Genomic DNA, 57,671 nt, shown 5'->3' with positions numbered 1-57,671 from the left:
TGGGCGATCAGCGGGTACTACTCACCCACCCCCGGCCCTCCCAGCAAGCTGCCCTGGAGGCGCAAATCCTGCAGCAGTTCTGCCAGTCGGGCCAGTGCTACGACATTCTCGCGGGCAGCCCATCGCCACGTCAGAACCTGAGCTCCCCGCTGGGGGAAGGCATTATCGACAGCGATTTATCTGGTGAGCCGGTGTTTGTCAGCCAGTCAGTACCCCACATCGCAGACACCGGGGCCAGTGTCGAAACCCAGTACAGCAGGCCCTCACCCTCGCCTAGGCACGACAGGGACTTTCGCTCAGATTTGCATTGGGAGTTCAGCGATCGTGGTGCCCGCTGTCAGGACCGTGGTGTCGAGCTGGTATTCAACACCCGGGAGGCCATCGCCGAGACCCGCCCCATCTGCGAGGCGCTATTCCAGGAAATCAACACGGTGTTAGCCGAACTACAATGGCAAATGAGCCTGGGGGTTAACATTGACTGGCGCCAGCTGCGAGTGGTGAATCTGCCGGATAACAATCAACAGCTGGTGCTCAATCGAGCCGAAGACAGCACCTTGGGCAATCTGCCCATTCTGGCCCGTAACCCTGAAATTCTTGTGCTGTTGCGCTCCTGGCTGGCAATGCAACTTGGCGGTGGCGAAAGCCAGACGGTGATTATCGACGCCGACCAATACGCCTTTATTCTCGCCGCCAATTAGTGGCAAGAGCCCTTTCTCAAGCGGGTGAAATGCCAGCCACAAAAAAAAGCGGACCAAAGGTCCGCTTCGACAGGGGTGGGGAGTATGTCTTTTCTTATTATGGTGTGGCACTAACGCGCAGCGGCAACACGCTCCTTGTCATTGCCCTGCGCCGGGCCCTTTCCCGGGCCATCCTCTGTGGGAATTTCCATGTCAAAGTCGAGGGGCAGTGACCACCGGGGAATACGCCCTTTGATAGGCGTGCCCGACGTCATGGCCAACTCGGAGACATCCCCTTCTACTGGCGTGGCTTCCACCACCACCGCAGATCGGTCTGGCTGATAGTTATTGCGAAATTCTTCCGGCAGCGATGCGGTCGACGGATAAACCTTGCTCACCACCAGGCGCACCTCTGAGCCGTCGGCACGGGTAACCGGAATTTCCATATTCGGCTGCAGTTTTTCCTGGGCTGCCGGCGGGAAGTACAGATAGGCGCGCAGCTCCTGCTTGTCGACCAGCTCAACCGCCGCCTCACCGGCGCGCAACACATCACCTTTGGACACCGGCACTCGCGCCACAGTACCACTGGTAGGCGCGCGCAACTCCAACGCCGACAGCTGTTCCTCGATAGAGGCATGCAGCTCTTTCAGCGAGGCGAGACGGGTTGAAATTTCAGGTGAGGCGTCGTCTTCTTTGCTGCGGCGAATACTGGCCAGCTGCGCCTGGGCTGAACGAAGCTCCGCTTCCACGCGCTTGTATTCAGACCAGGTTTTGTTGCGCTGGCTTTGCAGCTCATCCAGATTTCCGCGCTGGGAGGCCCCTTTCTCCACCAGCTCCTGCAGGGCAGTCAGCTGCTGGGTTTCCTGAAAGTATTTCGACTCCAGATAATCCATCTCGGCATCCAGCGAATCGCGCTTGGCAACCAGTTGCGACTCGTTACCCATGTTGGTCATTGAGCGCTGGGCAAGGTCACTTTGCAGGCGGGCAATTTCCGCTTCGTTCTTGGCCAGCGACTGCACCAGCATTGGCGAGCTCAACTTCACTAGCAGCTGTCCCTCCTCCACCGAGTCTGACGGGCTGACAAAGATCTCCTTGATCGATACCGTGTCCGAGGGCGACACATGGTATTGACGCCCACTGACAAAGCCATCGGCGGCGTACCAGAAGAAATTGACGTAAACGAAGCGCGCTGCAATAACCGCCAGGCTCAACAGAATGGCAAAGTAGATCCAGCGCCCCCATTGGGGTTTGCGCGGCATCCCGACTTCCAGGGCCGCCGGCGCCGCGCCCTGACTGGCAGTGTGCCATTGGCGCCAGGGACGCACCTGACCAGCGCCCGCCGAGACACCTCTTGAGGTCGCCGGCGACGTACTCGCCCGGGTACTGGGCACGTTGGAACGAGATTGGTTTAGGGCCGGGCCACGGCCGTGATGACGCTCTGATTTATTTACCATGGGTCATACATCCTTGATTGTTTCTGAACATGCTCCGGCACATAGGACTCCCGATAAGACGTGCGGAAAAAGTACTCATCGGCATAGGCAATCAAGCGCACTACACGCAGGTAAAAGCCCATAAAAAAGCCGTAGAGCGGAACATAGGGGAACATTTTCAAGTCGACCATCGGCCGTTCACTCAGGGCCAGGGCAACCAGAAAGTGCAGGTAGTTAATTGCGGTGTAGAGAATTAACACCACCAACATCAGCTGGAAGAATATTTCGCTGTGGTGCATATACATCCACACCACATAGAAAGGAAAGGTCAGACCTAACACCAGCTGGTAGAGCACGGTATCGATGTTGGCGATCAGGTTGCGCACATCGAAGGGCCGCCGAAAAGGATTAAACAACCAGCCGTACTTGCGTACGTTGAAGCGAATCAGGCTGCGATTCCAGCGCAATTGCTGGCGATAGTATGGCCACCAGGCATCCGGAGCGTCGGTCATACACATGGCTTCGGGGGCAAAGGCGACATCGCCGCCAGCAATGCGTGCTTTAACCGTCACGTCACCATCTTCGCCCGGCCCCGTCTCCCAACCGCCGGTATTCACCAGCGTTGAGCGACGCACCGCACCAAAGGCCCCCGAGACAATAAACAGAATGCCCAGCATGGCCGATACGCGCCGGCCCAACCCGATACTGAAAACATACTGCATGGCCTGCATGCGGGTGAGCAGATTCGAATCCGCATTGCGCACCCTCAGGTTGCCTGCCACCGCCGCTACGTCGGGCCGGTAGAATTCCACCAGCAGGTGCCAGATCGAATCCCGGTCAAAGGTCGAGTCGGCATCGCAGATCACCACATATTCACCGCGAGCCGCGTTGAGGGCAAAGTTTGCCGCCGAAGACTTACCCCCGCGCATCCGGTGCTCGAAGTAGCGCACCCAGCCCCGCCGGGCCAACTTGCGACCCACCTCGCCCATGCCGTCAGTGGAACCATCGTTCACCACGATGATTTCAAAGTTCGGATAAGTCTGCTCCCGCAACGACAGGACGGTGGTCTCCAGGGTATCCCGCTCGTTAAAGCCCGGCAGAAGAATGGAGACAAAGGGTGGATTGGCCTGCAGCTGCCGACGAAACGCGGCCTTGGCCCGCGGCTCAGGCCGCATGGCCTGAAACAAGGCAACAAACTCGGTGAGCAGGTAGCGCGGCACCGATAGCAGCAGGAACGGCCACAGCAACATCACCAGCTGGGTCGGCGACAATGCGAACAGCATCGCCAGGCTCGCTTCAACGTACTCAATGGCGGAGTTAATTAACTCATACATGGCTGCGCCCTACGCCTGCTTGATTTTACCGGCAGGGCTGTGGCCGCCATCGACCACCGTTACCCGCAGATCAATGGCACCACGCTTCTCGGCCTCCGCCTCCAAATGGGCGGCCGAAGGCACATCCGCCACATCGTGCGCGGGCAGCAGAATCAGCATTTCCGCTTCGCCGGTGTTCACCACCACATCCGAATCACGCAGTATGCCGCGCAACACCTCACGGGCATCGGCCAATGCCTTGTCACCCTGCCCACTGTTGAGAACGGCCTTGTAAATCGTCATCGGCCGACCGCTTTGCTGGGCCAGCTCCACCACCTTGAATGCCAGCTCCCGAGAGTAGTCGTTATCCGACAACTTGCGCGGTGTCGGCGCACCCACGGTCGGCTCAATGCGACGATCATTATCAACCGGCTGGGGTGTCCAGCGGCCACGGCGGGCAACGTCCGTGCCTCCCTGGGCAAGGGCATAGTTGTCGATCTGGACCACCGCCAGGTCGGCCGGTGCATGATGCGTATTGCAATCGGCACACCAGGCGGCCAGATCGGGCTCGGTGGCCCAGTAGTTACATTGCCGGCATACCGCAAAGCGGCCGGGGCGGTTGTACTCCACCCCAATATGGCGGAGCTCTTGGAAACACTTAGGGCAGCTCGGCTCGTCTTTACCGGCAAACTCAGACTCCGGACCAACAAAGCCGCAGCGGAAATGATGAATGGACTCTTCCGCATCCAGATGACTGGAGCCACATTCCGGACACAGCTCCTTTACCGGCACCCGATAGCTACTGCAGTCGGGGCACACAAAAAGCCGATCAATATGCCGGGTGTCCAGCAAGCCGCGGGACGCCATGTCCTGCAGCAGCGAACAGCACTCCAGCGTATCGCATTCCAGCAGGTTCTCCGCCAGCGGAAAGCGATAGGCTATGGGGCTCTCCGGTGCCACATGGGGCTCCACATCCCGGCCGCGGGTATACAAAAACTGGAGCAGAGTCAGCGACACATCCCGGGGTGCCCGGGGCAGGCGATCAATATGGGTCGACAGCACTGCCAGGCTGTGGGCCACCCCGAGCAGATCCTGCTTACCGGGGCGGGGCGGTAAAAACACATCGGCCAGATGCAGGATATCGGCTGACAGGCCGGCGACATCAAGCCCCACCACAGCAATGGGCCGCAGCGCACCAAAGCCCCGGCGTTCATCCTTCAAAATCTGCTCAATTTTGAGCTGGTCATAACCAACGATCACCAACGGCACCAGCGCCTCGTCGCGGTTACCAATCCCGGCGAGGGGCTCGCCCAGCACCGCTTTTACCGCCACGGCCTCGTCAGTGGCCCGTTCAAATTCCCGCAACTCCAGCAACTCGTAACTCTTCAGCTGGACACCGGGCTGCCCCTGATCACTGCGCTGGGCGTCACGCTTGCTTACTGAAAGAACCATAACCGTAGATCCTGTCTACCAAAGAATTTCAAATACCTGCAATTTCGCTACAGGCGCCATAGGGGGCACAGAGAGACTGGCTGCCCTCGGGATTGGGTGAGCGCGCGTTCATTTGCAAATACTCCGGGCTCAACAGCCCCCAGGTCAGCGCGTCCTTAATCCACTCCGCACGCTTTTGCCAAACGTCAGCCACCGCATTCCAGAACGCCGCTGCTTGCATATCCACTTCCCAGGGCTCTGGCGCGCGACCGGCACCGGGTGAGTCCGCAAGACGATTCATCTTTTCCAGCAGCGCGGCCTGTTGGCGCATGTTCTCCTGCGCCTGATTCAAGCGAGCCACCGCCGCTGCCCAGTGGTCACGCAACTCCACCAGTGTCCGCTGGCTGTCGCGGACCGCCGCCAGGGCACCCAGCTTCGCAGCGTGGGCTTCAAACTCCGCCGCTTTGCGCAAGTGGTGTTGATTACTGCCCAGAGGCACGGTCAGCTGCGCCCCGTACACGGGGCCGTCTTCAGTCCCCGCTCCTGTGCGCACTTTCTGCTCAACAAAGCCGCCGTAAACACTGAGCTGAACGCCGTTGCCGCGCAGGGACTCCGCTTCCTCTTTGTAAGCCAGCGACTCAGACTTCATCACCTGGGCCTTCATATCCTGGGTGGCGAGTTTAAAAATTGCATCGCCATCGGGGGGGGTCAGAGGGAGCACCGAGAAATCGGTGGGCAAATTGGGAATATTCGGAATCAGCGGAGAAATCGCCTGCAGGTTGTTCTCGATTTCACTACGAAGAATGATTGCTTCGGCGACTTTTGTTGGTGTCGCCTTGGTAATTTCCGGCAGACCCGCCCGCTCGGACAGACGCAACTTATCGTTTGCACTTTCGATATTGTGCAGCGCGTTGTTCAGCGCTTCCCGGCGATACTGGTAAGTCCAGGCCGTCACCGCATCCCGCATCAGACGTACCGTGGCTTCGGTGGCCTTCAGGTTAAGCTCCGCCTCGGCGCCTTCAACCTTTGCCTTAGCACTGTCAATTTTAGAACCACGCCGGGCGAGCAGGTGCATGAGATCAAGGGAGAGTCGCGCTTCCGAGTATTCCTCCAGCGCGGTAAAGCCGCCGCCACCTGACTGCGAACCCGAACCCTCTGGATACCGAGTATGGCTAAGACTAAAGTCCAGGCCGAGATCACCACGCTCGGCATACAGCCCTTCTTTTTTGGCATCGAGCCGCGCAGCCTCTGCCTGCATCTCCGGCGAGTCCTTCGCCACTTCGCGAAGCTCCTCAAGAAACAGCAACCAGCTACCGCCCACCCGGTTCTGAGGGGCGGTATTGTTCACTGCTGTGTTTTGTACTGTTTGAGGCGCTTCAGCGGTGGCCCCAGTCGGAATCGCATTGGACTGAGTCGATTCGGGTTGCTGTGCGAATGCTGCGTTTGCCGCAATCACTGCAGCCGTTAACAAAATGGGCGCAAATGCAGTTCTCATTAATTCCATACTCCCTTTGAGAAAAATCCAGTGATAACGATGTTGAATTTCAAGTTCAGTTCCACACCACTGAGACAGCCTTTATCTAACGATAAAAATATGTCTCTAAATTCTTCTGGCCGAAATTTTAAAACCCGGTTGGTCAGCGCATTGATACCTGACCAGGCCGTGTGTGGCCCAAGCATGGCAACTTGCATGCCAAAAGCCAGAAACCCAGCAATGGCGGGGGTTGACCAGATGGACCTACGGGCGATCCGGGTTGGGACTGGGCAGCACTGTTGCCACTACCGGACACAGAGAAAGAGAGAAATTATAAGTTATTGTTTTACATAAATTTTTAGCGTCGCCATGCAGCGACAGAGGCATTTTTTTACGGTATCACCACGGCACTCTCATAACGAATTCATGACGAATTTCTACAGCCTTGCCGTCATACTGCCAGCACATTTTCCGTTATCGGTCTGTCATGTTGTGATCGATTCTTGCATAGCCATACATGAAGAAATACCGGTGTTCCGCCCGCTTCCTTTTCAGCGACGCTGGCCGAGAATGTAAATATGAATCTTTGGCAAAAAATGTAGGCCATGAATTGTGGTGAGGACCCGCAGTGAAAACAAATAAACTCACTTTTCATCAATACCAACGTACCGAAGACTACAACGCGCAGAGCTGGCAGGTGCCATCGGCAGAGCTCAAACAGGCATTGGACTCAGAAATCGCTTTCTTTGAAGAGCAGCTTGAAGCCAGTACCCAGAGCTCGCATCGGGCTGCTGACAAGGCCGTGTTGCGACCTGAAGACATTGCCAATCTGAGTGGGGCACTCAAAGACGAGCTGCACTGGGCCGAGCGGGCAATGGCGAAAGCCGAGCAGCACCTTGAGCGTGTCGCTGCAATGATAGAAGAACACAACGCGACACTCGCCAACACTAACCTCGGCGCATGGGCGTTACGCTTTCACCACAATCATCAACGCGCAACTGAGCTGCTGCATATGCGCGGCCGCGCCCTGCGTCGCTATCGCCGATGCAAGGCACACCTGGAAAGCATACTCGTTGCTATTGGGCGACAGCAGCAGGAGCGAAATCACGCGCTCAGTGGCGACGAGGCAAACAACCAGCAAATGCATCAACTTTTTCGTCACCGTCAGATGGCAATTTTGCATAACTACCAACGCACTGAGCTGGATATTCGCCGCCAAATGCGCGATCAACTGGACGATATTCACGACCAGCAGCTACTTAACATTTACCACCATAACCTCGACGAAACGGTCAGCGATCTGCGCCTTCACTCGCAGATTCGCAGCCTGTCACTGCGACTGGGTCGCTCATCCCGCTAGGTTTGGCTGTATGCAATCGGCGACAAAATCAGCCTGTATTCTCCGTTAAATTCATCATAAACGTCGGCCACCTTCCGCCAGGCCGCGGCTGCTCTGGCGCCGCGATCTTTGGCATGGCCCTTGCCATTGGGATACCTCGACAGGCTTTGCCTGCGGAAAACTCCGCGTAATCGCCCGGCCCTACTTTGCGTCTGGGCACTTCAGTTAACAGCGCGTCAATGAATGACGCGTACACGACACAGCAGAGGTGAAACAATGTGTGGATTAGTTGGCGCCATAGCAAGAAGAGACGTCATCCCCTTTTTGGTCGATGGACTGCGCAGCCTTGAATATCGAGGCTACGACTCCGCTGGCGTGGCCACCCTGAACGACAAGGGACTCTACAAACAACGCGCCGTGGGCAAAGTGGAAGCCCTGGCGCAACAGCTCGCCGCCACAGGCATGTCTGGCACCATGGGCATTGGCCACACCCGCTGGGCCACCCACGGCCGCCCAGAGGAAAACAATGCTCACCCCCATGTTTCAACCGAAATGGTGGCGGTGGTCCACAATGGCATCATCGAAAACTATGAGGAGATGCGTCGGGAATTGCAGACTCTGGGTTATGAGTTTGAGTCCCAGACTGACACAGAAGTGATTGCCCACCGCATCCACCACCACCTGCAAAGCCAACACAGCCTGCTGGCCGCCGTAACGGAAACGCTGAAGGAACTAGAGGGCGCCTTTGCCATCGCCGCCATCAGCAACGAGGAGCCTGGCCGCATTGTCGCCGCCCGTCGCGGTAGCCCGCTCGTGGTCGGTATTGGCAAGGAGGAGAACTTCGTTGCATCAGATGTGACCGCGCTACTGTCAGAAACCCGTGACTTCATCTTTCTCGAAGAGGGTGACGTGGTCGATATGACCAGCGAGGCCGTTACGGTCTATAACGAATATGGTCGAGTCGCCGAGCGTCCCATTCAAACCTCCAATGTCAAAAAGAACGCAGTGGAAAAAGGCGACTACCCGCACTTTATGCTCAAGGAGATTTATGAGCAGAGCATTGCCCTGCGGCAAACTCTTGCCCCGGCCATTAAGGATGAGCGCCTCGATGAGGGCTACCTCGGGACCGATGCCGAGGACATCCTCGACCGAATCGAACGGATTCATATCTGCGCCTGTGGCACCAGTTACCACGCGGGTGTGGTGGGCAGCTACCTGCTGGAAAAGCTCGGCAAGATTCCCTGCCGGGTTGAGCACGCCAGCGAATATCGTTATCGCTCTCCCGTGGTGACCGACAACACGCTTTTTCTAGTACTTTCCCAGTCTGGAGAGACCGCTGACACCCTGGCCGCCCTGCGCTACGCCAAGCAGGCGGGCTACGCCGCCACCCTGTCCATTTGCAATGTGGACAGCAGCTCGTTGGTACGGGAGTCGGACCTGTGTTTTCTCACCCACGCTGGCCCCGAAATTGGTGTGGCGTCGACCAAGGCCTTCACCACCCAGCTGATGGCCATGAACATTATTACCCTGTTCATGGCCCGGCGCCGTGGTTTGGATGAAGCCGAGGAACAGCGGTATTTGCAGGTACTCAAGCAGGCCAGTGCCGCCATTGAGGCGGCGCTGAACCTGGACGGCCAGATCCGCGACATCGCGATGTCATTGGCAGATTGCAGTCACAGCCTTTTTCTCGGCCGTGGCAACATGTACCCCATTGCCATGGAAGGCGCCCTGAAGCTGAAGGAGATTTCCTACATTCATGCTGAAGCCTACCCCGGTGGCGAACTCAAGCACGGGCCGCTGGCACTGATCGACGAGGACATGCCCATTGTCGCAGTGGCGCCCAAGGACGCGCTGCAGCCCAAAATGAAAGCCAACCTGCAGGAAGTGCAGGCCAGAGGCGGAAAGCTGTTGATCTTCGCTGACCAGGGAAGCGACTTTGAGAGTGCCAATCAGAGCACCGTGCTCAAGCTGCCCACGGTAGATGATTTCATTGCGCCCATCCTCTACACGGTACCGCTGCAGCTGCTGGCCTACCACGTTGCGGTGATTCGGGGGACCAATGTGGACCAGCCCCGGAACCTCGCCAAGTCGGTCACGGTGGAATAAGCGGGGGGCGATATGGGAGTCATTTGCACATCGCAGATCCCGGCCCGCAACACGCCACCCAGGCAGCGTCTGCCTGGGTGGCTGGTGGCAGCTCTGCTCCCTCTGGGCCTGCTGTGCCAGAGTGTATCGGCAGCACCCACCGCGCAGAGCCAATCTTTCTACGGCCACAGCGCCTGGGTGTACGACACCCTGCGGGCGCCGGGACAGCCCCGATCAATTAATCGCGGCCATTTCATTCAGGATATTCTGCGCTTTAACCGGGGGGCCGAACAGGCCCACCAGATTCGCAGTCTGTACGTGTATCACGGCAGCATGGAGATGTACTGCCCGAACAATCGCCCAGCGGCCTGCCGGGCCGAGCATCTAAAGCTCAGCCTGGCGACCCCGGCCCGGGGGCAGCCGAGCAGCGCCAGCCACTATCGGCGAGGGCTGGCGGAGAACAACATCGCCAGCGTGGCGATTATCGACGGGGTTACTAACGGCGATTACGCTGGCAGCCTCAAGGGCATGGATGACCTGTCGCCAGAGATGGCGCGTCGATTTGCCGACACGGTCAGCGATCAGCTTTGCGCTGATCCAAACATCGACGGCGTGCAGTTTGACCTGGAGCCGCTCAATCTGAATCGTCGCAATGGTCAGTATTATTTTTACCAGCGAATCGCCGAGCGCTTTGCCGGAGAGGCGGGCCAGTGCCGCAGCGACAGCCACCCCAAGGGCCGTTACTTCTCGGTATTTGCGCCGGTCCATGCGCTCAACCCCGAGTCAGCCAGCGCGGCCCTTCTCAGCGAGATTTTAGGCCGCCACGGCAACGGCTACCTGATTGCGCCAATCTACGACCTTGATTCCGCGCCACTTGGCGAATTAACCCCGCCAGCGCGCTACCAGACTCTGGCGCACAGGCAGATCAAATCCCTAAACGACTGGGCCACCCAGGCCGGGGTGCCCTTCAAGGTCGGTATTCCAGCGGCGGCATCGGTCCACGAATACGTTCGCTGTGAGGGCCCTCCCTGCAAAGGGCGCGGCGCACCGGGCAACCAGCTTGACTACGTAAGGCCCTTGCTGGCCGCCATGGATCAGGTCTGGATGCGCGACAACCCCTTGTTCATGGGCAATGTCATCTGGGCCTGGAGCCGGGGCATCAGCCACGGCGGCGCCAGTTTCCACCCGGACCGACCCACCCCGGAGATGCAGCGCTACTTACAGCAGCACCTGTGATCTCGCTACTCGGCGCTGTCGCCCCGCCGCTACGTCACATTGAACCGACACCGAGAATGACGGTCTGTTGATCGTCATATATCGACCTTCGCGACACACCGGCAGGGGGCATTTTTCAGGGGGACACATGGCGATTCTGTTGCACAAGGACGTGGCTGAGCGGCCAAAAGGCGACAAATCCGCCCGGGGCGGTCGCCGCAAGCGCTACCCCAGTTCTCTGGCACAGTTCGTCTCAATTTGCCTGGGTGGCCTCCTGCTGTTGCTGGTGGCGGCGCTGGTCGTCGCCGGGGTTTATCTTGAGCGTGCGACCACCCACGGTCAGAAGGCGGTCAGCTTCGCCACCCGGGCAGTGCAGTACAGCATTGCGATTTCCGATCTGACCAAAGACATGGAGCGCAGCGCCCGGGTGTATCAGGTGCTGGGCAACGACAGCCTGCTCGCCAGCTACAACCAATTTCGCCTGCAGTTTGACGAAACCTCCCAGCGCCTGGCCGCCCTGGATATTCCTGAGTCGCTGCGCACCGATATCGAGAAAATGCGGGTGCTGGAAAAACACGCCTTCGCGACGATTTCCACCGCCCAACCCGGCAGCGAGGCCGCCACCAGCGCGATCGAATCTTTTGGCGAAATTCGCGAAATTGGTCGCCGACTGATTGCGGTGAATAGTCAGGAGGTTGAGCGTCGGGTCAACGAAATGAAGACCAAGGCCCGCCAAACCCGGCAAGCGCTAATGTGGGAAGGCTTGATTGCCATCCTACTCATTGCCCTACTCGGCGCCAGAATCATTCCGCCCCTGGTCCGCTACATTCGCGAGCTGGACCGAAGCATCGTGCAAATTGGCCGGGGCAATCTGGACCGGCCAATCAGTCTGCGCGGCCCCAAGGACATTCGCGAACTCGGCGCACGCCTGGAGTGGCTCCGCCGCCAGCTACTGTTGTTGGAATCCCAAAAGCAACACTTTCTGCGCCACTTTTCCCATGAACTCAAAACCCCACTCACCAGTATCCGTGAAGGCACCAGTCTGCTTTCCGAGGAGATCGCCGGTGGCCTGAACGATGAGCAGCGCGAGGTATGCGAGATCCTGCACCGCAATTGCGACAGTCTGCAGCAACATATCGAAGATCTGCTCAAATACAGCGTGTCCATGCAGCCCTTTCAAGCCTATGACTACAGCCCCTTGAGACTCGATGAGCAAATTTTGGGTGTCACTAGGGAACACAAACTGCAAATGCGTGCCAAAGCAATAACTCTCGAAACCGATCTTGAACCGGCTACCGTGCTGGAAGACGAGGGAAAAATCACCACGGTACTGGATAACCTGTTATCCAACGCCGTGAAGTTTTCGCCGCAAGGGGGAAAAATCACAATCTCGCTCCACACCACGGCGCAGCACGCGATTGTTGAGGTGGAAGACGACGGCCCCGGTATTGCCCACGGCGAACGACAGCGAATATTTGACGCTTTTTACAAAGTCAGAACGGAACAGCAACGCCATATCGAGGGCTCCGGTTTGGGGCTCTCTATTGCGAAACAATATGCCACCGCGCATGGAGGGGACATTGACGTTATCGACAGCCAGCGGGGAGCCTGTCTACGGCTCACCCTGCCATTGGATACTCAGGAAAATCGCGCCAGCGCGACCTAGCCCAAGATCTGTGTGGACTGCTTTCGCCACATCATCAGGGAACACCTATCGAATTTCACTGCTAGCACTGGTTCTGCTGCAGGGCGTGCTCGCGGGCTGCAGCATGCAACAACTTCGCAACACGCCACCAGGCATGGACAGCTCTGCCGCTGGCGAGCTGTTTCCCCGTACCGAAATGGGATTGGCGGCCTACGCCAACCACTTGAACGACGCGAGCGCCGCCACCGTTAACAACGAACTGAAAATGGCCCGCCAAAAGTATCAACAGGATAAAAGCGCCTACAACACCCTGCGTCTGGCTGTGGTGTTGATGCAGCCCCAGAACAGCACTGTGGGCAGTCAACAGGCCGAAAATCTGCTCAAGCGCTATTTGCAAACCCGCGCCCAACGAACCGGCCTCTCCGTCCTGGCCGACCGCGAGGAGGGCTACCAGACCCTCGCCCAACTGTTACTGGACCAGCTCAGCCAACGTCACCAGCTAGTGGAAGAGAACCTCTCTCTGAAAGAAAAGATCAATCAGCTGATGCATATCGAAAGCACCTTGAGCACCCCCCAGGCTTCTATTTTGTACTAATGCTTTTAGGCCCATTGATTGGAGCGGGCCAGGAGGAAAACTGTGTCACGGTTACTGGTTGTCGACGATAACGACGATATTCGCCACCTGCTAAAAATGCGCCTGCAATCGGCCGACCACACGGTGGAGCTAGCGCAAAGCGCCGAGCAGGCGCTGGCCATCGTCCCCACCTTTCAGCCGCACTTGGTGATTACCGACCTGCGCATGGATGGCATGGACGGTATGACTCTGTTTGAAAAACTCAAGTTTAATCAGCCCTCCCTACCCATCATTATTATTACCGCCCACGGCACGATTCCCCAGGCCATCGACGCTACCAAACAGGGGGCCTTCAGCTACATCACCAAACCCTTTGACAGCGCCGCTCTACTGGAAGAAGTCGATCGCGCCCTGTCGCTGGCAGGCAGCCGCGAGCAGCCAACCACCGACGACAACCCATTTGCCGACATCGTCACCCGTAACGCCGCCGTACTCGAAACCCTGCAGCAGGCCAAAATGGTCGCCAACAGCGAGGCGAGTGTACTGATCCAAAGCGAGAGCGGCACAGGCAAAGAGCTGCTGGCCAGCGCCATCCACAAGGCCAGCCCCCGGGCAGCAAAACCTTTCATTGCGCTCAACTGTAGTTCTGTGCCGGACAACCTGCTGGAGTCCGAGCTGTTCGGACACATCAAGGGCGCTTTCACTGGTGCAACCCGCGACCATCAGGGCCTCATTCAGGCCGCCGAGGGCGGCACCCTGTTCCTTGACGAGATTGGCGACATGCCAATGGAGTTTCAGGTCAAACTGCTGCGGGTACTGCAGGAGCGAGAAGTGCGTCCGGTGGGGTCTACCGCTACCCGCCCCATCGACGTGCGCGTCATCTGCGCCACCCACCGGGACCTGGAAGCAATGATCTCTGAGGGCCGCTTCCGCGAGGATTTATACTACCGCCTCAATGTCGTTCAGCTGGAACTGCCGCCCCTCAAAGCCCGGCGCGACGACATCCCCCTGCTCGCCCAGCACTTTCTGGAACTCCTCACGCCCCCCGGCAAAGCCAAGCGGCATTTCTCGGCGGGCGCCATGGAGGCACTCGCTTCCGCCGCGTGGCCCGGTAATATCCGTCAATTACGCAATGTGGTTGAGCAAACCATGGTGCTCTCCCACACTGCGGTCATCCCAGAGAATCTTGTTAAGCGGGCGCTGAAGAAGGACTACGGCGAAATAGCCCCCTTTGCCGACGCCCGGGACCACTTCGAGCGCGATTACCTGATGGAGGTGCTCCACGTGACCGCCGGCAACGTCACCCAGGCCGCTCACCTCGCCCGGCGCAACCGCACCGAGTTTTATCGCCTGCTGCGCCGTCATCACATCGACCCGCACAGCTTCCGGGCACCGACCAACGCCTCAGGGACCGCCTGAGGCAAGGGGCAGCAAAACTATTCTGCTCAGGTGTTGCAATCCCAATTATGGGTCCCTATAATTCGCAGCCTCTGATGAAGAGCAAGCCCAGCGCAGGGCTCAAAAATGGCGAAAGATCAGTTGCGGGGTGGAGCAGTCTGGTAGCTCGTCGGGCTCATAACCCGAAGGTCGTTGGTTCAAATCCAGCCCCCGCTACCAACAAAAGAAAAGGCGAATCAGGCACTTAGCTAATTCGCCTTTTTTATTGCCTGGCGGTACTTGGGGCTCTGTGCCCTCAGTGTGCCAAAAATAAAAACCTCCTTTATAAACGGCGACCTTCGGTAATCGCTACGATACGCCGCCCGGCTTCGTCTTCTTTGGTTCTACCCTATTGCTACTGCTGAACAGCTTCTGGAATCCATGTGTTGACTTGCATTTGAATTTGATGCCATTTGCAGGTCAAGCTGGAATGGTAATAAACAACCCCAATTCCACGGTAGAGAGCACCATTGCGCTGCGACTGCATTTTTGCTGATATTGACCCATGCCGCCAAAGCCATGTTAGGTCGGCGCAGGGCAACGAGACCACCAGCGGGAGTTTTGCATTCATGCCAATCGAATTAGCGCTTGGGAGCGCGGTGCTAGCAATATTGCTCACCGCGGCTCTTTTTTATGAGATATGGGACGATCGACGCGAGGACGAAATGCTATTAGACCGGGCGCGCCGCAACCTAGATGGCGAGCTGGATGATTTGACGAAACCGACCGTTTAGTTACTTGGGCGATAGCAAAACCGAAAATTAGCTCCGCACGCTTTTGCAAACGGTAATGGCGATCGATTTGAATTGGGGCGTATGAGAACGCGGGTCGGTAAGGCGCGAACTTAACACATTGGCCTCAGGATAATAGGCCGCCACGCAACCGCGCGGCAGGTTGAACAATTTGACCTCGACCCGCGTCATTTCACCGAAGTCCGAACGCAGATCGACATGATCACCTTCCTTTACCCCTAACTCCAGCGCATCCTGCTGGTTGAGCAGTACCGTCCAGCGGTGTTCAACCTGACGGTAACTGTCGCTCTCTTCATAAATAATCGAGTTGAACTGGCCCTCGCTGCGGATCGTCATCAACGTAAATGGGTGCTGACTTGGCTCTGCTCCCTCATCAGGAGGAACCACAAAATGGGCCTTCCCAGTTGGGGTATAAAACTCCGGCTGATGCTTGATGCGACCACTGACCATAAATTCCTGCCTAGCGACGTCGATATCGGCCAACGCCTCCATCCCGGGGACCACTTTGGCGATGGCCTGACGTACGCGCCGATGCTGCTTGAATTCTGAAAACTCGATGGGGCTGTCAGGCAGAAGACGGGCCGCGATATCGGATAGTACCGCCACTTCGGAGCGCACTGAGGCAATGCGGGTAATGCCGCCGTCACTATAGCGCACGTAGTTAAACATGGATTCCTGGGTGGTCGGCTCCGGCTCTTCATCTCGGGCGCAGACCGGCAACACCAGCGACTCGCCCTTATCCACACCAACTATATGACTACGATTTAGGGTCGTGGTCAGAAAGACCTTAAACCCTATCTGATCTAAAGCCGCCGCCGACCACGCACTATCGGGGCTGGCCTCATACAGGTTGCCGCCCATCATCAAGGCTGCATCGATCCCGCCGTTGTGGGCACACTCCAAAGATTCGAGGGTGTGCATACCCTTTGCTGTCGGCAAGCGAACGCCAAAGGTCGACTCGATGCGCTGAAACACCTCCTCACTCAGCACCGGCTTTACACCAATCGTGCCAATTCCCTGAACGTTACTGTGACCGCGCAAGGGCAACAGCCCGGCATAGGGCTTGCCGACCATGCCGCGCAGCAGCGCCAGATTGCTGATCCACTCGATGTTGTCGACTCCGTGACGGTGATGGGTCATCCCCATGCCCCAGGCGAATATGGCGCTCTGGGAGGCGATATAGATATCCGCCACCTTATCGATGTCCGCGCGCTGCAGGCCGCAGCACTCCAGTAAAGATGCCATCGACAGCCCATTCACGTGGGCGAGAAACTCAGGGTAACCGTCACAATAACGCTCGATAAAGGAAGACGCGCACCCGCCCTTATCAATCACCGCCTTGGCGATAGCGGCGAACACGGCAATATCACTACCGATCTTTGGCTGCAGGTAAATGCTAGCCACCTCATCGCCGCCCTTGATCATCGAGCTGATCATTTTCGGCGCGGCAAACTGCACCAGCCCCGCCTCCCGAAGCGGATTGATCACCACCACTGTGCCGCCCCGACGGCGCAGGCCGATCAGCTTGTGCAACAGGCGCGGATGATTGGAGGCCGGGTTGGCACCAATCAGAAAAAACAGATCGCAGTGGGCGATATCATCGAGCTCCACCGTGGCGGTGCCAGTGCCGATGGTATTACCCAGCGCTTCGCCAGTCGCTTGATGACAATAGTAGGAACAGTTACTGATATTGTTGGTGCCGTAAAGACGGGCCATCAACTGCAGCACAAAGCCCGCCTCGTTAGAGGAACGGCCCGAACTGTAAAAGAAGGTGCGTGACGGCGCTACCTGGGCCAGCCGCTGCGCCGCTCGCGCTAAGGCCCAGTCCCAATCGACTTCCCGATAGCGCTGCTCGCCAGCCGCTTTGTAGATTGGCTTACCCAGGCGACCGAGGGTTTCCAGCTCCCGAGCCGAGAGGGCGCGAAAATCATCAAGGCTGTGATTGAAAATGGCAGAGGGAATCGGCGCTTGAATATCGGTGGACTGAGCCTGAATACTCTTGTTGCACACCGACGGAAACTCATCCAGCTCATTAGTCATGCCGCCGTGCTGACCACCCATGCCCAGGCCGCAGGCCTTGCAGGCATTCTTGGAGTTCAGCGCCTTGGCGGAATTCAGCAGACCAATTTTGCGGGCGGTGCTCAGGGTATAGAGCACCTTTTTGGGACCGCCACCAATGACTTTCATATAGGCACTCGTAAACTGAGGTTAAGGATGCAACGATTGTCATCATCCGAATCGCAGCCGGCAAAAGGCTAACGCGCCGGTCTATCGAGCGCGATGTACAACAACCCATCAATACAATCGCACCGCACTCAAGTGTTTCCGACTCGGCCGTTAAGCGCAACTACAAATAGGGAACCCGGCCGCCAACGTGACGAGAGAAAATCACCAAGACGAACGGAGCTGAACTTTTGCCAAGCCCTATCACCACCGCATCTTTGATCTCGCCACCCCCTCAACCACATCGCCAGGAAGACCAAACTCACCCACACGGACACTAATCACGACCAGCCACCAGAGGGCGAGCAAAAAACCAAACCCCGAAGAATATAAACTAAAAAAACTCCCGCTTTACGGAATGGATCAGACCGCCATATGCCGCCTTTACGTCATAAAAACTTATTTATCCCCCGCCCTAGGTAAATAATTCTTCAACAGATAGCCGGTACTGTCGCCTAACTCGTAGGCATCGCATTGGCATTTCGCCCAGTGACAAAAGGAACAGGCATGAGCACCGTGAACAGCCCTTCTTTCGACAACCATGAGTTAGTCGTTTTCAGGGAGGACCCCAAAAGCGGCCTGAAAGCGATCATCGCTATTCACAACACCAACCTCGGCCCCGCACTGGGAGGCTGTCGAATGTACGCCTATGCCAATGACGGTTTGGCGCTCGACGACGTATTACGTTTGTCTCGCGGCATGACCTACAAATCAGCCCTGGCTGGCCTGCCATTAGGCGGCGGAAAGTCAGTCATTATCGGCGACCCTGCCACCCACAAAAGCCGGGAGCTGCTGTTGGCGATGGGCGATTTCGTGGACAGCCTTGGCGGTAAATATATCTCTGCAGAAGATTCGGGTACGAGCGTGGCAGATATGAAGGTCTTGGCATCCCGCACAGCCCACGTCTCTGGCATAAACAACCAGCAGAAGTATGGCGGCGATCCCTCCCCCTTCACCGCCCATGGCGTCTACTTGGGAATCCTCGCCGCACTGCGGCACAGACGAGGACGAGGCAACCTCAGCGGCGTCAAGGTCGCGCTGCAAGGTGCCGGCGCCGTTGGGCGCAATCTGATCAGCCTGCTGAAGAAAGGCGGCGCGACGGTATTTGCCTCCGACGTCAACGCAGTGAACTTGGCGCAGGCCGAGGCACTTGGCGCAGAAATCGTCGACAATGCACGCATTACCACCCTCGATGCGGATGTCTTTTCCCCCTGCGCGATGGGCGGCATCATCAATGACGATACTGTCGATGTTATCCGTGCTGAAATTGTCGCCGGCGCGGCCAACAACCAACTCGCTCACCCTGAGCACGGTGAGCGACTTCGCCAACGCGGCATTTTGTATGCGCCGGATTTTGTGATCAATGCCGGGGGAATCATTGATGTCTATATGCAGCGGGCAAATGGAAACCAGTTGCAAAGTGAGGCGAAGACCAAAGCCATAGGCGACACGTTGACGGCAATTTTTGTCCGCGCCGACAAAGAAGAGAAAGGTACAGCGGTTATTGCTGAAGCACTCGCAGAAGAGCGTTTTCTGCTTCCAGACGGGCAGAGGGCGGTCATGCGTGCGTCGTGACGCCGTTGAGGTAAGCCCTCACGACAGCCCCATCTCTCCGCTGGGAATCCGGCATGTTCACTTCCGCCCCACGCCCGCCCTTAAAGGGCCAAGCTTGTGCCACTGTTTAATGCTGATACGTGATTGAAACTGCTATCATTTAGGGTAAGAACGCAGCAGGAACATCAGTTTATGTCGGTACGCAAAAAGCAAATGGCTGAGCGCAAAGCACGCATTGTCACCGCGGCGGAGAAGCTAACACGCGAAACTGGCGGTACCGACTTTACAATGCGCGCCCTCGCCGCAGAAGCAGGAGTCAGTCCGGCAACACCTTTTAATCTCTTCGGCTCGAAAGAGTCCATACTGTATGATCTCTTACTTCAGTCTCTGGATACTTTCTTCAACTACGGACTGAACCTGAAGAGCACGACTCCCATCGACAGAGCGCTGGAAGCCGCAGACATTGCCGTCGATTTGTTTGTTCTCGACCAGGAATTCCTGCGCCCCCTGTATCGCTTCCTCCTCGGCGTCAATGATCCGAAAGCGCGTCCAGTTTTTTTGCAACGCTCTCTAACTTTTTGGCAACTGGCTTTAGAGACTACACCTCCCGAACATGCCGCGACCAATAATCCGGAAATTACGGCCATCGCTCACGGATTACTCGCCCATATACTTGGGCTTCTTGATGTGTGGGTACATCAGGATATCTCTGATGAGCAATTTCGCCTTCTGATGAGGCGGGGAGTACTACTTCAGGTCTGGCCCATAGCCAAGAGCAAAGATCTACCCGCACTGAAGCAACGTTTCAAGGAGACGCTGTCAGCAAGCGTTCGACCCGCCGTTGCTGAGTAGACGGAGCAGCCTGCTTTCCAGCAAAACGATGCTCCGACAACTCAAACCCAACATGCTGAAAAAACCAGACAGCCAGGCATAATGTCACCCCTGCAATGACCAGTAGTGATTCAAGGTTAAAGGCCTCTTCATTCACTCCTGCCAATTCTCCCGCACTTGCCAAATGCCTACTCAGCATCGACACCCCTGCCTGCCGCTGCTGGTTGCCAGAAGAGCCCTGGCCGGGCTGGAGGAGATCAGCCGCCAGTATCACGCCGGTGAGATTTCATAAGCCATCTACGGGAAGACTGCCCCGCCCAGCAGCGGTTTTTACTTTTCCCGCAACCGCTCGAACACGCTGTTAGTTGCTGCCGTTTTCGTAAGCGCAAGGATCACTTTTGACAAAAATTTTAGCAATTCTCAATTTTTCACTACGCCACCAACGGCAAATGTGGACAGCCAAATGCCTTGGCAGAATACTCTTGCCGAGGGCGTTTACGCCGCTGATACAGCTAATAACAACGCAGCACAGACCGCGTCCCCCGGATGGAGAGACCCAACCACCCGAAACATAGAACTTCCAGATGGCTGTACAACAAAATGAGCAGAACCACCCCAGAACGCAACAATCCCGAAATCTGGACGCTGGTTGAAGACGAGCTCGGCCTCCGCTTCCCGTTCAAATCCAACGGTGGCGAAACCTATACTCTCAACCCCGGTGCCCTTCCGTACCCGAACGGCAACGCCGCCGATGCCCCTCCTTCAGACATGGTGGATGAGCTGGCCGAGCAGATCGTCAGAGCCACCCAACGCTACGACGAATTGGCCCAACTCCCCGCCGCAGACATTGCCCGACAAGTTCAGGCCCTACAGACCACCCGAGACAGCAACAACCTGCAATCCGTCGCGGCAAACTTCAGTTATTGGGTTCGCCTTGATTATTGGACCCTCCACGAGGGTGTGCTTCTCATTTTCGGCGTTGACCCAGACAAGGCCCGCCGCAAATCCCTGACCCACATTTTCAACCGCGCCACGCTCGAACAACTGCATCGCACCCAGGAAATGGCCCGCAAGACCTTCATCGATCCAAACCTGGAAAAACAGGTGGCACCCGAGGAATTTCTGCAATGGGCCGACATCAACAACATCGCCGTCAATCCAGAGCTTGGCAGGGCCCGCATCGAACAAAGTATTCACAGCCAAAGCTTTCAAAGCTTTCTCTGGCGGCTGATCGAGAGCGAATCAAAGCACCAGGAACAGAACAAGGATATCGCCCGCCTGAGTGCCCGTATTGTCGCCAGTTCATCGGCAGAACTGTCCCGCAAAAGCGCCCCCGAACCCTACCTGGCCGCCATAGCGGGGTTAATTACGCTATTGGGGATCGACACCCGCGACGAAGCGAATTACGACGGCATCGTCGATTTGATCGCCCAAACCGAACAGGGTGTCGACCGGGAGCTTGCCAGCGAAATACTGGAAGAAGTTCGAAAACTCTTGTGACCGGTGGAAGCGGCCCAATCGCACTCCCTTGAATCACCCCGCCCGGCCGAAACCACCGGACCGACACCAGAGACAAGTGCGAACTTCGGATATTTAAAAAAAAGCGGGTAGACAGCCCTGGAACTTCGGAAAAAATTTCCGGCACGGAGGCCCAAAAAATCGCCGCAAGATATACCCTTTACTCCTTTAAAATCCCCAATGCGTTGATTGCTAGGGATTTATGCCCCGATGTCGGCACAAGTTGCAGTCGCAACAGCACGGGCGGCACCAACGCCAACGGACTGACAACCCTGCTCCGGCTCACCATAACGGGGCCGAGCGGGCGCCGCCTCGGGTACCGAACGTCAGCCTTTCAGCGGGGAGTCAACGCGGTTTTTTTATTCTATTAAACAGTCAGAAATACGAACGTAATAACGATGCGAACTTTAGCGCCTTATCAGCCGCAGACAACACGGAAAATCGCTGCAAAAAAGGTGACCAATCAGCCTATTTGTGATGCATCCTGCATGATGGTGACTTCGATAAATGCACACTAATGGGAATCCTAACCTGAACATGACAAGCTTCCGCGACTTCGCTAAACCGCATCCACCTGTTGAAGGATTTGTTTATGGATGACATCAGACATGGAAGCGACCAGGATTCGATCTGGAAAACGTTGGAGAAGGAACTCGGCGCCGACTTTCCCCTGTCGTCGGGCACCGTTGAGATCGATGGCAATAACCAGACCAGCGAGCTCTCTGATGCTGTCTCGCGCGCTAAACTGCTGCTAGAAGAAAAGCTGCGCCGCTGCGCCGATCTGGTTCAGGAGCTGGCCAAATTAGAGAACACCCCAACCACCGCTGAGCGCGCGCCGACTAACGGGCAGAACGCCAACCCCAATAACATTAACTTCCCCTACTGGGTGAAACTCGAGTTTTGGACCGTGGCCGAGGGCTTGGCCCTGTCCTTCGGAATCGATCCCGACGCGCTGAAGAACCAGAATCTCAACGAGTTAATTGACGACGAAACCTGCCGGGAATATACCCAGGCGCGCAATATCGCCACCCGCAGCTTCATCGACAAGGGTGGCCTGGGCCGCCGGTTGACTCCTGAATATTTTATGCGCTGGGCGCAATCCAAAGCCCTGCCAGTCAACCTGGCCCTGATCGAGGCCTTCGAGCGTTTCGGCTTCCTCAGCTACACCTTCACCAGCATTAACCGCCGTCTGGTTGAATCTGAATCGCTGCTGCAAAAGCGCGATCAGGCTCTGGTGGAATTACAGCGCCGCGTCAACGCCTTACTGGAAGACGATGACGAGTCCTTTTCGCCTCGACGCCGGCGCAGCTACCTGCTAGTCATTGCCGGACTGCTGCGTAAATGCGGTATCGATTGGAACCAACGCGCACAGGCCCAACGCCTGTGCGCAGCGGTTGATGCCATTGGCCGCAATCTCGGCGACGACACCGCGCGCTCGATCCTGAAAGAAGTCCAAAAGGAGTTGGGCGAACAGCCTTTACCCAAAGAGGATTAGGTCTCAAAAAGAACAGCCCCGTTCTCTTCTGTCGCGGCGCTCAAGCCAGGGCGCCCGCCTTCCCCCCAGTGCGCAATATGCCCTCTGCTTTGTATCACCCGCGACACCCGTGGCACACTGCGTTTTTCAGCCGCCCCGGCCACCACGAGCCCTGATCAATCAATGGACTACCAAACCCTCACCGAGCAACTATGGCAGTCGCTCACCGACGCGCTTAGCCACCCCCATCCCTGGCGCACCCCCGTGCTGGCAAGCGTCGACCAAAATGGTCTACCCCAAGCTCGCACCGTGGTCCTTCGCGAAGTGGCACGCAGCCGAAATCAGCTTTGTTTTTATACCGATAAGCGCAGCCCCAAGGTGTCGCAGCTACGCGCAAGACCGGCGGTCGCCCTGCTATTCTGGAATCCGCAAACCCAGTGGCAACTGCGCATCACCGCAAAGGCCGACGTGATTGAGCGGGGCGAAAGGCTAGAGAAAGTATGGCAAACCCTTGTCAGCAAGGGCCGAACCGCCGACTACCTGGCGCCGGGCGCCCCCGGGTCACCACCGGAGTGCACCGACCAGCCGCCCAGCGGCCATCAGCTGGCACTCATCGTTTGCGATCTGGTGGAGATGGATTGGTTACACTTGGACCGGAATGGTCACCGGCGGGCAAGGCTGCGCGACGGGGAGTTACACTGGTTAACCCCCTGACGCCAAGGTGGCACCCACCCTGAAAAAACAGCCTCTATCACCTACTGCGCGGCCAGGGCGAAGGCGTTTGGTGTCACCGCCCCTTTACCATCAAGCTTGATCAAATACGCTTTCACGTAAGCCGGTGGAAAGTAGGCCATAAAGTCCCGGCCGGGGGCTTTGGATTCAAAATTCACATACAGCCCCACCTCCAGCGCCTGGTCAAGCTGCTGACGGGTCACCTCGGCCATCACACGCTCCCGGTGGTCGCACTTCAAAAAGGCGCTGGTACAACGCGCCATCCGCCGCTCAAGGGCATCAAAAGGCAGGGGGTCGACTCCCAGCAGCTGGGCACCCCGGTAATAGCGCCAGCCGCCCATGTAGGCCACCTCCATCACCACTTGATGATGAAGCCCCCCGTCTTCACGGTGAACACTGCGAAGATACCGCTGAGTGATGTCTTCCATCACACCCCGGGGCACCACAGCCGTAATCGACATGCCATACAAATCGCGCCGCTCCGCGCCAGCCGTTGCCTGATACTGGGTCAACTCAACAATGTCTTTCACGCTCAGTGATTCTTGTTCGCCCTGACTGTCTGCCAAAGAAAGGCCAGCCAAGATCGCTGCCGCTATCCCAACCACCACTGACTGCACGGTACGCTTTTTCATATTTCCCCCTTTTGGCGTGCCAGCGCGCTCCTGATGAACACCGCGTCGGGACGACATTTCAGGAGCCCGCTCGCCAATTTTTTGGTGACTTTGGCCATTATTATTGACTATATAGTCAACCTTACGCTGGCGAGGGGAGAGTGGATTTCGGCGCTACGCAGAAAAGTAGGCGTCACCCAGGGGTAACTGGGTCAGTCGTGTACCCGTCGCGGCGAACAGCGCATTCGCCACCGCCGGCGCGACCACCGGTGTTGCCGGCTCACCAATGCCGGTCGGCGCTTCGGCAGAGGGTACAATATGCACTTCAACCTGGGGCATTTGGCCCATCCGCAGCACTTTCATCTGGTCGAAATTTCGCTGCTTCGCCATCCCCTTTTCCAGCGTGACCTCGTTAAACATCAGCGGCGAGAGACCGAAACCAATCCCCCCCTCCACTTGCGCGCGAATCACGTCGGGGTTAACGGCCACCCCACAGTCGACGGCGCAGGTCACCTTAACGATCTTGAACTTGCCGTCCTGCTGACGCGCCACCTCGGCAACTTGCGCCACATAAGTGCCAAAGGATTTGTGCAGGGCTACCCCGTGAAAATGGCCCTCTGGCAAACCATTACCCCAGCGCGCCTTCTCCACGGCCAGTTTGAGCACACCTGTGTGACGTGGCTCACCTTCCAGTAGAGCCAGGCGATAGTTCACCGGGTCTTGTCCCGCCTTATGGGCCAGCACATCGATCATGGTTTCCACCGCATAGGCGGTATGGGTTGAACCGACACTGCGCCACCATGAGATCGGAACCGGCTCATCGGTGTTGTGGGTCTCCACCGCAAAATTTCGGATGTTGTAGGGCAGGTTGGATGCGCCCTCAACGGTGGTGTGATCAACTTTGTCCGCCGCCAGGCCCAAAATGGACTGGCCCACAATGCGCTGGCGCCACACCACGGGCATACCGCTGCCATCTAGAGCGGCATCGATACGGTGAACATAGGCCGGGCGATAGTAACCACTGCAGGTATCATCCTCCCGGGTCCAAACCAATTTCACCGGCGCCTCGCCACCCCAGGCTTTCACTATCTCCGCCAGTTCGCAGGGGTAGTCGGAGTTGGTTGTCGCCCGGCGTCCAAAGCTGCCTCCGGCATACAAGGTATTTATCTTGACCTTCTCCGGCGCCACACCGAGCACCTTGGCGACATTAGCCTGGTCCCAGGTATGCCCCTGACAGCCATACCACAGCTCGGCGCCCGTCGCGGTTTTCTGCATGACACAATTCATTGGCTCCATGGTGGCATGAGGCAGGTAGGGAAACCGATACTCCAATGACAGCACATCGTCCGCCGCGTCCAGCGCGCCGCCAACATCGCCCCGGTTAACAGCGCTGCTGCCGGGCCGGGCGGCAATGTTATGGTAGTCGGCCAGAATCTCGTCACTGCCGCGATCCATGCCGCCCTGCCATTGTAATTCCAGCGCATCCCGGCCCTTCTTGGCCTGCCAGAAACCGTCGGCCAACACCGCCACCCCGCTGGGGATTTGCACCACCGCCTTCACACCGGGAATTGCCTTGGCCTTGTCGGCCACCACCGAACTCAGGCTGGCACCGAAACGCGGGGGATGGGCCACCACCGCCGTCAGCATGCCAGGCAGGTTCACGTCCTGGGTGAACTGGCCGCTGCCGTCGGTTTTGCCGGTATCTTTTCGAGCGAGGTTGCTGGCACCAATCAGCTTGAAGTTGGCGGGCTCTTTTAACGTCAGGGTTTCCGGCAGTGACTCCCCAGCGGCAGCAGCCGCCAAATCACCATAGCGCGCCGAGCGACCCGAAGCCGAGTGGATCACATTGCCTTTATCCGTAGACAATGACGACACCGGCACCTGCCAAGCCTTGCTGGCCGCCGCCAGTAACATTGCCCGGGCCGCCGCACCCGCCTCGCGCATTTGCAAGTAGGAGTTAGCGATCGCGGTACTGCCACCCGTGAGCTGGAGTCCCATCTGCGTGTTGGCGAATTTACGGGTATTGGCGGGAGCACCCACCGCCTCCACCTGATCCCAGTCGGCGTCCAATTCCTCCGCCACCAAGGTCGCTAGTCCAGTGTAGGTCCCCTGTCCCATCTCCAAATGTTTAATGGTGACGACCACGCGATTATCCGCGGTGACTGTCACAAAGGCATTAGCCTCCAGATCCCCAGCAACCTGCTCAGCCCCCGCGCCGCCGGGCAAGGCCATCGCCAGGGTCAGCCCGGCGCCAGCCTGGACTGACCGGACCAGAAACAAACGGCGACTGATCAAACCCGATTGCATTGCGCTCATGCAGACACCTCCTTAGCAAGCTCGGCCGCGGCGAGCTTGATGCCACTTCGAATTCGCTGATAGGTGGCACAGCGACAAATATTGCCCGACATGAATTGGTCGATATCCGCGTCAGAAGGCTGGGGTTTGTTGCGCAGCAGATCGGCGGCAGACATGATCTGCCCGGACTGGCAGTAGCCACACTGGTAAACCGCCAACGCTTCCCATGCGGAGCGCAGCGCCTTTGCTTCAGCGCTATCTTCGCCCTCAATCGTGGTAATGGCTTGCCCCGCAACCGCCTGCACGGGCAATGAACAAGCCCGAGTGGGATTGCCGTTGAAATGCACGGTACACGCGCCGCACTGGGCGATGCCGCAACCAAACTTGGTGCCGGTCATTTTCAGCTCATCACGAAGCACCCACAGCAGCGGCGTGTCTGGACTTGCATCGACCTGAATCGATTTTCCGTTGAGGGTGAAACTGATTGCCATGGGACGTCTCCTTGAAAGTCATAACCTCGGAAGCCACGCGACAGAGTCGCCCGCTGCATGACCTATTGTGTTATTCCGAAGTGATCACCGGAGTCTAGCGCTGCTCCCCGGCAAGACCAAGTCGCAAGTAAAAACAGTGCGTGTCTGTGGAAAAACGCCGGGGGCGAATTGCCCCCGGCGCACATGGTCCGGGCAGAGGAGATCCGCCTCGCTTAGCCGACCGGCGCCGACCCTTTGTCGAGGCGCAGATTGGCCGCCGGTGCGGAGCCATCTTTATCCTCGCCAAAGTAAAGGGTGGTGTGCGGGAAGGGGATTTCGATACCCGCCCGGTCGAAGTGCATTTTGACCAGCCGGTTGTAAGCCCGCCCAACGGCCCACTGATTTCCGGGAGTGGTTTTTATCACGGCACGGATGTTAACCGAGCTATCCGCCAACGCGACCACACCGGCAACATTGAGCGGCGCGAGAATTTCGCTGCCAATATCAGTGGTTTTCAGCTCCTCAAAGGCCGCGTGCAGGGCGGTAATTGCCTCATCAATATTCTCACGATAGGCGATACCGTACTCGCCCACATGGTTGCCAAACTCGCGGGTGTAATTGGATACAGCGCCCACCGAGGAAAAGGGAACAATGTGATAGGTCCCGTAGAGATCGCGCAGGGCAACCGAGCGAATGCCGACCCGCTCCACGGTGCCGGAATTGCCCCCGGCAGAGACGAAGTCTCCGGTATTCATCGCGTTTTCCAGCTGAATGAAAATCCCGGTTATCACGTCCTGCACCAGCTTTTGCGCACCAAAGCCCACGGCCAGACCGAGCACACCGGCCCCGGCGATGAGTGGCGCAATGTCCACCCCAATTTCCGACAGCACGATCATCACGGTCATGATCAGAATCACAATGGCCAGGGTCGTGGTGAACAAGCCGCGCAGGGTCTCCGCCCGCGCCGCAGCCGCAGCTTCGGCCCCGGGCGCCGGCGTCAAGCGATGCTCAATCAGACTCGCCAACACCACCCACACCAGGGTCGCGGCGACCAGAATCAGACCAATATCCACGGAGGCTGACAGGGTCCGGCCACCCAGATCAGATTGGTACCAGGCGGCCAGATCGAACACCGCCCAGGCATCCAGCACCAACGCCGCTACCACCACAAGAATAAGGCCCCGGGCAACGCGCAGACTGGTCGGCACGTAGCGATTAATGCGCGGCTGCAGCCGCGGCAGTCGCTGGTTGAGACGGTCACTCAAACCAATCTCCCGGCCGATGACTTGGCCTAAGACTACCGACAGCAGCAGCCCCACGCCGGCGTAACCGAGGGTTTTGGCGCTCGCCAAGGCCACCCAGGGCAAGGCGGTTTCCGGGTGACTGATACTGATCACCAGTACGACCGCCAGATAAAACAGCACCAGCAGGTGCCAACACCGGGCCAGGATACGCAACAATATGGCCCCCGGGTCACCGGTGCGTTCGGCCATTGCCCGCAACTTATCGGCAATACTGCGCCGCTGCTTCAGCGTGACGCCAGCAGCGTAGCTCACCGCCACCAGCACAATAATGGCCGTTACCAGCGCGCCCACAGCAGGGGCGATATTGAAGTTGAGCATCGGCACTAGCAGCAGCACGCCATAGCCAACGAATCCGGCAATGGTGGCGAACACCCGATTGCAGTAACCCGCCTGGGCCGCGTTAATCGGCACCAACCGCAATGTCGCGTAGCGGCTGGCAAACAACATTCGCAGCGCCACTTTCACCAGCTCTACCAGCAAAAAGGCATTCAGAAAAAGCGCCAGCCGGGTGGCAACCACACTGTTATCGCCTGCCAGTACGGCAGCACCCACCCCACCAATACCGTAGGAAGCGGCGACCACGACACTATCAATCACCGCAGCAGCGATGACCGCGACCACCGTGCGAATCATCGCCAATTTTGTCGAACCCTGTTCGACCCAGCGACTCAACCCCGAAAAGGACCCCATGGCCAGTCGGCGCAACAGGGCAAACACCGCAAAGGTGCCGACGATCAAGGCCCCCAACTGCGCCAGGGCCACCAGCCATTGCTGCCCGGTCATGCCCGCTTTTATCTCCAGGCCCGACGAATCCGCGTCCATCAACCGCTGCCAGGCGGCTTCCAGCTCGCGCACCTCAGCCATCGCCTGACTCGCAATCGCTTGAGTGAGCGCCGCCATTCGCCGGGCCAGACTCACCTCCTCGGGCTGCTGGTCACTGGGCGCCTGGGCGGCGATGTCTGCCGCATCCGGCCCCTCTCCTTCGGCGACCGGCTGGGGCCGCGCCAATGCGCGCAACTCCTCTATCACCACCTGGCGGCTGTGGGGGTCTTCAAGCAAATCAGCCAAGCCCTGATAATCCGCCGTATTGCCGTTTGCCGACGCCCCTGCGGCCTCCTCTGCAGCCATCCCCGCCGGGCTAAACAAGGCAAGCCCCAGCAAAAGCATGGCAATGAGCGCCGCAACCCCTGGCGGCATGGTGGTGTTTCTTTCCACGCGGTCCCTCCTTATCAACTTGATGTGCGGTGCCTGTCGGCACCCGTATTCAGCACCCTGGCGACGCCGCAAGCGATTGCGCCAACCAAGATTATCCGTACTCGGGCAAGCTGCCCTGACGCGAAACCCAGCCCTTAGTACCGGTAAGTTCCGCAATTTGACCCGGGCCAGTTGCCCCGGACGATAGTCAGACAATCGCATTGCGTTGCCTGAGAGATTCCGTTGACCTGTTGTTCAACGGTAAACGAGACGGTACGTTACTAGTCCCGATTCTGATCACCCACATTGTGACTGCTGCCGCCGCGTCACGTTCCCGGCAGCAAAACCCGCCGACCACAGAGGATAAACACGATGATCAACGCAACGGGCTTTGGTGCCCAGACCGCCGACCTGCCGCTAGCTGAAATGACCTTTCAGCGCCGGGACATGGACGACCATGATCTGCTGCTCGACATTCTCTACTGCGGCGTGTGCCACTCCGACATCCACTCCTGCCGCAACGAATGGGGAAACACCCATTTTCCGCTGGTGCCGGGCCATGAAATAGTCGGACGGGTACGCAGTGTGGGTGCCAAGGTCCGTCATTTCAAGGTGGGGGATCTTGCTGCGGTGGGTTGTTTTGTCGATGCCTGCGGGCAATGCCAGCCCTGCCAGGAGGGTGAAGATCATTACTGCAAGGGTGGCATTACCCTCACCTATGGCAGCCCGGAGCGCAAAGCCCCCAACATCCTCAGCCAGGGTGGGTTCTCCAATAATTACGTCGTGGACGCCCGCTACGCCCTGCAAGTGCCAGACAACCTCGACCCGAAAGGCGTTGCCCCGCTGCTCTGTGCAGGAATCACCACCTACTCGCCACTGCGGCGCTGGCAGGTCGGGCCCGGCATGCGCGTGGGTGTTGTCGGTCTGGGCGGGTTGGGACACATGGCGATCAAGTTTGCCCGCGCCTTCGGCGCCGAGGTGACACTGTTTACCACCTCCACGGCCAAGGCGGACGATGCCCTCCGCCTCGGCGCCAACAAGGTGGTGCTGTCCACCGATAAAGCGGCCATGCGCAGCACCCGCGGCCTGGATTTCATTCTGGATACGGTGTCAGCCAAGCACGATATTGACGCCCTACTGGGCACCCTGCGCCGGGCCGGAACCCTGTGCCTGGTCGGCCTTCCAGATCAGCCCCTCAATCTGATGTCCCGCTCAGTGCTGAGCAACAAGGCAGTGTCGGGATCAATTATTGGCAGCATTGCGGAAACCCGAGAAATGCTCAATTTCTGCGCGGAAAAGGGCATTGTCGCCGACATCGAGCTGATCCGCCCCGACCAGATCAACGAGGCCTTTGATCGTGTAGTGAGTGGCGATGTGAAATACCGCTTTGTGATCGACATGGCCGGGTAAGCGGCCGGCGGATCATTGCCCGCTTTCGTCCGAGGGCGCGGCAGCACGCTGGGTGCCAGCCCCGGCCTTTGGCGCGGAGCCCGACGACCCGCCCGACCCAATCACAGCCTGATTGGCGCGATCAATGATTTCCTCCGGCACCAACCCCAAGCGACTTGCCCGCTTTACCCAAAGCTCCCGGGCAAGGGCCTGCATATCGATGGTTTTATCTGTTTCGTCGACGATCTCCAGGCCCAGCAAGGTTTCGATCAGGTCCTCCACTGTCACCAGCCCCAGCACACCGCCGTACTCGTTCACCACCAGCGCGATCTGATCCCGGCTATCTACCATCTTGCGCAATAACACTGCCAACGGCTGATTTTCTGGCACCGCCAACAGATTTCGGCGCAAGTCTGCCAAGGGCGTATCGGGTTGGGTGACCGCGGCCATCAACAGATCATCTTTGCGAATAAAGCCGTGAATATTGTCTTTGCTGCCGCTGAACAGCGGGATCCGGCTAAAGGGAAACTGGCCGTGCTCACGCAGCGCCGCGGCCACACTGAGTTCATCATCCAGCGAAAAAATCACCAGCCGGGGGGTCATTACATCCTCAGCGGTCAGCGCCCGAAAGCGCATCAGGCTGGCCACCTGTGAAGCCTCCTCCGCGCTGAAAACCCCTTCTCTCACCCCTAGCTCTGCCAGGGCGGTAAACTCCTCCCGGCTAATGGAGTGTTGCGGCGCCCCCCGGGACAATAACTTGGTCAAGCCCTGGGCAAATACCACCAGCGGGTACATCACCCAGATCACACCCAGCAAGACCTGCGCACACAGCGGCGCAAGCTGGCGCCAGTACAAGGCACCCAGGGTTTTGGGGACGATCTCCGATACCACCAGAATCAGCAGGGTCAGCACCGCTGAAATCAGTGCAAAATAGGCTTCGCCAAACACCACCGCGGCCTGGGCACCGGCCCCGGCCGCGCCAACGGTATGGGCGATGGTATTCAGGCTGAGAATCGCCGCCAACGGGCGATCGATATCGGTTTTGAACTGGCCCCAAAGACGCCCGCCACGATGTCCTTTCTCGCTTTCAGAGGCGACATAGGACGGCGTGACACTGAGCAGCACCGCCTCAAGAACCGAACAGATAAAAGATACCCCGAGGGCCAGGGCAACATAGGTGAGCAGCAGAATCATGACTGTGACCGCTTTACCAGCGTGAATGATTGCCGCAATCCTTTCAGAGCCCGAACAGGGCGTCAACTGGTTCCCGCCGCCACTGACTCGCGACATTCGCCTTGCCCCATCATCGCTCTGCGGAGAGAATACCAGCCAGCGCGCAGCTCACCCGACAGGGTGATTGACGAAACCGGCGGACACGAGGGAGCGATGCTCAGACTTTTCCAAATAGAGAACGGCCTGATCAAAGAAGTGGACAGCGATGACCTGGATTTGCGCCAGGCCCTGCGCCAGGCCGACTGGATTGACGCCCACGAGCCCGACGACGACGAGCGCGCTTTGCTCCAGTCGCTATTGCGTACCGATCTACCCGAATCCAGCGAAGTTGAAGAAATCGAAGCCTCGGCCCGCTGCTTTGTGGACCAGGCGGGGATTCACGTCCACGCCCTCTTTCTGGCCCCCTCAGAAGGCCGCCACACCACCGTGACGGTAGCCTGTATTCTGCAGCCCAAGCGGCGATTGATCACCATCCGCGACGAAGATACCGCCGACTTCCGCCTGCTGCGCATGCGCGCCCGCGCCGGGCAAGTGGAGAGCCACAGCGCCTCCGAATTGCTGGTCACCCTGCTGGAACAGAAAGTGGAAAACCACGCCGACAGCATCGAGGACATCCACCGCCAGCTCGAAGATGTCAGCCACATGGTGCTGGAGGATGAAGAGTCAGAACTGGAAGATGCCATCAGCCGGCTGGCAAAGCTCGAAGACAGCAATGGCAAAATTCGTCTGTGCCTGATGGATACCCAGCGCAACATCTCCTTTCTGGTTCGCCATCTGCGCGATCAGCCTGAACAATTGGAAACCCTGCGGGAAGTGGCCCGAGACATGGAAACCCTGATGTCCCACACCGCCTTCTTGTTCGACAAAATCAACTTCCTGATGGACTCCACCCAGGGCTTTATCAACATCGAGCAAAACCAGATCATCAAGATTTTCTCCATCGCGGCAGTGGTGTTTCTGCCGCCCACCCTGGTGGCCAGCATTTACGGCATGAACTTTACCCACATGCCTGAGCTGGAATGGATGCTCGGTTACCCCTGGGCCATTGGTTTGATGATTATGGCGGGCATTGCTCCCTACCTTTACTTCAAAACCAAGGGTTGGCTGTAGTGTCCGAGCCGGCAGGCTTTGCCAAATTTTTGCAGCCGGATAACAGCCTGACACTACCGGACTGGCCCATCACGGCAATGGCAGCCCGCTTTCACCTCGACCACTACCGGGACCGCTTTTTTGACGATCATCGCATCGTCCTGCCAGAGGCCCGCCAAGGCGCCGTTGCCAAACGCCGCTGTGAATTTTTTGTTGGCCGCTACCTCGCCAAGCTGGCATTGCTAGCCCGGGGCGCCACCACCTTCCATGTACCTGCCGACGACAACCGCTGCCCACTGTGGCCGCCCGGACTACGCGGCAGCATCAGTCACACCGATACCTACGCGGCCTGCGTGGTGGCGGACTGCAGTGACATCGACGCCCTCGGCATCGATATTCAGGACTGGATGGCAGAGGCACCCGCCCACAAATTGATGCCGCGCATTCTGGACCCGCAAGAGCAAACCGTTATTGCCGAGTGCGCGCTGCCTTTAGCCCAGAGTGTCAGCCTGTGCTTCTCGGCCAAGGAAAGCATTTTCAAGGCGCTCTACCCCTATATCGGCCATCACTTCGGGTATGCCGCCGCAACACTTCAGGCCATCGACGAATCCGGGCAGACCCTGCAATTTGCCTTCGATCCCGCGCTGCAACCGGCTGCCCTGGGCAGTTCGATCCTCACCGTGCACTATTTCCCGCGCCCCCGCCATTGCCTGACCCTGCTCAACCTGCCTCGACGGTGATTTTTCTGAGCAATTGATCGTCACAAGACATATCAACTGTGTTTGATATACTTGACTGATTCGGCACGGTAGCGTCCCCGTCAGAGGGACCACGGTGCGAACATTGCCATAGATCAAGGGAAGCCATCATGACCGCCAACACCCTGGAAGGTGTTATTCGGCGCGTGTGTCGAGAGCGTGGAAACCAGCCCGCTTTGCAGAGTCCGGCGCAACCAGACCTGCACTTTGCCGAGCTGGGCGAGCTGGTGGAGGCCACTGGCGAGTGCCTGCGCCACCTGGGACTATCGTCCAGTGATTGCGTCGTCGTGGCGCTACCCCAAGGGCCGGAAAACCTGACCTTGTGCCTGTCGGTGATGACCGTTGCCTGCGCCGTTCCCATCAACCCCAACAGTACGTCGCGGGAAATTGCCGAACTGCTGCAAGCACTCAATCCGGCCCTGTTGGTCTGCGCCCCTCACGCGACTCACCTGCAACAGCAGGCCTCGGCGGCGAAGATTCCCTGCGCGACACTAGATCACCAAGCCCATCATCCCGCCGGACAATTTGCTCTCAGCCTGCCGCCGCGGCCGATCCCGCCACAAGAGACCGGTATTCCCACAGAGGTGGCGCTGGTGCTGCATACCTCGGGTTCGACCGCACGGCCGAAAGCAGTGCCCATCACCCGTGACATGCTGCTCAATTCTGCAGCCAATCTCGCCGACTCCCTGGCCCTGGGCGAGGACGACATCTGCCTGAACATGCTGCCCCAGTTTCATATCGGCGCATTGTTGGATCTCTTTATTGCCCCGCTGCTGGCGGGCGGGCGCGTTGTGGTCTGCAGAGACAACAACGCGGCCGTGTTCTTTGAATGCCTGACAGCCTACGCACCCACCTGGTACCAAGGTGTGCCAACCATGCTCGCCGACCTGATCGATCAGGCCAAAAGCCGGGATATGTCGGCACTGCCCCGGCTGCGCTTTTGTCGATCAGTGTCCGCCACCCTGCCCGACCACACCCGTCAGCAATTCGAGACGCTGTTCAACTGTCCGGTTATCGAAATTTACGGCATGACCGAAACCTGCGGGGTTATCTGCAGCAGCCCGCTGCCCCCCGCCGAACGTAAGGCCGGCTCGGTGGGCCCCTGCATCGCCGGTGAGGTCATCATCGCTGACGATGCCGGCAACCCGGCCAGAGCGGGCCTGCGCGGCGAAGTGCTGGTCAAAGGGCAAAGTGTCTTCGGGGGCTACCTGGGCCAGACCAAGCAGCCGCATTTTATTGGCGACTGGTTTCGTACCGGCGATCAGGGCTATCTCGACGAGCAGGGCTATCTGTTCCTGACAGGACGAATCAAAGAACTGATCAATCGGGGAGGGGAAAAAATTGCGCCCCTAGAGATCGACCAGGCGTTGCTGGCCTACCCGGGTGTTAGCGACGCCGCCAGCTTTGCCCTGCCGCACCCCAGCCTGGGGGAAGAACCCGCCGCCTCCATCGTCTGCCAATCCCCGTCGTTGAACCTGCAAGACCTTCAGGCTTATCTGAAAGCCCAACTCAGTAGTTACAAAGTCCCTCGCAAACTATTTGTGGTGAGCCATCTGCCGAGAACGCCTTCAGGCAAACTTCAGCGCCACCTCCTCTCCCAGCAATTCAGTACCGGGGACGGCCCGACCGAGCAGCAAAAGCGGTACCCGGAAACCGCGCTGGCAAAACTGATTGCCCAGCAGTGGCAGGCCTTGCTCGGTGTCGAAGACATTGGCCTTGAGGACGATTTTTTTGACCTTGGCGGTGACTCGTTAAAAGCCACCACTTTCGTGGAGCAACTCGAAGAAGCGCTGAACATTCGCCTGGATGCAGGCCTGCTGTTCGACGAGCCGACCATCGCCGCGCTGGAATCCTGGGTCAGTCGCAAGGTACTCACCGGGCTCGCCCCAGAGCAGTACCAATCCGCCCATATCCTGCCCGATGTTTATCAAGAGGTGCGCCGCACGACCGATACCTGGCCAGGTAGCAGACCAAACCCGGCGTCGCTCCTCGTCGCATTCAACAGTCTCGGCCAAAATACGCCTTTGTTTTGGGGCTGCCAGAATATGGAGAGCCTGGCGAATCTGGCAAATGCCCTTGGACCAGAGCAGCCGGTATTTGGCTTTCGGACGCTGCACAAGCTCAAGAGCAAGTCACCGACGAACTCCGAGGCGCTCGCCCGCCATTACACTGAAGAGATCCGCCGCCTCGCCGACAATCAGGATTACTTTCTGGGAGGCTTTTGCGAGGGCGGTCGCATCGCGTTCAAGGTGGCGAGCCAATTAAGCCAGGATGGCATATCGCCCCTCAGCCTGATCATGGTCAATCACTGGACTCCAGCGCCTTACCAAAAGCGTATCGCACTGGCGTTCAGTCGCGACAGCAAGCACTCACCCTACCGCTATTTTACGCACCCTGAACAAGGCTGGCGAAAGTTCTACAGCGGCACGCTCTCTACCCAGGTGTTAGAGGCAGGACACCTGGAAATGTTTAACGAGGCCCATGTCGAGGTCATTGCAGCCACCATCGCCAACGAGCTGTCGCGTGCCGCCCGGGGAAGCGAACCATCGGGGCAAGTGGAGATGCCCATTGCCACACCGTTGCCGGGCGACAGCTATCAGGCCACTGTCTCCACGAGGGTGGCCACCTTTGCGCAGCCCAATTCCACCACCGTGGTAGCGGTCACCCTGAAAAACAGCAGCCAGCAGACCTGGCCGGCCAGTGGTGACGGCGGCCCAGTACTGAACTGCCGGTGGCGCAGCCCGTTCAGTGGCAAGGTTCGAGTTTGGCGAGGCAAGCCGATGGCGCTTCCCCAAGCAATGGCGCCAGGAGAGCAACTTTCTCTTCAGTATCTGGCAGAGCCCCCCGCCCGGTTTGGCCCCTGGCAATTAGAGGTCGACCTGGTCGATGAGGGCATCTGCTGGTTCGGTGATCAAGGCAGCCAACCCGGACAACACAACATTTTCCTCTCACCCGCCGCCGCCGTGCTCAATGCGCTTGCTGAGCCTTTGCGACGGCTTCATCAGATTTTCGGCAGGACAAATCATGCGGCTTCATAACAGCTCCCCCTTTTACCAGAAGCTCAGCGAGGCCATTGCCGCGCTGGGCGGCATGCACAACGCTCACCTCCACCTGGATCGGGCCGGCACCCTCGACGAGGACTACATGCGGGTCGCCGAGAAAAGTATTCTGGAAACCTCCCATATCTCGTTGCACGAGAAACACCATTTGATCCACAACCTTCACAACAGCCGTGCCTATCAGCGCGACGACCTGACGGGCCGGGTCAATCACTTCCTCGACGTAATGGTCGCCGCCAACACCAAGGTGGCAGATACGCTGGTGGACGTTACGGCCGACGGCATTGGTCTGCGTGCGCTGGAGATGATGCAGGAAATTCAGCGGGATCGCGCCGACGAAATCACACTGCGTATCGCCGCCTATTCACCCTTTGGTTTCCGCGACGATGAGCCCCAGCACTGGGAAATCTTTGCTGAAGGTTCGGTCGCAAGTGATTTTATCGCTGCCTTGCCAGAAGCCGACGACACCCGGGAATACCCTGACCATATCGGTTTTGACGAACACTTACGCCGCACCCTCGATCTGGCCAAAGCCAAGGGCTGCATGCTCCACGTTCATACCGATCAGCGCAACGAGCCCACTGAAGACGGCACCGAGCGACTGGTAGAGACCATTGCCCGTCATGGCGCCCCTCAGGTGAATGCCGATGAGCCCAGCGTGTGGGCCGTTCATGCCATTTCCCCGTCCACTTATGACGACACCCGCTTTGAAGCGCTTACCCGGGGATTGGTAGAAAACAACATCGGTATTGTCTGCTGCCCCTCGGCAGCCATCGGCATGCGCCAGCTGCGCCCGCTCAAAACACCGACCTATAACAGCATTCCCCGGGTATTGGAGTGGTTGGCGGCAGGCGTCCATGTGCGCTTGGCCTCAGACAATATCGCCGATATCTGCTCACCCAGCACCACCGCTGACCTGGTAGACGAAGTCTTTATGCTGTCTGCGGCGCTGCGTTACTACGATGTGAATATCCTTGCCAAATTGGCGTGCGGCCTCAAACTTGAATTGGAAGAGCGGGACAAAATTCGCCTGCATTTACAGCAGAATGACGAGCAGATAGCCAAGGTGCTGCGTGAAACCGATCAAATCCCTGCTGGCTAAATTCAGTCGCAAACCCGCTGCCGCGGTGGATATCGGAGACTTTGATCCCTTCGATCCCGATTTTATTGCCGACCCATTCCCCATGCTGGCGGCACTTCGTCAAACGGCCCCAGTGCATCGCCTGGCCAACGGAAGCTGGGTGCTCAGTCGTTATCGGGATATTGCACAAGCGCTCACCGACCCCAGGCTGGTCAATTCCCCTTCCCGATTTGCTGTGGTCAACCCCCGCAACGCCCAGCGCTACACCTGTGCCAACGTGGCCCAGAATATTCTGCCGTTTCAGGATGCGCCCGAACATACCGAACCTCGCCAAGCATTGGCGCGTCACTTTTACGAGGCATTTCGCAAAGAACAGAACAACGCCCAGAAAATAACGTCAAAGCTATGGCGCAATCTGTCCGGCGAGGTTGATCTGCTCAGCGACTTCGCCACTCCCTTGTGCAGCGGGATGATGGGGCGCCTGCTCGGTCTGAGGGATATCTGGCACGACCCTAAAGCGGTCGCTCAACTCAAGCGGTGGGCAGAGTGGTTCTTCTACCTCTTTTCCATTCTGCCCGACGAGCAGACCCGGGCCCAACTGGACTGCGAACTCGACGCAGCCCGGGAGTTTCTCACGGAATTTGTCCAGCCCGGGAAGAGCCATCTTGTTGACTGCCTGATGTCAGAGACCAAGGGTCTTGCGCCCCTCAGCGCCGATGCCCTGCGCGACAATGCCCTGCTGTTGCTGGCCGATGGCGTCAATGCCGATCACGGCATCGCCAATGCGCTGCTGATGCTAATGCAGCACCCCGAAGCACTGCAGGATCTACGCAGCAACCCCGAGCGAATTCCGCAAGCCAGTGAAGAATTGCTCCGACTCAGCACCCCGTCGCTGTTCATCGCCAGACGCGCCTCAGAAGACCTGGAAATCAATGGTCAAGCGATTCGTAAAGACAGCGGTGTACTGCTGATGCTGGCCTCGGCAAATCGCGATGAGGCCGTATTTGAGAATGGCGACATGCTGAATATTAATCGTCCACGACGCCAGCAACTTACCTTCGGCAGAGGAGAGCACGCCTGTCTGGGACGGCACCTGGTCAACGAGATGATGCATCAGGCACTTGGCGCATTAGTGTCAAGCGTCCGTCCCGCTCAGCTGACGAAACAGCCCCCCCAGTGGAGTCTACGGGCGGGCCATCGCTGGCTCGCCAGTTTGCCTGTCACCCTGGGCCCTGTTCTCACCAATTGAGTTATTGCTCCCGCAGCCTACCCCATATCGACTCACCCATAAGCTGGCCACTTTGGCCATCTAATGGGTGAATCACTTTCCGAGTGGGAAAAGGACAGCCCGCTGTTGGTCAAAAGCGGACAGTCACCTGCGCTCCATCAGCGACAAAAGCGGTCACTGAAGATATTGAGCTGGTTTCCCAAAATTGCCCACATAGCGCCGCCAGGTTCGGTACGGCATTCCTATTCTGCAACCTGCCCTTATGATGGGTTTTTGCCGTCCCTAAGGTACAAAACAACCAACACAGCCAGGTAAAAAGCTATGGCAGCGGTTTGCAACCAGTAAAGTAATGTCGACTGGCCCGCGCCCAGAACTGAAATCAAAGCTTCTGATACATTAACGGCACTCAATCCTAATGCGGTAAGCCCAAGTACAATTATCGCTGTAAACGCAACATCACGATGCTTGGATGCTGAATAAAACAGTGCAACGTATGCACATACAGCAAATGAGATGATCTTATCCTGATATGCGTAAAACGGGGTGTCGTAGTACACGAATAACACTGGCACCTTTATTACAAAAAAATGGGCCATAGCCATACACGCAAAATATGCTGCTCCACTTAAATATGCGACCTTCGTCAGTTTTGAATTCATGCTCGATTCCTATCTGTGGTGACTCGTAACATCCTGCCTCAAAGACCGGCCTTCATGCGTAGTCTCTAGTACCTCTAATCGGGTAATTATTGCTGGGGTCGCGAATCCACTTTAATCCTGATGTAAGCACTTTGGGATCAGGCCTAACGAAAGGGTTATTTGATATATCAACGACTTGGATCAACCCTTCTTCGTTCACTACGAACAAACCCGGCTCTGCAAATGGGTGGTCTGTTTCTTTCTCGGAGCGTGGGTTGGAAATGTAAAGACCAAGCTGCTGCATTTGAGCAACCGTCAAACTGTAATAGAGAGGAAATGAGACGTCCAACGACTCCTTATGCGCCTGTAATTGCGCAGCAGAGTCACCTGATACCGCAGCCACCTTGACCCCGATATCAGCAAGCTCATTTACATAGCCTTCAAGATTGTTCAAATAGCGCGTGCACATCGGGCAGTGTCGGCCTCGGTAGACAACCAACATCAACCAATCAGAATTATTCTCTCGCTTGCTTAAGTCTCGAATCTGGCCTTGTGAATCCTGGACTTCAATCGAAGGAAAGGAATCACCTGCCTGTATTTTAAAGACGTTCATACAGCCTCCCTGTTAATTAATTGCCGGTCAATATCGTGGTGGTTAAAAATCGGTTACTTCGCAAAAAAACAATCAGGGTTTGTCTTCCACAATGATGGCGATGACATCCGTAGTGCCGCTATTGGTCACCTGGTGAGTCCAGGCTTCATGCCACATCACATGCCCATCCGGCACTTCAGCGACCATGGACTCGCCATTCGGCAGGCGAATCGTCAGCTTGCCGCCCTGCTGGAAGTAGACGGTCTCGTTCTGGTGCCGATGCATGGCATCAGATTCTCCCGGTTTGAGAACCATCTTCTGTACCAGTACTTCGTTGTTTTCCTCGAGAATCTCATAAAGATCCGGTGATGCCACGTGAGCAGAGGGATACTCCTCTGCGCTAGCCGCCAATGAAATTGTCAAACCACCCAGTAAGGTGAATACAGACTTTGCGTTCATTAGAAATACTCCTTCAGATGAGCCTCGAAGCGCTTGAAATCCCCCTCGGCATCCGCAGCCTTCATGACGTCACAACAGGCAAAGGTGGGGAGGGCGTCCATGCCGAAAAAACGGAAGTTCATGTGCATGGGGAAGAACAAGTCATCTACGGACTTACCCTGAAACAGGTACTCCTGCGGATCGTTAAAGGCTTCTTCCGGAGCGTTGAAAGTTAGAGACAGCATGTATTGCTTGCCGCTCAATGTACCGCCGGCACCGTAGTTCTTCTTCGGTGCATTGCTATGCCGGCCGTCACCCTCACACAACCGTCCGTCCATGCCGGCGGTGTAAACCTCGTCCATATACTTCTTGAACGTCCAGGGTACGCACATCCAGTTGACGGGTGTTTGCAAAAGAATCGTATCGGCCCACTGATGATTCTCGATTTCGGCTTCAACGTCCCAACCTTCATCAACCGTCACTACCCGGGTTTCGTGGCCCTGTCCAGCCAACTGTTCTGCAGCGAGCCGGGTCAGGGTGCCATTCAGCCGTCCCTCGGCGAATGGGTATTGATGGTGTGCATTGATTATCAGGATCTTGCTCATCTCAACTCCTCAAGGTTGTGCCATATCACTGGCTGCAAAGTTGAGATATATTATTTACACTAAGTTACTAGTATCAATTAGTATACTTTTAGTAACCTGGTTAAGAGCAAAGGAAATGTCATGGAAAGTTATGTAGAAACAGACAGTTCCGGGCGAAAAAAAACGTTTAATGCCTGTACCGAGCCCTGCTCCATTGAACGCGGCATGCGACTGATCGGCGGCAAATGGACGGGCTCAATTATTTATCACCTAAAGGATGAGCCCGTCCGATTCAATGATTTGGCTCGTATGCTCGGCGGTGCTAGCAAGAAGATGATCGATCAGCGCTTAAAGGAATTAGAGGATCGTGGCATGGTTCTTCGTAAAGTAATCAATGATCGCCCCGTTGCGGTTACTTATGAACTCACAGATTTCGGTCGTTCTGCCTTAGATATTCTGGAAAGCCTGCGAAACTGGTCGGAATCAAAAGGGCTTTGACAGTAAGTCTATAGTTATGGGATGCATTGCAGTAGTTTTAGGCACTTACCTTGCGCCCCCTAAGGAAATGCTTGGTCGGTGTATTGGGTGGGTATAAAAGTGTCCGCTTTAACGAAACCATGCCAGCTTCGCGAAGACTTATCATGTCCGCTTTGTGACTTCTCCGGCCATTATATGGGTGTGACGCGGCCAACTTATGAGCCAAATGCCGCCACAAATAGCCCGAAATGCAATCTGAAATCCGCTCATTTGGCCGGCTTATGGGTGAATTTTTTGGCCATGCTATGGGTGAAGCAACACCCAGCCACACAAAGCCAGCCCAGCAGCAGGCCAACCCACAAAATCTGCGCGAACCGTTGCCCTTGCAAAATCCATCCGCCCGCCGTCACCCTATATTTCACTACAGGATGGATTAATTGAGGGCCCACCACACGATGCGCCGGGGAATTTTCTGGTTCGGCAACGACCTACGACTACACGACCAAACCGCGCTGCGCGCACTGGCTTGCCGCGTGGATGAGCTGATCTGCGTTTTCTGCCTCGACCCTGCCCTGCTGCAAAGCCGTCCAGAGATTCTGGGGCACGCACCGGCCTCGCCACATCGCATGGCTTTTTTGCAGCAAAGTCTGGGCGATCTCAATGGCAATCTCGCCGAGCTCGATCAACACCTGTTGATCTGCCAACGTGAACCGGTCGCCGCATTAAGCCAGCTGATTTCACAGTTCGAGGTGTCCGAGGTGGCTCGCAGCCGCCACCCGGGGGTGTACGAGCAAGCGCAATGGCAGGCCTTGCAAAAGCAATTCCCCCACTGCCATTTCCAGGAAGCGGACAGCCGCACCCTGTTCTCGACCGACACCTTGCCGTTTTCCTGGAAGGAGCTCCCCTCTACATTCAGCCAGTTCCGCCGGGCAGTAGAGAATCTCACGGTCCCCCAACCGCTGCCGGCACCGCAGACCTTACCGCCGCCGCCCTCGCCCCTGCCGTCAGCACTGGCTCTGACGAACCTGAAATCCACCCTGCAACTCGCGCTGCCCAGCCCGCCTGCGCTGCCCGACGATTCAGAGGCAGAACGCTTTATTGGAGGCGAACAGGCCGGCCTCCAACACCTGCACCACTATTTTCACAGTGCATGGCCGGGCAAGTACAAAGCCCTGCGCAATGACCTGGACCAGTGGCATCACTCAACCAAGTTTTCGCCCTGGCTGGCTCTGGGCTGCGTCTCGCCACGACAAATTGTGATGCGCCTGCGCGAATATGAATCCAGGGAAGGCGCCAGCGATTCCAGCTACTGGATTTACTTTGAGCTGCTCTGGCGCGAGTTTTTCCAGTGGCATGCCCACCAGCACGGCGCCAAGCTGTTCCGCTTTCAAGGGCTCAGGGGCAAACGCCCACTGACCAGTTTCTACCCCGACCGCTTCCGCGCCTGGTGCGAGGGCACCACTCCCTGGCCCATTGTGAACGCTTGCATGCACCAGCTGCGTGAAACCGGTTTTATGAGCAACCGAGGGCGGCAACTCGTCGCCAGTTGTTTTGTGCATGAATTGCAGTTGGACTGGCGCTACGGCGCGGCCTATTTCGAGCAACACCTGATCGACTACGACATGGCCAGCAACTGGGGCAACTGGCAGTACCTGGCTGGGGTCGGAGCAGACCCCCGCGGCCACCGCCGCTTCGATCTCGACAAGCAAGCCCGCCAGTATGATCCCAATGGTGACTTTGTTCGTCGTTGGCGGGGTGAGGCATCAGTAGCACATATGGACAGCCAGGACATGGTCGGCTGGCCGAGCGAAGGGGGCTGACAACAGTGGCAACCACCCTTCGCCTGATCCTGGGCGATCAGCTCAATGCCCGGCACAGCTGGTTCCGCCAAACCGATGACAGCGTGATTTACCTGATCGCCGAGCTGCGTCAGGAAACCGACTACACCCACCATCACGTGCAAAAAATCTGCGCCTTTTTCGCTAGCATGGAAGCGTTTGCGACTGCCCTCGATAAGGCCGGGCATCGGGTGCACCATCTGACCTTGGACGACACCGCCGACTTTGCAGACTTGCCGGCGCTGATTAATGCTTTATGCAAACAGCATGGTTGCCAGCAATTTGAATACCAGCGCCCTGACGAATATCGCCTGCTGCAGCAGCTAAGGGAATTTCGGCTACCCAAGGGCTGTCGGCGCCTGGAATACGACACCGAGCATTTCTTGCTGCCCTTCGAGGACATCGACCAGGAATTTACCCCCGGCAAATTGCGCATGATGGAGCACTTCTACCGTCGCATGCGCAAACGCTTTCTGATTTTAATGGACGGTGACCAGCCCCGCGGGGGGCGCTGGAATTTCGATCAGGACAATCGCAACAAGCTGAGCGGCGCCCAGTTAGCAGATGTCCCCGCACCGCTCACCTTTGCCAACCCGGTCGGTGCCATTATCGAGCGCCTGCAGCGGCACGGTGTCGATCACTTTGGTCGCGCCACCAAAAGCCTGTTATGGCCGGTCACGCGCAAACAAGCGCAATCCTTGCTCGAGTTCTTTTGTACGCATTTACTGCCAAATTTCGGCCGTTATCAGGATGCCATGATCGGCGCGACAACTGGCGACGACACCAGCTGGAGCCTTTACCACTCCCGCCTCTCCTTCGCCATCAATGTGAAAATGCTGCACCCCATGCAAGTCATTGACGCTGCCCTGGCCGCCTTTGAGCGCAGCGAGGGCCAGATCGACCTGGCCCAAATTGAAGGCTTTGTCCGTCAAATCCTCGGCTGGCGGGAGTTTGTTCGCGGGGTGTATTGGGCCAATATGCCCGACTACGCCCAGCGCAATGCGCTGTCTGCTGAGCGCGCACTGCCAGCGTATTTCTGGACAGGCGAAACCGGGATGCAATGCCTTCGCCAGGCGATCGGGCAATCTCTCAACTACGCCTACGCCCACCACATTCAACGGTTGATGGTAACCGGCAACTTCTGCCTGCTCGCTGGCGTCGACCCCGATGAAGTAGACCAATGGTATCTGGGCATTTATGTGGACGCCCTGGAGTGGGTGGAGATGCCCAATACCCGCGGTATGAGCCAATACGCCGACGGCGGCCTGGTGGGCACCAAGGCCTATGCTGCCGGCGGCAATTACATGCAGAAGATGAGCAATTACTGTGGTCAGTGCCAGTATAAGGTCAGTGCCAAAACCGGCGAAAACAGCTGCCCTCTCAACAGCCTCTACTGGCATTTCATGGACCGCCATCGGCAGACTTTCAATCGCAATCCCCGTTTGGGGATGATTTACCGCAGTTGGGATAAAATGGCCGAGGACAAACAGCAGGCCATCCTCGCTCGCGGGCAGTGGTGCCTGGACAATATCAATAGCCTGTGAGGATCAGCACATGGATGACACCCAGCTGCGAGATCAATTGGCGGTCGAGCGAACCGCCCTGGCCAACGAGCGCACATTGCTGGCCTACCTGCGCACCGCCCTGGCCTTCGTCGCTGCCGGGGCCGCCATTCTTCATTTCTACCTCGACCACCCCGCTTTGGTGGCCAGTGCCATTGCCCTGGTAATTATCGGTTTTACCACCGCCGGGATCGGCAGCATCCGCTTTGCTCGGGTTCAGCGTCGCCTGCGCTTACCGCAGGGATGAAACAGGAACTGCCGCAAAAAGCGTAAAAAAAGTGTCTTAAAATCACGGGAATTGCCGAACCCAGGGTGCATTCACAAGTCAAAGGGCCCAGACTATAAGTTGCCCTTGCCAGCACCGCGCCAAAGGGCTATAACGACGCGCTGTAAAACCGCCCCGCAACTGTGAAAGGCTCATGACCTCTAGTCAAACCATCGACATCGCTGCACCCGCCAGCTTCCGCCTGAAGGGCGGCCTCTACCCCCTGACCCAACTCGATATCAACCACTACCAGGCAGATCAATTTCAGCAAGACCTGGCCAACAAGGTGGCCGAAGCGCCGGCGTTTTTTCGGCAAACACCGGTGGTATTGAGTTTTGATGTTTTTGACGGCGACCCCACCATGCTGCCGCTGAAGGAAATTCGCCAGACCTGCATGGATTATGGCCTGCTGCCCATTGCCATTCGCGGCAGCGGCGCAGACCTCGCCGCCCGCGCGCTGGTGGCCGGCATGCCCATGCTCACCAGCAGCCGCAAAAAATCGACACCAGACGACAGCGCCACTGACGAGCCCGCCGCGCAAACACAGACAGCCGACGACGTTGCCCAGCCCCAGCACGAACCCAGCGCCCAAAACCGCCTAGTGACCTCTCCGATTCGCTCCGGCCAGCAGGTCTATGCCGCCGGCGGGGATTTGATCGTGGTAGCGCCGGTATCGGCCGGCGCCGAAATCCTGGCCGACGGCAATATTCATGTCTACGGCCCACTGCGCGGCCGGGCACTGGCCGGCGTCAAAGGCAATCGCGAGGCGAGAATCTTCTGCCACAGCCTGGAAGCCGAGCTGGTATCCATTGCTGGCGATTTTAAGTTGGATGAAGACCTGCGCGGCGCACTGTGGAAAAAATCGGTACAAATTTGCTTGAGTGACCAGACCCTGGAGATCAGCGAGCTGTAAGCCTGATTTCCGCGCTCACGGGCTCGGCCACACCTCTTTCAACCTATACCAAAAAGGATGAACACCTTGGCAAAAATCATCGTAGTCACTTCAGGAAAAGGCGGCGTGGGCAAAACCACTACCAGCGCTGCCATTAGTAGCGGCCTGGCCCTGGCCGGACACAAAACCGTGGTCATCGACTTTGATATTGGCCTGCGCAATCTCGACATTGTGATGAACTGCGAGCGCCGGGTGGTGTACGACTTTGTCAATGTGATCAATGGCGAAGCCAACCTGCGCCAGGCGCTGATCAAAGACAAGCGGGTACCGGACCTGTTCATTTTGCCCGCCTCCCAGACCCGGGATAAAGACGCCCTCACCGTTGACGGCGTCGAGCGCATTCTCAATGAACTGGCCGCCGAGGGTTTTGAATACATTATTTGCGACTCCCCCGCGGGCATTGAGCACGGCGCCTTTATGGCCATGTACTTTGCCGACCTGGCCATTGTGGTGGCCAACCCGGAAGTGTCTTCGGTGCGAGACTCCGACCGCATTCTCGGCATATTGCAAAGCAAATCCAAGAAGGCCGAGAACGGCGAGCGGGTTGAAGAGCGCCTGCTGCTAACCCGCTACAACCCCGGCCGGGTAGAGAAGGGCGAAATGCTGTCGGTCAGCGACGTGCAGGACATCCTCGCCACCGAGCTGCTGGGTGTGATCCCCGAATCGGAATCCGTACTGAAATCCTCCAACCAGGGGGTGCCGGTGATCCACGACACCGAGAGCAATGCCGGTAAAGCCTACGCCGACGCGGTTGCCCGCCTGTTGGGAGAGGACCGCCCACTGCGCTTTTTAACCGTCGAGCAAAAAGGGGTGTTTCAGCGCCTGTTCGGGAGGAGCGCCAACGCATGAGTATTCTGGATTTTTTCAAAAGCAAAAAACCCGACAGCGCCGCGATTGCCAAAGAGCGCCTGCAGATTATCGTGGCCCACGAGCGTTCGCAGCGCAATCAACCCGACTATCTGCCGCGCCTGCAGCAGGAGCTGCTCGAGGTGATTCGCAAGTATGTGGAGGTCGAACAGGACCAGGTCGAAGTTGCCCTTGATAACAACGGCAACTGCTCAGTGCTGGAGCTCAATATCACCCTCCCCGGGCGCTAACATCATGCTCAGGAGCGAGGTCCACACCACGGCCTCGCTCACGTGTTACTCCGCGGCCCCAAGGGGCCCGGCAAGACGCGACTTCTCAGCGCGCTTGAACAGCAGCAAAAACGGCAGCGCCAGCAACACGCCGTAGGTCATGTAATGAAACACACCTAACATACCGATCACCGCTGATTGCCGTTGAATTTCCACTTCCAGGTTAAATACCGAGGCCGCGCCAAGCACACCGACATGGCTATTAACCACACCCAGCAGGGCTGGATTGAATGGATTAATATTTTCCACCAGCACTGAATGGGCCATCTTGGTCCCGTAGTCCTGATAGGCAAATGCCAGCGCAATACCCACGCTACTACCCACATTGCGCAACAGGCTGTACAGCGCCGTGCCCTCTCCCCGCAGTTCGGGCCGCAACGTCGAAAAGGCAATGGCTGACAGTGGTACAAAGATGCAACCCAAGCCCAAACCCTGAATAAATCCTGACGAAATAATCGCGGACGCTGGCACGTCAATACTGAACCGGGACATCTGGTGAAGCGACAAGGCCAGTAGCAACAGGCCCGCACCAATGATCAGGCGACCATCACACCGCTCCAGCAATCGCCCGGAAATTTGCATGGCCAGCATGGTGCCTATGCCCCGAGGGGCCAACACCAGCCCCGCAGTTACCACCGGGTAGCCCTGCAGGTTTTGCAGAAAGGGCGGCAACAATGCAAAAGTCGAAAACAGCACCACCCCCATCACGGTAATCAACACCAACCCACCGAGCATGTTGCGGTCCCGAAACAAGGCTGGCGAGATAAACGGCGACGGCGTGGTCAAGCTGTGGCTGACAAACAGATAAAATGCGGCGACCGCTATCGCGCACTCAAGCATGATCTCCGGCGAGCTAAACCAGTCCAGCGTCTGACCTCTGTCGAGCATTAACTGCATGGCGGCAATCGCCAGAGATAAAAAGGCGAATCCGGTAAAATCCATGGGCGCCATTTTTTTAGGAGCCGCTTTTGGCAGCGCGGCGCTCAACGCAAAGTAGGTCACCACCCCAACAGGCAGATTGATAAAAAACACCCAGCGCCAGCTGTAGTTCTCTGTTAGCCAGCCGCCCAGGGCTGGCCCCAGAATCGGCCCGATCATGACACCGACACCCCAGGCCGCCATCGCCCGCCCATACTGCCCCGGAGGGCTGTGGTCGAGCAGCGTGGTCTGGGAGAGAGGCACCAAAGCCGCGCCAAAGATACCCTGCAGAATCCGAAACACAACAATCTGGGTGAGGTCCGTCGCCAAGCCGCACAACATCGACGCCACCGTAAAACCAGCTACCGCCCACAGAAAAACCTGGCGCACGCCAAAACGGTTGGCCAAATACCCGGTAGGGGTAGTGGCAATCGCCGAGGCCACAATATAGGAAGTCAGGACCCAGGCGACCTGTTCTTGGGAGGCAGAAAGGCTGCCCTGCATATGGGGCAGCGCCACGTTGGCAATGGTGGTGTCGAGGGTTTGCATCAAGGTGGCACTGAGAGTACCAAAAATCACCAGGCCGCCAACCCCGGCGCCCTTTGCCGGAGCGCTCATGGGTGGCCTGCGATCATCTCCCCAGGCCTACCTGGAAGATTGCCGCCCACGGTTATACCGAACATATTCCCCAAGCGCTGCACACGATCAGGCAAGCCGGTATCCACCGTGATTTCCGCACTGAGCCCTGCGCGGAGAGGCGACTCACCTTCATGGTGATCAATGCGCAAACGCACCGGCAATCTCTGAACCACCTTCACCCAATTACCAGTGGCATTTTGGGGCGGCAGTAAAGCAAACTCCGCACCCGTTGCCTGGGCAAGGCTTTCGACCACCGCCGTCCACTCCTCACCGGGATAGGCGTCTACCGCCACCGTCACCTTGGCGCCAGGCTGAATCCGCGCCAGCTGGTTTTCCTTCAGATTGGCCTCAATCCATAAATGATCGCTAGCCACCACACTGACCATCGCCAAACCCGGCATGGCATACTGCCCCACGTGGGCCACCTTGGCCGCAACACCATCAACAGGGGCGCGAATTACCGTGCGCGCCAATTCCAGCTCCGCCGTCTCCAGACTGGCCCGGGCCGCCAAAACCTCTGGATGCCGCTGGGGATCGCCAGCCGCGCGACCGCCCAATTTGGCGAGGACCTCGGCCTGTTCGCTTTCCAGGCGGCTGACCGTATTCCTCGCCACATCGAGATCTCGCTGCACCTGATCCAGCTGCTGGGTGGAAACCACACCCCGCCGGTGCAAATCGTCAATGCGGTTGCGTTGTTTGCGGGCAAAGGTCAAATCATCGCGTGCCGATGCCAGCGCGGATTGCTTCTGTACATAGGCGGCCTGCAGCGACTCAATCAAGATCAGCGCCTGGCTCAGCTCGGCCTGGGCATCATGCAAACGAGCGAGGTATGCCGCATTATCCAGGCGCAGCAATACCTGTCCGCGCGTTACCGCCTCATTCTCGGTGACCGCGACCGCAACGATGTTGCCACTGAGCTCTGCACTAACGTTCACCACATTAGCTTTAACGTAAGCGTTTTCAGTGGACACAAAGCGCCCGCCCACCACAAAGACATAAAGCCCGATGGCAATCGCCACCACCGGAACCACCGCAAATAAGCGGCGCCGCAAACGCTTCTTGTCAGCGGTGTTATCGGTCTCAGTCATCTTGCAGCCCCTCCGCGTCAGTGCCACAAAAATTCGCCTTGATTCGCAAAAGCATGGCTTCCAGTGCGGCCTGCTCATCAACACTCAGGCCCGCCATGGTGGCGGCTCGGGTCTGGTCGGCGATCCCGTCAAGCTCGGCAAGAATGGGCTTGGCCTGGTCGGTGACAAACAAACTGACCGACCGCCGGTCAGTTTCCTGTCGCTCCCGGCGTAACCAGCCCGCCTTTTCCAGGCGGTCAACGCTCTGGGTCACGGTCACCGGATGAACTTCCAACAGCCCGGCAAGGCTGGCCTGATTGATGCCGGGCTCCCGGGAAATAATTAATAACAACCGCGACTGAGGCTGAGTCAGAGAGAGATGCTGTGCCCGGCGACGAAAATCCTCCCGTATTAGACGGGCAACTTCGGCAATAAGACGGGTAGCGTTTTCAGAATGTTTGGCTTGCTTCATAGTGGAAGGCTAACATATGCTTAGCTAACTATTCAATAGCCACCTATTTAATAGCTGCCTAGCAAAAATCCTCCGCCAGAATACCGCCTTTGACATTGACAAGGTATCGGTCTTGCCGCTAATTTAATTCACTGGTGAAACACTAGGTTATTATTTTTCATCGCAACAACAAAACATATCCCAGCGAAACGAAAACGGAGAAATTTTAACGATGAGAGGTATCGAACGGCTCCGCTCAATTGAACGGAGTACCGAGCCACTGGCCAACGCACTTCCCGAGCTTTCCAAGGACGCCACGATTTTGGTCCGGCTCCTGCGCGTGGCTGGGTTCGGGCTAAGCGATTACTTCTCTGACGTGTTCAGAGGCATGGGCATAAGCGAAACCATGTACCACTTACTGGCGGTGCTTTATGCCAGCGAAGGTGGTCGAAACTCACCGACACAATTGAGTGAACTGATTGGCACAGGTCGCGCGAATATGACCAAAGTCATCGGCAACCTAGAAAAGCTGCAGCTCGTGCACAGGGAAACGGATACAGGGGATGCCCGACGCAGTGTGGTCACTATCACCGAGAAGGGCAAGGCGCTGATGAATGAGATTACACCGAAGGTTTCGAACCCCATTACCAATGCATTCAACGGCCTTAGCAAAGCTGAACAAAAACAGCTAAGCGATTTGCTTCGCAAGACCATCGTTTCATTCGATAGGGCTAAAACCTACTGAAAACCTGACCAAGGGAACCGCCCGACAAAAGGGCCTTACCGAAACAATGATAACCATACGAACAAGGTACAATTATGGACGACAGCGCTAAACTGCTTTATCAAAAACTATCCCTCTACAGCGGCCCCTTCTTTGTCATCACTTTCGTTATTTTCTGGGCCTGGATGGGAGACAATCTGCCACCGCCACACCCCAATGATCCCGCCCAGGCCTTTACCGATCGCTATGTGGAACACCTCACCGGCATCCGAGTGGGCTTTTTGATCGCGGCAATCACTATCTGTTTCTATCTGCCCTGGACAGGTTACGTCACTGCCAGAATGAAGCAGATAGAAACCGGCAACTATCCCGTACTCTCTTATCTTCAACTGCTCGGCGGCTGCCTTACCGTAATGGTGGTATCCATCAGCATGTGGTGCTGGATTGTGGCCGCACAACGGCCGGAGCGCTCACCAGAAATCACCCAGATGCTCACTGACGCAGGCTGGCTGATGAACGACACCCTCTACATGTGCACCACGTTGCAAATGTTCGCTATGGCACTGTGTTTTTTGCACGACAAGAAAAGCCGGGTGCCCGTCATGCCAGGCTGGGCCAATTATCTGACCATTTTCTGCGGTGCCACCTTCTTCCCGGCCAGCCTCACCGCAATTCTGCGTGACGGGCCCTTTGCCTACGATGGTTTGATCGGCTTTTGGCTGCCCTACCCCGCGTGGCTCATTTGGATGTTTGTGGCGACCTATTACTTACTCAAAGATATGGATCGCCGGGTGCAAGGCGGCGAAGCGGCATTGTAGCTGGTCAACTGAAATGCACTCAGACTCGACAAAACCCGAAGGGCATCGCTTGCAGGTGCACGCCATCACACAAGCCAAGCAAATGAAGAATATCGAGGCACGCAAACTCCCCGGCGTCGAGGGTGTTTGGGTATTTGCCTTTGCAGATATGATTGTTTTTGCGGTGATGTTTGGCAGCTTCATGTTTGATCGGCAGCATAGTGCGGCACTGTTTGAGCAATCGCGACAGCTGCTCAATATTCATCTAGGGGGCATCAACACGCTGATTCTGCTCACCAGCTCCATGCTGGTCGTGACCGCCGTCCACGCCATCAAGCACCAGCGTCAGCACCTCGCCGCTCGCCTTTTCGGCCTGGCGTTTGCCTGCGGACTGGCATTTATTGGCTGTAAAATTTTCGAGTATCAAGAGAAGTTCCAAGCCGGCATATCCATGCTCAGCAATGACTTCTTTATGTACTACTTCATCATGACCGGCATGCACTTGGGGCATGTCGTGGTAGGTAGTATTGTACTCGCCGCGCTGTGGCGAAAGTCCAGGAGCCCCTCCCCGGGCACCTTAGCAATGTATGAAAGCGGGGCAATTTATTGGCACATGGTGGATCTGCTCTGGGTGTGCCTCTTCCCACTACTGTACCTGGTGCGCTAATCCCATGGATAAGAATCTATCTGTCACACTCACGGTTTGGGCACTTCTAATGGTGGGCACCGCTGCCTCCACCTGGGGCTTTTCCCTGGCCACCGTAAACCCGACAAGCGCCACCCTGGCAGTGATGATCGTCTCAGCGGCAAAAGTCGCGTTGATTATGGCTTTTTTCATGGAGCTCAAAATTGCTCCACGCAGCTGGCAAGCTGCCGGGGCAATATGGCTCGGCATCACCACAATGGTAGTGGCCGGAATCTACCTGCTGCTGGGCGCGCAGGCATAAATTTATTCGCCCGAACTGCAGCACGGTAGTGCGGGCGGAATCCGCCTTGGCACACGACGCCATCTCCTCAAATTCGCGACAGATCGCCTCTTATTAACCTAGCAATTAGCATACTGGCGGAACTATGCGAATTTCCTTGTATTTTAAAGGCTTGCTGGCCAATGGCGGCACATCCTTGTGCCACATTAACCCGACACAAAAGATTTCCGGGTTAATATTTCAATGTGTTTGGCTGCCACGCCTTTCTGGATCGCACACAACAAACCAAAAAAGCCGCCCCATCTCTGAGTCGGCTTTTCGTGCCTTGCATGCCTGTCGAGCTCGGCTATACCGATCTCAACGCAGCGCAATTAGGGCAGCGGAACCAGGGCTACCAAATCCACAGGAACCAGGGTCAGAAGGTCCACCGGAATCACGTCCAGGCCAGGCAGTGCGCTTCCGCCACCCAGCAAGTCACCCAATACCGGAATTCCCCCATCGAGCAGACCATCAAGGGCAAAGGCACCATCCAGTGCCAACAGACCATCCAAGCCCAAGGGGCCATCCAGTCCTGGAATGGCATCCAGGGCAAGCGGACCATTGATACCCAGCAGGCCGTCGAGCCCCAGCAGGGCGCCTACAACCGGAATGCCGCCGTCAAGGGCGAGCAGGCCATCCAGCGCCAGAACACCGTCAAAACCAAACAGCCCCTCTAACTCGAGCAGACCGCCGAGGGCGTCAACACCCGGCAGGCCAGAGGCTCCACTGGCAGGATTGTTAAGCCCCTCGAGCACATCATTCGCCAAAATGGCGCCTGAGCCGACAACAGACAGGACATCATTGGCTGGCAACGCCGAGCTGATAAAGCTCACGTCAATCACGCTCAGGCCATCAATGGGCAGCTGAGAGGTCAGCGAAGTGCCCGTTGCCGCCAGACCAGAAATGCCACCCAACGGGTCGGCCAAGGAGGTAATCCCGCTTACGCCGCCCAGAGGCGCCGCCAAGGAAAATACCGTCCCCAGGCCCGGCACGACCGCAAAGCTGTTGCTGGCCAGCGAGGCAAACAGCAGCGTTCCACAAAGTTGTTTTTTCATTATCAATCCACCCTTATTTATCAATGTGTCAGGAAAGTGATGATAGCGCCGCAACGCCCGAAAAAAGCGACCGACAACACAACCGGGTTATGTTGCCGACCGCAACTGGGTGTTCAGGGCTTAATTCAGGAAGACATCAAAATCCCACTTGAGCTTCAGGCCGTACAAGCGAGGCGGCGCCAAAGTCACCGAGCGACCAAAGTCCTGCTGCAGAATCGAGGAGAAGTATTCCTTGTCCTTGACGTTATCCACAAAGGCAGTCAGCTGCAGACCCCAGGGGTCAAAGAAGTAGCTGCCCCGCAGTGACCACAGTTCGTATTGGTCCTGCACGAAGAAGGGCGAGTTCTGGGGGGTGGTGAAGTATTCACTCTTGTAGGAGTAATCCACCGCCACTTCGAAGGCACCGATATCCCCCGCATCAATGAACTGGTTCACCGATACCGCAGAGGTCAGCTCGGGTGCCCGGGGCACCTTGTTGCCCGTGAAGTCACGGGGACCGTTGGCAAAGTCCGCCAGGGAGATGGGCAGTTCCAGACCGAGCAGGTCGGTCGCAATGTCTTCCAGACCACCGGGACCGAAATACAGGCCGGTGTCATCATCAAAGCCTTCGCCGTTCTTGTAGTCGGTAAACTCGGAGTTCACGTAGGTGGCACCACCGGTGATCGCCAGGCCGGGGTTCATGTCCGGCATTGGCTGCCACTGGAAGTCAAACTCCACGCCCTTGGCTTCGGCGCTGCCGGCGTTGGCGTAGCGCACGATCGCACCGGAGGTAAAGGACACAATCCCGGTCAGCAGCTTGTCGGTCTTGGAGGCAAACAGGGCACCGTTCAACTGCAGGGCGCCGTCCAGCCACTCGGACTTGAAGCCCAGCTCCGCGGCAACCGCTTCTTCACCTTCGACCGGATCGGGGCTGCCGAAGAAGTTAACAATGTTGTAGGTCGGGCTCTTGTAGCCTTTCTGAATAGACGCGTAGATCTGAGCCGTTTCGGTGGGGAACCACTGCACGTTGATCTTGGGCGAGAAGGTGGTCTCTTCCAGCGGTGGTCCACCAAAGTCGAGCAGGCGGGAGTTACAGGACTTGTCGCTGCCCTGATAGTAGCTCACGTCGGTGCCGTAGCTGCCGTCACCGCCAGCACACCCGGTGTCCACCAGGTCCAGCGCGGTATTGCCGATTTCCCGGGTCTCTTCCTGGTAACGGGCGCCCAGGGTCATGGCCCACTCTTCGTTAAAGCGCCAGGTGCCCTGGAAGTACAGCGCGTCAGACTCGGTGGTCAGCAGACCGCCGGATTCAAGCACCGCACGGCTGCCAGAGTCACCCAACAGGCCGGTAATGCTGCCAGGCAGCAGGCCGGTGGCCAACCCGTTGTTGAGGAAGAAGAACAGGCGGCCGAAACCGCCTTCGGCTTCCAGGCGGTAGTAACCGGCCACCCACTCCAGGTTCTCAGACAGGGGGGTGTCGGCGTTGGACAGGATCTGCAGCTCGTAGGTCTGCTGATCGTTGTACTGGTCGTAGGTGAAGAAGCCGGAGCGGTCTTCATCGGTGGAGTCGTAGTCGTACTGACCCCAGTCCACGTCAGCCAGCTGGTCGGAGTAGATGAACTTCACGTCCACCGGGCCGGGGCGCCATTCAAAGATGGTGCCGTACATGGTGTTGATGGTGGCGTTACCGCCTTCGTAGTTGGTGTCGGTATCCCGGTCGGCGGTATCGGTTTCACAGCCGGCACACAGAATGGGTGAGGGCCGGGTGTTTTCCTGCACCAGGGAGTTGCCGTTGAACTGGTTCACGTAGGAGCCAATCAGGGTCAGGCTGAAGTCTTCCAGGAAGTCCCACTTGAATTTGACCCGGCCCCCTTCGGAGAAGTCTTCCCGCCAGGGACGGGGCTCGCCGTTGCTGAAGTTGGTGCCGTAGTTCTCGTGGGTGTCACTGAAGGCGGCCAGGGTGATGCCGGCGCCATCAAACAGGGGCAGACCGAGGTAGGCCTGGTATTCCTGGCTGTCGTAGTTGCCGCGAGTGGCTTTGATGTTACCGACGATTTCATCGATCGGCGGATCTTCGGTGACGATGCTGATGGCACCGGCGGTGGCGTTACGGCCAAACAGGGTGCCCTGGGGGCCCTTGAGGACCTCAACCCGCTTAACGGGGCCGAGGGCGTCTTGCTTGCCCTGGCTGGCGGGGATGTTGATACCGTCGATATAGGTGGCCACCGAGGGGTCGGCGTTGGGCAGGAAGGCGTCACTGCCCACCCCCCGCAGGTAGATCAGGGTGTAGCCGTAGGTGTAGGTGAAGGTCAGTCCGGGAGTAATCTTTTGCAGGTCGGCGGTGTCTTCAATATTGAATGCATCCAGCTTCTCGCCAGAGAAGGCCTGGATGGCAATCGGCACGTCCTGGGAGTCTTCCTCCCGCTTCTGGGCCGTTACCGTGACTTCCTCGAGGAGTCGGTTACTTCTTTTTTGTGGCTCCTGAGCCAGCGTACCCGCCGAATAGCTCGACAGGGCAGCAATAGCCACCACTAAGCTTCGTTTTTTCATAGGATCACCCTTTACCCATTTCCTAAAGTTTTATCGTGCGTACTACAAACTTCCCGCCGGACACCCAATGACACTTCTCAAGTCTTAGATGGGCTACAACTGCTGGCACAACCGAATCGGGCCGGAGGGTCTATCACCAGCATTTCTGCTACGGATGCCCCCTTCTCTTTATTGCCGTATCACTGCTGCTATTTCGCAAACCCTTGCCAGCGGGATTTAAAAAAAAGTTTTTATGTAATAAGATTACACAGAGATAATGGCATAATCGTTCGCAAGTGTAAAGTAGTTGGCAGGAGAGCCCCACAGTGAGAATGCGTGAGCTGGAAGAGAAGACCGGCGTCAAACGGGAGATGATTCATTTCTATCTCCGCAACGGCATGCTGCCCGAGCCAGAGCGCCCCCGCCCCAGAACCGCCATTTATAACGATCAGCACGTCACCGCCATTAAGTCGATCAGACAGCTACAAACAGAAGGGCGACTGAAGATCGACGAAATCAAGCAGCTACTGCAAGGTAACAAAGGCCGTATCGCCACCCCCGCGGCATCTTTTCGCCATTTAGATGAGCTGTTTGCCTCTCACGCCGGACTAGACCAGGAGCTCGTACCACTAACAGAAATCCTTGAT

50 protein-coding genes and 1 tRNA gene (2 of these 51 running past the window's edge) are annotated in these 57,671 nt (G+C 57.5%); 31 read left to right on the top strand and 20 right to left on the bottom strand.

The genetic code is table 11. From position 1 onward, the window contains the following. A protein-coding gene (locus NCG89_RS12120; RefSeq protein ID WP_251086803.1) for a hypothetical protein crosses the window boundary here: on the top strand, positions 1 to 698 show its 3' portion. It extends 256 nt beyond the left edge of the window; only the last 698 of its 954 coding nucleotides appear in the window; the start codon falls outside the window, past its left edge; it ends in the stop codon at positions 696 to 698. A gap of 110 nt (positions 699 to 808) precedes the next feature. On the opposite strand, the gene NCG89_RS12115 is transcribed toward NCG89_RS12120, so the two are convergent. From NCG89_RS12115 to NCG89_RS12095, 5 genes are read right to left on the bottom strand one after another with little or no spacing between them, the layout of a single operon-like run. Next, positions 809 to 2,131 carry an HlyD family secretion protein gene (locus tag NCG89_RS12115; RefSeq protein WP_251086802.1) on the bottom strand — a complete coding sequence of 441 codons (1,323 nt, stop codon included), beginning with the start codon at positions 2,129 to 2,131 and terminating at the stop codon, positions 809 to 811. Next, on the bottom strand, positions 2,125 to 3,444 hold the full coding sequence (locus NCG89_RS12110) for a glycosyltransferase family 2 protein (RefSeq protein WP_251086801.1): 1,320 nt from the start codon (positions 3,442 to 3,444) through the stop codon (positions 2,125 to 2,127). The genes NCG89_RS12115 and NCG89_RS12110 overlap by 7 nt, the downstream gene beginning before the upstream one ends. A 9-nt stretch (positions 3,445 to 3,453) precedes the next feature. Continuing rightward, positions 3,454 to 4,875 carry a TackOD1 domain-containing metal-binding protein gene (locus NCG89_RS12105; RefSeq protein ID WP_251086800.1) on the bottom strand — a complete coding sequence of 474 codons (1,422 nt, stop codon included), beginning with the start codon at positions 4,873 to 4,875 and terminating at the stop codon, positions 3,454 to 3,456. A gap of 28 nt (positions 4,876 to 4,903) precedes the next feature. After that, a complete protein-coding gene (locus NCG89_RS12100) occupies positions 4,904 to 6,349 on the bottom strand; it encodes a TolC family protein (protein ID WP_251086799.1) in 1,446 nt (481 codons plus the stop codon). Further along, a complete protein-coding gene (locus tag NCG89_RS12095; protein WP_251086798.1) occupies positions 6,349 to 6,546 on the bottom strand; it encodes a hypothetical protein in 198 nt (65 codons plus the stop codon). Before NCG89_RS12095 ends, NCG89_RS12100 begins: the two co-directional genes overlap by 1 nt. A gap of 410 nt (positions 6,547 to 6,956) precedes the next feature. On the opposite strand from NCG89_RS12095, the gene NCG89_RS12090 reads away from it, so the two are divergent. From NCG89_RS12090 to NCG89_RS12060, 7 genes are all read left to right on the top strand, one after another. Beyond that, on the top strand, positions 6,957 to 7,688 hold the full coding sequence (locus NCG89_RS12090; RefSeq protein ID WP_251086797.1) for a hypothetical protein: 732 nt from the start codon (positions 6,957 to 6,959) through the stop codon (positions 7,686 to 7,688). Between the two features lie 255 nt (positions 7,689 to 7,943). After that, entirely contained in the window at positions 7,944 to 9,773 is a 1,830-nt protein-coding gene (gene glmS / locus NCG89_RS12085) for a glutamine--fructose-6-phosphate transaminase (isomerizing) (RefSeq protein ID WP_251086796.1), read from the top strand. 84 nt (positions 9,774 to 9,857) lie between these two features. Then, complete coding sequence (locus NCG89_RS12080) at positions 9,858 to 10,988, top strand: hypothetical protein (RefSeq protein ID WP_251086795.1); 1,131 nt, start codon at positions 9,858 to 9,860, stop codon at positions 10,986 to 10,988. A 127-nt stretch (positions 10,989 to 11,115) separates the two neighbouring features. Next, a complete protein-coding gene (locus NCG89_RS12075) occupies positions 11,116 to 12,633 on the top strand; it encodes an ATP-binding protein (protein WP_251086794.1) in 1,518 nt (505 codons plus the stop codon). A 103-nt stretch (positions 12,634 to 12,736) separates the two neighbouring features. Further along, complete coding sequence (locus NCG89_RS12070; RefSeq protein ID WP_251086793.1) at positions 12,737 to 13,207, top strand: hypothetical protein; 471 nt, start codon at positions 12,737 to 12,739, stop codon at positions 13,205 to 13,207. Positions 13,208 to 13,249: 42 nt separating this feature from the next. After that, positions 13,250 to 14,605: a sigma-54-dependent transcriptional regulator gene (locus NCG89_RS12065; protein ID WP_251086792.1), complete on the top strand. Its 1,356-nt coding sequence runs from the start codon at positions 13,250 to 13,252 to the stop codon at positions 14,603 to 14,605. Between the two features lie 121 nt (positions 14,606 to 14,726). Beyond that, positions 14,727 to 14,803 (top strand) — tRNA-Met (locus tag NCG89_RS12060). A 581-nt stretch (positions 14,804 to 15,384) separates the two neighbouring features. Here NCG89_RS12060 and NCG89_RS12055 read toward each other — a convergent pair. Then, positions 15,385 to 17,562 (bottom strand): FdhF/YdeP family oxidoreductase, encoded by a 2,178-nt coding sequence (locus tag NCG89_RS12055; RefSeq protein ID WP_251086791.1) that lies wholly within the window; start codon positions 17,560 to 17,562, stop codon positions 15,385 to 15,387. 543 nt (positions 17,563 to 18,105) lie between these two features. Here NCG89_RS12055 and NCG89_RS12050 point away from each other — a divergent pair. From NCG89_RS12050 to NCG89_RS12030, 5 genes are all read left to right on the top strand, one after another. Then, a complete protein-coding gene (locus NCG89_RS12050) occupies positions 18,106 to 19,173 on the top strand; it encodes a Glu/Leu/Phe/Val family dehydrogenase (protein WP_251086790.1) in 1,068 nt (355 codons plus the stop codon). 171 nt (positions 19,174 to 19,344) lie between these two features. Next, positions 19,345 to 20,004: a TetR/AcrR family transcriptional regulator gene (locus NCG89_RS12045; protein ID WP_251086789.1), complete on the top strand. Its 660-nt coding sequence runs from the start codon at positions 19,345 to 19,347 to the stop codon at positions 20,002 to 20,004. 579 nt (positions 20,005 to 20,583) lie between these two features. Further along, positions 20,584 to 21,483 carry a hypothetical protein gene (locus tag NCG89_RS12040; RefSeq protein ID WP_251086788.1) on the top strand — a complete coding sequence of 300 codons (900 nt, stop codon included), beginning with the start codon at positions 20,584 to 20,586 and terminating at the stop codon, positions 21,481 to 21,483. A gap of 610 nt (positions 21,484 to 22,093) precedes the next feature. Then, positions 22,094 to 22,996 carry a hypothetical protein gene (locus tag NCG89_RS12035; protein ID WP_251086787.1) on the top strand — a complete coding sequence of 301 codons (903 nt, stop codon included), beginning with the start codon at positions 22,094 to 22,096 and terminating at the stop codon, positions 22,994 to 22,996. 162 nt (positions 22,997 to 23,158) lie between these two features. After that, the gene (locus tag NCG89_RS12030) at positions 23,159 to 23,689 is read left to right on the top strand and encodes a pyridoxamine 5'-phosphate oxidase family protein (protein ID WP_251086786.1); all 531 of its coding nucleotides are present in this window, start codon (positions 23,159 to 23,161) and stop codon (positions 23,687 to 23,689) included. 41 nt (positions 23,690 to 23,730) lie between these two features. Here NCG89_RS12030 and NCG89_RS12025 read toward each other — a convergent pair whose 3' ends face one another. From NCG89_RS12025 to NCG89_RS12010, 4 genes are all read right to left on the bottom strand, one after another. After that, positions 23,731 to 24,339: a hypothetical protein gene (locus NCG89_RS12025; protein ID WP_251086785.1), complete on the bottom strand. Its 609-nt coding sequence runs from the start codon at positions 24,337 to 24,339 to the stop codon at positions 23,731 to 23,733. 153 nt (positions 24,340 to 24,492) lie between these two features. After that, a complete protein-coding gene (locus NCG89_RS12020; RefSeq protein ID WP_251086784.1) occupies positions 24,493 to 26,634 on the bottom strand; it encodes a xanthine dehydrogenase family protein molybdopterin-binding subunit in 2,142 nt (713 codons plus the stop codon). After that, positions 26,631 to 27,104: a (2Fe-2S)-binding protein gene (locus NCG89_RS12015; RefSeq protein WP_251086783.1), complete on the bottom strand. Its 474-nt coding sequence runs from the start codon at positions 27,102 to 27,104 to the stop codon at positions 26,631 to 26,633. The genes NCG89_RS12020 and NCG89_RS12015 overlap by 4 nt, the downstream gene beginning before the upstream one ends. Before the next feature lie 212 nt (positions 27,105 to 27,316). Beyond that, complete coding sequence (locus NCG89_RS12010) at positions 27,317 to 29,602, bottom strand: mechanosensitive ion channel domain-containing protein (RefSeq protein ID WP_251086782.1); 2,286 nt, start codon at positions 29,600 to 29,602, stop codon at positions 27,317 to 27,319. 351 nt (positions 29,603 to 29,953) lie between these two features. On the opposite strand from NCG89_RS12010, the gene NCG89_RS12005 reads away from it, so the two are divergent. After that, complete coding sequence (locus NCG89_RS12005) at positions 29,954 to 30,991, top strand: NAD(P)-dependent alcohol dehydrogenase (protein WP_251086781.1); 1,038 nt, start codon at positions 29,954 to 29,956, stop codon at positions 30,989 to 30,991. A gap of 12 nt (positions 30,992 to 31,003) precedes the next feature. On the opposite strand, the gene NCG89_RS12000 is transcribed toward NCG89_RS12005, so the two are convergent. After that, positions 31,004 to 32,164, bottom strand: coding sequence for a CNNM domain-containing protein (locus tag NCG89_RS12000; RefSeq protein ID WP_251086780.1), 1,161 nt, complete (start codon positions 32,162 to 32,164; stop codon positions 31,004 to 31,006). Positions 32,165 to 32,356: 192 nt separating this feature from the next. On the opposite strand from NCG89_RS12000, the gene corA reads away from it, so the two are divergent. The 5 genes from corA to NCG89_RS11975 all read left to right on the top strand — a co-directional run bounded on the left by corA (position 32,357) and on the right by NCG89_RS11975 (position 39,439). Beyond that, positions 32,357 to 33,313 (top strand): magnesium/cobalt transporter CorA, encoded by a 957-nt coding sequence (corA, locus tag NCG89_RS11995; RefSeq protein ID WP_251086779.1) that lies wholly within the window; start codon positions 32,357 to 32,359, stop codon positions 33,311 to 33,313. Then, positions 33,313 to 34,032 carry a 4'-phosphopantetheinyl transferase family protein gene (locus NCG89_RS11990; protein ID WP_251086778.1) on the top strand — a complete coding sequence of 240 codons (720 nt, stop codon included), beginning with the start codon at positions 33,313 to 33,315 and terminating at the stop codon, positions 34,030 to 34,032. Before corA ends, NCG89_RS11990 begins: the two co-directional genes overlap by 1 nt. 128 nt (positions 34,033 to 34,160) lie before the next feature. Beyond that, entirely contained in the window at positions 34,161 to 37,088 is a 2,928-nt protein-coding gene (locus NCG89_RS11985) for an AMP-binding protein (protein ID WP_251086777.1), read from the top strand. Continuing rightward, complete coding sequence (locus NCG89_RS11980; protein WP_251086776.1) at positions 37,075 to 38,211, top strand: amidohydrolase family protein; 1,137 nt, start codon at positions 37,075 to 37,077, stop codon at positions 38,209 to 38,211. The genes NCG89_RS11985 and NCG89_RS11980 overlap by 14 nt, the downstream gene beginning before the upstream one ends. Next, the gene (locus tag NCG89_RS11975; protein ID WP_251086775.1) at positions 38,183 to 39,439 is read left to right on the top strand and encodes a cytochrome P450; all 1,257 of its coding nucleotides are present in this window, start codon (positions 38,183 to 38,185) and stop codon (positions 39,437 to 39,439) included. Before NCG89_RS11980 ends, NCG89_RS11975 begins: the two co-directional genes overlap by 29 nt. A gap of 239 nt (positions 39,440 to 39,678) precedes the next feature. Here the strand turns inward: NCG89_RS11975 and NCG89_RS11970 are convergent, their stop codons facing one another. The 4 genes from NCG89_RS11970 to NCG89_RS11955 form a co-directional block, all read right to left on the bottom strand. After that, positions 39,679 to 40,077: a hypothetical protein gene (locus tag NCG89_RS11970; protein ID WP_251086774.1), complete on the bottom strand. Its 399-nt coding sequence runs from the start codon at positions 40,075 to 40,077 to the stop codon at positions 39,679 to 39,681. Between the two features lie 52 nt (positions 40,078 to 40,129). After that, positions 40,130 to 40,669 (bottom strand): redoxin domain-containing protein, encoded by a 540-nt coding sequence (locus tag NCG89_RS11965; protein ID WP_251086773.1) that lies wholly within the window; start codon positions 40,667 to 40,669, stop codon positions 40,130 to 40,132. A gap of 72 nt (positions 40,670 to 40,741) precedes the next feature. Then, on the bottom strand, positions 40,742 to 41,107 hold the full coding sequence (locus NCG89_RS11960; RefSeq protein WP_251086772.1) for a cupin domain-containing protein: 366 nt from the start codon (positions 41,105 to 41,107) through the stop codon (positions 40,742 to 40,744). Continuing rightward, entirely contained in the window at positions 41,107 to 41,691 is a 585-nt protein-coding gene (locus NCG89_RS11955) for an NAD(P)H-dependent oxidoreductase (RefSeq protein WP_251086771.1), read from the bottom strand. The genes NCG89_RS11960 and NCG89_RS11955 overlap by 1 nt, the downstream gene beginning before the upstream one ends. Positions 41,692 to 41,811: 120 nt before the next feature. Between NCG89_RS11955 and NCG89_RS11950 the strand changes: the two genes are divergently transcribed. The 7 genes from NCG89_RS11950 to minE all read left to right on the top strand — a co-directional run bounded on the left by NCG89_RS11950 (position 41,812) and on the right by minE (position 47,861). Beyond that, complete coding sequence (locus tag NCG89_RS11950; RefSeq protein WP_251086770.1) at positions 41,812 to 42,168, top strand: winged helix-turn-helix transcriptional regulator; 357 nt, start codon at positions 41,812 to 41,814, stop codon at positions 42,166 to 42,168. 416 nt (positions 42,169 to 42,584) lie between these two features. Next, positions 42,585 to 43,967, top strand: coding sequence for a DASH family cryptochrome (locus tag NCG89_RS11945; RefSeq protein WP_251086769.1), 1,383 nt, complete (start codon positions 42,585 to 42,587; stop codon positions 43,965 to 43,967). Between the two features lie 5 nt (positions 43,968 to 43,972). After that, the gene (locus NCG89_RS11940; protein WP_251086768.1) at positions 43,973 to 45,529 is read left to right on the top strand and encodes a cryptochrome/photolyase family protein; all 1,557 of its coding nucleotides are present in this window, start codon (positions 43,973 to 43,975) and stop codon (positions 45,527 to 45,529) included. 10 nt (positions 45,530 to 45,539) lie between these two features. Next, complete coding sequence (locus NCG89_RS11935) at positions 45,540 to 45,794, top strand: DUF202 domain-containing protein (RefSeq protein ID WP_251086767.1); 255 nt, start codon at positions 45,540 to 45,542, stop codon at positions 45,792 to 45,794. Positions 45,795 to 45,966: 172 nt separating this feature from the next. Continuing rightward, positions 45,967 to 46,725 carry a septum site-determining protein MinC gene (gene minC, locus NCG89_RS11930; protein ID WP_251086766.1) on the top strand — a complete coding sequence of 253 codons (759 nt, stop codon included), beginning with the start codon at positions 45,967 to 45,969 and terminating at the stop codon, positions 46,723 to 46,725. Positions 46,726 to 46,791: 66 nt separating this feature from the next. After that, complete coding sequence (gene minD, locus NCG89_RS11925) at positions 46,792 to 47,613, top strand: septum site-determining protein MinD (protein ID WP_251086765.1); 822 nt, start codon at positions 46,792 to 46,794, stop codon at positions 47,611 to 47,613. Beyond that, positions 47,610 to 47,861, top strand: a complete 252-nt coding sequence (gene minE / locus NCG89_RS11920; protein WP_251086764.1) for a cell division topological specificity factor MinE — start codon at positions 47,610 to 47,612, stop codon at positions 47,859 to 47,861. The genes minD and minE overlap by 4 nt, the downstream gene beginning before the upstream one ends. 45 nt (positions 47,862 to 47,906) lie before the next feature. On the opposite strand, the gene NCG89_RS11915 is transcribed toward minE, so the two are convergent. Genes NCG89_RS11915 through NCG89_RS11905 form a run of 3 tightly spaced genes read right to left on the bottom strand, consistent with a single transcriptional unit; the run spans position 47,907 to position 50,996 of the window. Continuing rightward, positions 47,907 to 49,436, bottom strand: a complete 1,530-nt coding sequence (locus NCG89_RS11915) for a DHA2 family efflux MFS transporter permease subunit (protein ID WP_251086763.1) — start codon at positions 49,434 to 49,436, stop codon at positions 47,907 to 47,909. Next, positions 49,433 to 50,545 carry an HlyD family secretion protein gene (locus NCG89_RS11910; RefSeq protein ID WP_251086762.1) on the bottom strand — a complete coding sequence of 371 codons (1,113 nt, stop codon included), beginning with the start codon at positions 50,543 to 50,545 and terminating at the stop codon, positions 49,433 to 49,435. The genes NCG89_RS11915 and NCG89_RS11910 overlap by 4 nt, the downstream gene beginning before the upstream one ends. Next, positions 50,538 to 50,996 carry a MarR family winged helix-turn-helix transcriptional regulator gene (locus tag NCG89_RS11905; protein WP_251086761.1) on the bottom strand — a complete coding sequence of 153 codons (459 nt, stop codon included), beginning with the start codon at positions 50,994 to 50,996 and terminating at the stop codon, positions 50,538 to 50,540. The genes NCG89_RS11910 and NCG89_RS11905 overlap by 8 nt, the downstream gene beginning before the upstream one ends. Positions 50,997 to 51,207: 211 nt before the next feature. Here NCG89_RS11905 and NCG89_RS11900 point away from each other — a divergent pair, with 211 nt between their 5' ends. The 4 genes from NCG89_RS11900 to NCG89_RS11885 all read left to right on the top strand — a co-directional run bounded on the left by NCG89_RS11900 (position 51,208) and on the right by NCG89_RS11885 (position 53,443). Continuing rightward, entirely contained in the window at positions 51,208 to 51,720 is a 513-nt protein-coding gene (locus NCG89_RS11900) for a MarR family winged helix-turn-helix transcriptional regulator (protein ID WP_251086760.1), read from the top strand. A gap of 74 nt (positions 51,721 to 51,794) precedes the next feature. After that, on the top strand, positions 51,795 to 52,517 hold the full coding sequence (locus NCG89_RS11895; RefSeq protein ID WP_251086759.1) for a hypothetical protein: 723 nt from the start codon (positions 51,795 to 51,797) through the stop codon (positions 52,515 to 52,517). Positions 52,518 to 52,530: 13 nt separating this feature from the next. Beyond that, complete coding sequence (locus NCG89_RS11890) at positions 52,531 to 53,163, top strand: cytochrome c oxidase subunit 3 family protein (RefSeq protein ID WP_251086758.1); 633 nt, start codon at positions 52,531 to 52,533, stop codon at positions 53,161 to 53,163. A gap of 4 nt (positions 53,164 to 53,167) precedes the next feature. Beyond that, on the top strand, positions 53,168 to 53,443 hold the full coding sequence (locus NCG89_RS11885) for a cytochrome C oxidase subunit IV family protein (protein ID WP_251086757.1): 276 nt from the start codon (positions 53,168 to 53,170) through the stop codon (positions 53,441 to 53,443). Positions 53,444 to 53,793: 350 nt separating this feature from the next. Here the strand turns inward: NCG89_RS11885 and NCG89_RS11880 are convergent, their stop codons facing one another. Beyond that, on the bottom strand, positions 53,794 to 54,516 hold the full coding sequence (locus tag NCG89_RS11880) for a hypothetical protein (protein WP_251086756.1): 723 nt from the start codon (positions 54,514 to 54,516) through the stop codon (positions 53,794 to 53,796). A 120-nt stretch (positions 54,517 to 54,636) separates the two neighbouring features. Continuing rightward, the gene (locus tag NCG89_RS11875) at positions 54,637 to 57,045 is read right to left on the bottom strand and encodes a TonB-dependent receptor (RefSeq protein WP_251086755.1); all 2,409 of its coding nucleotides are present in this window, start codon (positions 57,043 to 57,045) and stop codon (positions 54,637 to 54,639) included. A gap of 311 nt (positions 57,046 to 57,356) precedes the next feature. Here NCG89_RS11875 and NCG89_RS11870 point away from each other — a divergent pair, with 311 nt between their 5' ends. After that, positions 57,357 to 57,671 carry the start of a MerR family transcriptional regulator gene (locus NCG89_RS11870; RefSeq protein WP_251086754.1) on the top strand. 375 nt of this gene lie beyond the right edge of the window, so the window shows 315 of its 690 coding nt (coding positions 1-315); the start codon lies at positions 57,357 to 57,359; the stop codon falls past the right edge of the window.

Source organism: Spongiibacter taiwanensis (assembly GCF_023702635.1).
Classification (GTDB): domain Bacteria; phylum Pseudomonadota; class Gammaproteobacteria; order Pseudomonadales; family Spongiibacteraceae; genus Spongiibacter; species Spongiibacter taiwanensis.
Note: the sequence above shows the minus strand (reverse complement) of the source record. Positions and strands in the feature narration are given on the sequence as shown.

What these genes read in the sequence shown, in the direction of transcription:
- NCG89_RS12115 (WP_251086802.1), bottom strand. Translation starts at nt 2,131, where the DNA reads ATGGTAAATAAATCAGAGCGTCATCACGGCCGTGGCCCGGCCCTAAAC.
- NCG89_RS12110 (WP_251086801.1), bottom strand. Translation starts at nt 3,444, where the DNA reads ATGTATGAGTTAATTAACTCCGCCATTGAGTACGTTGAAGCGAGCCTG.
- NCG89_RS12105 (WP_251086800.1), bottom strand. Translation starts at nt 4,875, where the DNA reads ATGGTTCTTTCAGTAAGCAAGCGTGACGCCCAGCGCAGTGATCAGGGG.
- NCG89_RS12100 (WP_251086799.1), bottom strand. Translation starts at nt 6,349, where the DNA reads ATGAGAACTGCATTTGCGCCCATTTTGTTAACGGCTGCAGTGATTGCG.
- NCG89_RS12095 (WP_251086798.1), bottom strand. Translation starts at nt 6,546, where the DNA reads ATGCAAGTTGCCATGCTTGGGCCACACACGGCCTGGTCAGGTATCAAT.
- glmS (WP_251086796.1), top strand. Translation starts at nt 7,944, where the DNA reads ATGTGTGGATTAGTTGGCGCCATAGCAAGAAGAGACGTCATCCCCTTT.
- NCG89_RS12075 (WP_251086794.1), top strand. Translation starts at nt 11,116, where the DNA reads ATGGCGATTCTGTTGCACAAGGACGTGGCTGAGCGGCCAAAAGGCGAC.
- NCG89_RS12070 (WP_251086793.1), top strand. Translation starts at nt 12,737, where the DNA reads ATGCAACAACTTCGCAACACGCCACCAGGCATGGACAGCTCTGCCGCT.
- NCG89_RS12055 (WP_251086791.1), bottom strand. Translation starts at nt 17,562, where the DNA reads ATGAAAGTCATTGGTGGCGGTCCCAAAAAGGTGCTCTATACCCTGAGC.
- NCG89_RS12050 (WP_251086790.1), top strand. Translation starts at nt 18,106, where the DNA reads ATGAGCACCGTGAACAGCCCTTCTTTCGACAACCATGAGTTAGTCGTT.
- NCG89_RS12045 (WP_251086789.1), top strand. Translation starts at nt 19,345, where the DNA reads ATGTCGGTACGCAAAAAGCAAATGGCTGAGCGCAAAGCACGCATTGTC.
- NCG89_RS12040 (WP_251086788.1), top strand. Translation starts at nt 20,584, where the DNA reads ATGAGCAGAACCACCCCAGAACGCAACAATCCCGAAATCTGGACGCTG.
- NCG89_RS12035 (WP_251086787.1), top strand. Translation starts at nt 22,094, where the DNA reads ATGGATGACATCAGACATGGAAGCGACCAGGATTCGATCTGGAAAACG.
- NCG89_RS12030 (WP_251086786.1), top strand. Translation starts at nt 23,159, where the DNA reads ATGGACTACCAAACCCTCACCGAGCAACTATGGCAGTCGCTCACCGAC.
- NCG89_RS12025 (WP_251086785.1), bottom strand. Translation starts at nt 24,339, where the DNA reads ATGAAAAAGCGTACCGTGCAGTCAGTGGTGGTTGGGATAGCGGCAGCG.
- NCG89_RS12020 (WP_251086784.1), bottom strand. Translation starts at nt 26,634, where the DNA reads ATGAGCGCAATGCAATCGGGTTTGATCAGTCGCCGTTTGTTTCTGGTC.
- NCG89_RS12015 (WP_251086783.1), bottom strand. Translation starts at nt 27,104, where the DNA reads ATGGCAATCAGTTTCACCCTCAACGGAAAATCGATTCAGGTCGATGCA.
- NCG89_RS12005 (WP_251086781.1), top strand. Translation starts at nt 29,954, where the DNA reads ATGATCAACGCAACGGGCTTTGGTGCCCAGACCGCCGACCTGCCGCTA.
- NCG89_RS12000 (WP_251086780.1), bottom strand. Translation starts at nt 32,164, where the DNA reads ATGATTCTGCTGCTCACCTATGTTGCCCTGGCCCTCGGGGTATCTTTT.
- corA (WP_251086779.1), top strand. Translation starts at nt 32,357, where the DNA reads ATGCTCAGACTTTTCCAAATAGAGAACGGCCTGATCAAAGAAGTGGAC.
- NCG89_RS11985 (WP_251086777.1), top strand. Translation starts at nt 34,161, where the DNA reads ATGACCGCCAACACCCTGGAAGGTGTTATTCGGCGCGTGTGTCGAGAG.
- NCG89_RS11980 (WP_251086776.1), top strand. Translation starts at nt 37,075, where the DNA reads ATGCGGCTTCATAACAGCTCCCCCTTTTACCAGAAGCTCAGCGAGGCC.
- NCG89_RS11970 (WP_251086774.1), bottom strand. Translation starts at nt 40,077, where the DNA reads ATGAATTCAAAACTGACGAAGGTCGCATATTTAAGTGGAGCAGCATAT.
- NCG89_RS11965 (WP_251086773.1), bottom strand. Translation starts at nt 40,669, where the DNA reads ATGAACGTCTTTAAAATACAGGCAGGTGATTCCTTTCCTTCGATTGAA.
- NCG89_RS11960 (WP_251086772.1), bottom strand. Translation starts at nt 41,107, where the DNA reads ATGAACGCAAAGTCTGTATTCACCTTACTGGGTGGTTTGACAATTTCA.
- NCG89_RS11955 (WP_251086771.1), bottom strand. Translation starts at nt 41,691, where the DNA reads ATGAGCAAGATCCTGATAATCAATGCACACCATCAATACCCATTCGCC.
- NCG89_RS11950 (WP_251086770.1), top strand. Translation starts at nt 41,812, where the DNA reads ATGGAAAGTTATGTAGAAACAGACAGTTCCGGGCGAAAAAAAACGTTT.
- NCG89_RS11935 (WP_251086767.1), top strand. Translation starts at nt 45,540, where the DNA reads ATGGATGACACCCAGCTGCGAGATCAATTGGCGGTCGAGCGAACCGCC.
- minC (WP_251086766.1), top strand. Translation starts at nt 45,967, where the DNA reads ATGACCTCTAGTCAAACCATCGACATCGCTGCACCCGCCAGCTTCCGC.
- minE (WP_251086764.1), top strand. Translation starts at nt 47,610, where the DNA reads ATGAGTATTCTGGATTTTTTCAAAAGCAAAAAACCCGACAGCGCCGCG.
- NCG89_RS11915 (WP_251086763.1), bottom strand. Translation starts at nt 49,436, where the DNA reads ATGAGCGCTCCGGCAAAGGGCGCCGGGGTTGGCGGCCTGGTGATTTTT.
- NCG89_RS11910 (WP_251086762.1), bottom strand. Translation starts at nt 50,545, where the DNA reads ATGACTGAGACCGATAACACCGCTGACAAGAAGCGTTTGCGGCGCCGC.
- NCG89_RS11905 (WP_251086761.1), bottom strand. Translation starts at nt 50,996, where the DNA reads ATGAAGCAAGCCAAACATTCTGAAAACGCTACCCGTCTTATTGCCGAA.
- NCG89_RS11900 (WP_251086760.1), top strand. Translation starts at nt 51,208, where the DNA reads ATGAGAGGTATCGAACGGCTCCGCTCAATTGAACGGAGTACCGAGCCA.
- NCG89_RS11895 (WP_251086759.1), top strand. Translation starts at nt 51,795, where the DNA reads ATGGACGACAGCGCTAAACTGCTTTATCAAAAACTATCCCTCTACAGC.
- NCG89_RS11890 (WP_251086758.1), top strand. Translation starts at nt 52,531, where the DNA reads ATGCACTCAGACTCGACAAAACCCGAAGGGCATCGCTTGCAGGTGCAC.
- NCG89_RS11885 (WP_251086757.1), top strand. Translation starts at nt 53,168, where the DNA reads ATGGATAAGAATCTATCTGTCACACTCACGGTTTGGGCACTTCTAATG.
- NCG89_RS11880 (WP_251086756.1), bottom strand. Translation starts at nt 54,516, where the DNA reads ATGAAAAAACAACTTTGTGGAACGCTGCTGTTTGCCTCGCTGGCCAGC.
- NCG89_RS11875 (WP_251086755.1), bottom strand. Translation starts at nt 57,045, where the DNA reads ATGAAAAAACGAAGCTTAGTGGTGGCTATTGCTGCCCTGTCGAGCTAT.